This window comes from Streptomyces longisporus, assembly GCF_039532765.1.
GTDB classification, from domain to species: domain Bacteria; phylum Actinomycetota; class Actinomycetes; order Streptomycetales; family Streptomycetaceae; genus Streptomyces; species Streptomyces longisporus.
Map to the genome: position 1 here is coordinate 1 of NZ_BAAASG010000016.1, position 56106 is coordinate 56106.

Here is a 56106-nt window from a genome sequence, read left to right on the forward strand (position 1 = left end):
GCTCACGGACGCCGCCCGGTCCACCAACGCCGCCGTCGTCCTCGTCACGCACGAGGCCCGGGTGGCCGCCTACTCGGACCGCGAGATCGTCGTACGCGACGGCAAGTCCCGGGACATGGAGCGGGCCGTATGAGTGCCCGGCGGTGGGCCAGGGACCTGGCCATGGGGGTGCGGTTCGCCTTCGCCGGCGGGCGGGAGGGGTGGACCCGGGCCCTGCTGACGGCCGTGGGTGTCGGGCTCGGGGTGGCGTTGCTGCTGCTGACCACGGCGATACCCAACGCCCTGTCCGCGCGGGACAAGCGCAGCACCGCCCGGGACGACTTCACATACAGCGGGAAGGTGCTGCCGAAGAAGGCCGACACGCTGATCATCGGCAGGGCCGACACGACGTTCCGCAGTACGGATGTGCGGGGTCGGCTGCTGGAGCCCGAGGGCGTGAAGGCGCCGCTGCCACCGGGCGTCGCGAAGTTCCCGGGCAAGGGCGAGATGGTCGTCTCGCCCGCGCTGCAGGAGCTGCTGAAGTCCGGTTCCGGCAAGCTGCTGCGCGAACGGCTGCCCTATCGCGTCGTCGGCACGATCGGACACTCCGGGGTCATCGGGCCCGCCGAACTCGCCTACTACGCGGGGGCGACCGGGCTGGAGAGCCGTCTGTCGAGCGGCTCCGTCGAGCGGATCAGCTACTTCGGGCCCTCCCCCGGGCACCAGCAGGACGGGCTCGACCCGATCCTGCTCCTGCTCATCATGATCATCTTCGTGGTGCTGCTGCTGCCCGTCGGCGTGTTCATCGCGGCCGCCGTGCGCTTCGGCGGCGAGCGGCGCGATCGTCGGCTGGCGGCGCTCAGGCTGGTCGGGGCGGACGGCCGGATGGCGCGCCGGGTCGCGGGCGGCGAGGCACTCGCGGGGGCGCTGCTCGGGCTCGCCCTCGGCACCCTCTTCTTCCTGGCCGGACGGCAGTCGGCGGGGCTGCTGGTGGTGCGGGACATCAGTGTGTTCCCCAGCGACCTCAACCCGTCGCGCCTGCTCGTCGCGCTCGTCGCCGTCGCCGTACCGGCCGCGGCCGTCCTGGTGACGCTGTTCGCACTGCGCGGGGTCGTCATCGAACCGCTCGGCGTGGTCCGTACGGCCAAGCCGCCGCGCCGCCGGCTGTGGTGGCGACTGCTGCTGCCGCTGGGCGGTCTCGCGCTGCTGTACCCGATGATCGGGCAGGGCAACACCCACGGGAACTTCAACGAGTGGATGGTGATCAGCGGCACCGTGCTGCTGCTGATCGGTGTCACCGCGCTGCTGCCGTGGATCGTCGAGGCCACGGTGGCCCGGCTGAACTCCGGCTCGGTCTCCTGGCAACTGGCCGTCCGCAGACTGCAGTTGAGCAGCGGTTCGGCCGCCCGCATGGTCAACGGCATCGCGGTCGCGGTGGCCGGGGCGATCGCCCTGCAGATGCTGTTCGCGGGCGTTGAGCACGACTACGTCAAGGCCACCGCCAGCGATCTGCGCCGGGCCCAGCTCCAGGTCGATGTACAGGGCAGTGTCGCCCCGGACCAGGTCCGCGGGCAGCTCGCGCACACGAAGGGCGTACGCAGTGCGCTGGGCCTGGCCACGGGCTCGGCCGGGAACAAGGCGAAGGACCCGGAGCACTCGACGGAGGTCGCCGTCGGCAGCTGCAGGGAACTGCGCGAGGTGGCGCAGCTTCCGTCCTGCCGGGAAGGCGACGTCTTCCAGATCCTCGGCACCGGGTACGACGACGACACCAGGAAGCTCGCCAGGCCGGGCACCACCCTCTGGTTCGACGGCGGGACCGAGACCCGCACCACGGCCTGGAAGATGCCCGCCGGGATCAAGACGGCCTCCCAGCGCGAGGACCCGACCGGCTACGAGCGCGGCGGCCTGCTGTTCGCCTCGGGCGCGCTGCCCGCGGCGACGGTGGCCGGACTGAGCCAGAAGGTGTTCGTCGCGCTGGATCCCTCGGTGCCGGACGCCCGCGAGTACGCGCGCAACACCGCCGCGCGGCTGGATCCGCTGGCGGACGTGTACGCCCTGACGGCCGGCAAGGTGGACCTGCAGTTCCGCGCCATCCGCAACGGCCTGTTCGTGGGGGCGACCTGCGTCCTGCTGCTGATCGGCGCGAGCCTGCTGGTCTCTCAGCTGGAGCAGCTGCGGGAGCGCAAGAAGCTGCTGTCCTCGCTGGTGGCCTTCGGCACCCGGCGCCGCACGCTGAGCCTGTCGGTGCTGTGGCAGACGGCGATCCCGATCGCGCTGGGCCTGCTGCTGGCGTCGGTGGTCGGGCTCACGCTGGGCGCGGTGCTGCTGCGGATGACCGGCGAGACGGTGACCGTGGACTGGGCGAGCGTGCTGTCGATGACGGCCATCGGCGCGGGTGTCGTACTCGCCGTGACCCTGCTCAGCCTGCCCCCGCTGCTGCGGCTGATGCGCCCGGACGGGCTGCGCACCGAGTAGCCGGCCCAGGGCCCCTCCCCGACGCGGGGAGGGGCCCTGTCCGTTCACAGGCCGTACTCCCGCACCACCCGCCGTACCTGTGCGAACAGCATCCCCACATTGACCGACTTGCGGCAGACGACGACGGCGACGACGTCCTGCTGCTCGTTCATGCGCACGAACAGGTGTGTGAGGTTCTCGCTGTTGACCAGGATCTCCTGGAAGAAGTGGTTGTCGCTCTGGACCCCGCGGCGCTCCTTGAAGACGTCCTCGATCATCACGACCGTGCGTCCCTGGAACAGGTCGAGGGTCGCGCCGGCCAGCAGGTCGAGGACCTCCGGCGGGTGGTTGTCGACGGTCTCGTACGACAGCAGCATGCCGGTGGACATGTCGACGACGCCCGAGGCGACACAGTCGGGGGCGTCGGTGCGGAGGGACTTGACCAGGCCCATCACCTGGTCGGAGAAACCTGGGGTCATACGCTTCGTCGCCATCCCTTCAGACTCCTTCTGCGGTCTTGTTCTGGTGCATGAGGATCGAGCCGATGCGGTCCAGGGCGGGCTGAGTCACCCGGTGCAGGCGGTCGACGTCCATGCCCTCGTCGCCCAGCACGACCATCAGGGCGGTGTCGCCGACGGCGTAGAAGGCGGCGCAGCCGTGGCTGCCGTACGTCACGGTCCGGCGCAGCGTGCCGCGGGCGGTCGCCTGGGCCGTGCGGCGGGCGAGGCCGAGGCCGGCCGCGGCGAGGGCGGCAAGGCCTTCCGGATCGATGGAGTCGGCGGTGTCGGCGGCGATCAGCAGTCCGTCGGCCGCGGCGACCGCGGTGTCGGTGATCCCGGCCACCTGCTCCCTGAGGCCGCGCATTTCGAGCGCCAGAGCTTCGTGATCCATATGCTCAACTCCCCTGTTTCTCTTCGCATTTCTGGTGTTTGGCGGCTGCTCGGCTGATTCATTTCGGGGTTCCGTTCCGCAGGCGGAAGAAGCCGCCCGGTCTGCGCCGGGGCAGGTCGACGGGAGTCGGCGGTTGCGGTGGGGGTGGTGCGGGCGGTGGCGGGGTGCGGTGGCGAATGCCGTCGGGGGGTGCGCGCACCGGGATCGGCGCGGGCGCGGCGGAGCATTCCAGGAGGCCCTCGCCGAGCATCCGCGCGACCTCGACGGTGACGGTGTAGACGCCGCGGCCGACGCGGAAGGCCAGGTCGCGGGCGGTACGGCGGCCGTCGGCGTGCTCCAGCAGCGCGCGTTGCAGCGCGGTGTGCGGGCCGCCGGAGTGCGGGGCGGGGAGGGGCCGTTCGCGGTCGGGGTGGACGGGGCGGGGCAGGGCCGCGAGGGCGGCGAGTTTGCGGGCCGCGTCCTCCAGGAGCCGGGCGGGCGGCTCGCCCACGGCGACCGGAGCGGGCGGTTCGGCGCCGTACTCGGCGCGCTCGCAGCCGTCGACGCGGCCCGCGAGGATCGCGAACGCCGCGTCCTGCAGCGCCATCACGCACACCACCCTGAGCTGGGCGGCACCGGCGTATCCGTGGGCGATCAGACCGGCGGCCGGCCAGCGTGCGCCCCCGGCCTGCCGGACCAGCGCGGCCCACTGCTCGCCGTCGACCCGCCCGGACCGCAGCAGCAGCGTCTCGGGGCCCGGCGCCCCGGGCGACTCGGCGGCGACGACGAGCCCGTCCCGGAGGTGCAGGGCGCCGCCGGGTGCCCCGGACACGCGCAGGACACCGGTCCACTCTTCCCGCCCACAGGCGGCGAGGGCCCGCGTCAGCAGGTCGTAGCCCGGCATCACGCGGGAAGGTGTATCAGTCCGAACGCATATTCCGGGTGCAGATTTCCGAGCTGTCTTCAGGTGACGGAAGTTGAGCCGGGGGCTCGTTCAAATCGCTTTGTTCGGTGCGCATTTGATCGAGCGGTGCGCTCGTTTCAGGCGCCGTCAGCGGGGGCCACGCCCCCGGGCCCCCCTTCGGCCTGAACGGCCTCGTCCTCGAACTCCCCCAGAGGGGGTGCCCCCAGACGGGCTGGTGGTTGCTGATCGGCAGGGAGAAGTCCAGCGGAGTACGCCCTCAAGTACCCCACCACCGTGTTCGTCACCGCCACCAGCGGTACGGCGACCACCGCGCCGCCGATTCCGGCCACCATGCCGCCCGCCGCGACCGACAGGACCACCGCGAGGGGGTGGACGCGTACCGCGCGGCCGAGGATGAAGGGCTGCAGGATGTGGCCCTCGATCTGCTGGACCGCGAGGACCACCAGGAGCGTCATCACGGCCGTGAACACGCCCTGGGTGACCAGTGCGACGACCACCGCCAGCGCACCGGAGGCCACCGCGCCGACCAGCGGGATGAAGGAGAACAGGAAGATGAACACGGCCAGCGGGACGGCCATGGGGACGTTGAGGAAGTAGATGCCCAGGCCGATGAAGATGGCGTCGATCAGGGCCACCAGCACCGTGCCGCGCACATAGGCGGTCAGCGTGCGCCAGGCCCGCGGGCCCGCGCCCGCGACACCGGGGCGGGCCGCCGCCGGCACCAGCTTCAGCGTCCACTCCCAGATGCGCCGGCCGTCGTAGAGGAGGAAGAGGGTCGAGAAGAAGGTCAGCAGGATGCCGGTGAGTGCCTCGACGACGACCTGGACGCCTTCCAGACCGAAGGACGTGATCTGGTCGGTGTTCGCGCCGACCGCCTCGCGCAGGTTCTTGGCGATCTGGTTGATCTGCTTGTCGGTGACGTGGAAGGGGCTCTTCAGCAGCCAGTTGCGCAGGTCGTCGATGCCGTTCTGGATCTGGTTGGAGAGGTTGTCGATGTTCTCCATGATCTGCCAGGTCACGAACCAGCCCAGCAGCCCCATCACGACGAAGCCGAGGATCGCGGTGAGGGCGGTGGCGGGACCGCGCGGCACGCCGTGGCTCTTGAGGCGGGCCACCGTCGGTTGCAGCAGCGCCGTGATGAGCAGGGCGACGACGAAGGCGAAGACGACGAGTTGGACGGCGCTGATGATCCGCATCAGCACCCAGACGGTGCCCGCGAGCACCAGCAGCCGCCAGCCGGCCTCGGCGGCGACGCGCACGCTCCACGGCACGGCCTGCACGGGGTCGGGGCGTACGACGGGCGCGGGCGGCGCCTCGGTCGCGTGGTCCGGGGGCGGCGGGGCCTCCGCGGCGGCCCTGCGGGGCGGGCGCGGTGCGTCGTCCCCGGCGCTCTCCCGCTCCACCTCGGCGCGGCGCTCGTCCAACCGCTCACTCACCTCGGTCAGACCGGCACCGATGCGGCCGAGCCACCCTGGCACTCGCGACATGATCCGTCCTCTTCCCCCGCGTCCCCGGGTGCTCCACACCACTCCCCCCTGGAGTCGTCGCATCGACCGTACAGGGCAACAGCCCCTCCCCCTATGACGGGGAGGGGCTGTCGAAGGTTGAGAGGCGAGACCGCGGGTCTCGGCGGCTCCGCGCCGGGCCTAGTACCAGTGGTTCGCGGCCCAGAAGGACTGCGCCTCGCACGGGCTGCCGTAGCGGCTGTTCATGTAGTTCAGGCCCCACTTGATCTGCGTGGCCGGGTTGGTCTGCCAGTCGGAGCCGGCCGTGGAGTACTTCGAGGCGGGCAGCGCCTGGAAGAGGCCGTAGGCGCCGGAGGAGGCGTTGACCGCGTGATAGTTCCAGCTGGACTCGTGGTCCACTATGTAGCTGAAGCACTGGAACTGGTTGCCGGGCACCATCTGCCGTGCCATCGCCTGGATCTCGGCGATGGAGTACGAGCTCTGGATCGGGAAGTCGCCGGCGCTGCGGCTGGCCTTCTCCTTGGCGTCGGCGCGGTCCTTGGCCTCCTGGGCAGCCTTCTCCGCCGCAGCCTTCTTGGCGATGGCCGTGTCGGCGGCAGCCTTGCGGGCGGCCTCCTCGGCGTCCTTCTTGGCGCTCGCGTCGGCCTGGATGGCCTGGGCGTCGGCCTGCTGCGTCAGGGAGGCGGTCTGGACCTGGGCCTGCTGGCCCGCGGGTATGTCCGCCAGGAGCGTCGCGTCGCTTGCCGTCGCCTCGGCGTCGTTGGGCTGGGCGGTGCTGCCCGAGGCAACTCCGACAACGCTTCCGACGGCGGTGACCGCGGTGGCCGAGGCCACTGCGAATCCCCGGACCGAAATCCGGCTCACACGGTTTCCTTCCAGCATCGCCCGCTTCGGTGACCCTGGCGGACGCAATCGTGCCCCTGACTCTGGCCTCCCAACTACGGGGTCACGGGAGGCGCGGGCCCGGTGGGCAACTCCCGCGAGGGGAGCGCCGCGTGGTGCTCGGGCGGCATACGACGACGCTGTGGAGTTAGCTGTGGTGCTCGTGTGGTGCCGTACCGCTGGGGGTACAGGTGTGTCGTATGCGGGGCCTGACAGGAGTGAGACTCTGCCGTAACCGGACGCCGGGTGGCAATTCTGAGTTGCGTGTGAAAGCTCACATCCCGTTTGACCCCAGGGATTTTGAGAAACCGCAACACGCGAAGGCGCCGCCCCACTAGGCTCACAGCCTTTGCGGGACGGCGCCAACTGACCTGGAACTACCTCAGACTTGGCGGTCTGCCTCAGATCTGCCCGTCTTCGAGCATTTCGGTCACAAGCGCCGCGATCTGGGACCTCTCGGACCTGGTCAGCGTCACATGCGCGAAGAGCGGATGCCCCTTCAGCTTCTCGACCACGGCGACGACACCGTCGTAGCGACCGACGCGCAGATTGTCCCGCTGTGCCACGTCATGGGTGAGAACCACCCGCGAATTGGCGCCGATTCGGGACAGAACGGTCAGCAGTACATTCCGTTCCAGTGACTGCGCCTCGTCCACGATCACGAAGGCGTCGTGCAACGAGCGTCCGCGGATGTGGGTGAGCGGAAGGACCTCCAGCATTCCGCGTGCGGTGACCTCCTCGATGACCTCGCGGCTGGTGACCGCGGACAGCGTGTCGAAGACCGCCTGCGCCCAGGGGCTCATCTTCTCGGCCTCGGAGCCGGGGAGATAGCCGAGTTCCTGCCCGCCGACCGCGTACAGCGGCCGGAAGACCATCACCTTCTGGTGCTGACGCCGCTCCAGCACCGCCTCCAGTCCCGCGCACAGCGCGAGCGCCGACTTGCCGGTGCCGGCCCGGCCGCCCATGGAGACGATCCCGATGTCCGGGTCGAGGAGCAGATCCAGCGCGATCCGCTGCTCCGCGCTCCTGCCCTTGATGCCGAAGGCCTCCCGGTCGCCGCGCACCAGGCGGATGTTGCCCTCGGCGGTGACCCGGCCGAGCGCCTTGCCGCGCTCCGACTGGATGGTCAGCCCGGTGTGCACGGGCAGGTCGGACGCCTCGGGCACATACACGTGCCCTTCCTCGAAGAGGAGGTCCACCTGCTCGCCGGGCAGGGTCAGTTCGGACATTCCGGTCCAGCCGGAGGAGTCCGTGATGGCGAGTTCGGCGCGGTACTCCTCGGCGAGGAGACCGACGGACGAGGCCTTGATCCTGAGCGGCAGGTCCTTCGACACGACGGTGACGTCGAACCCCTCGGCCTGCAGATTGCGGGCGACCGCGAGGATGCGGGAGTCGTTGTCCCCCAGGCGGTAGCCGGTCGGCAGCACGCTGGGGTCCGAGTGATTGAGCTCGACACGTACGGTGCCGCCGAGTTCCCCGATCGGGATGGGGGCATCGAGGCGGCCGTGCCGGACCCGGAACTCGTCGAGCAGCCTGAGGGCCTGCCGGGCGAAGTAGCCGAGCTCGGGATGGTGCCGCTTGGCCTCCAGCTCCGTGACCACGACGATGGGGAGCACGACCTCGTGCTCGTCGAAGCGGCTCAGGGCGTTCGGGTCGGCCAGCAGGACGCTGGTGTCGAGAACATAGGTGCGCCGGTCTGGCTTGTGGCGCTTTGTGCTGGTCACCACGGAAGGACGTACCCCCTCGGATGAGGTCGGGGAGCGACGGAGTGGAGCTGGGCCGGTCGACGGCCGCGATGCACGGGCCGAAAACCGGCCCTCCGCCTGTTCTTCCGTGCTGGAACCGCACGGTCGGGCTGGTGCAAAGGGCCTCCCGGGCGGACGGCCCCGTGCCGCCCGCTGAGATCCGACACCCGTGGTTCGGGCATCGACCTGACTGGCTTATGCCCTCGAACATGCGTCACCATGCCGACGCATATGACGGCACCCTGGTGAACTCCTTGTTACGAGTGCCCCAAATCGGGGTACTCGCGCGCCCTTCGGAGGGGTACGGCGTGTCAGCCGCCGTAACGCCGGTGTCGCGCCGCGTAGTCACGCAGGGCGCGCAGGAAGTCGACCTTGCGGAAGGCCGGCCAGAAGACCTCGCAGAAGTAGTACTCGGAGTGCGCGGTCTGCCAGAGCATGAATCCGGACAACCTCTGCTCACCGCTGGTACGGATCACCAGGTCGGGATCGGGCTGGGCCCCGGTGTAGAGGTGACGGCCGATCATGTCGATGTCGACGGCCTCGGCGAGGTCCTCCATCGAGGTGCCCTTGTCCTGGGCGTCGAGGAGCATCGAGCGCACCGCGTCGGCGATCTCCTGGCGGCCGCCGTATCCGATGGCGACGTTGACCAGTATCCCGTCGATGCCGGCGGTGGCCTCCTCGGCCTCCTTCAGGGTGGTCTGCATCTGCGGCGGGAGCAGGTCGGGGGTGCCGACGTGGTGCACCCGCCAGCGGCCGTCGACGGCGAGGGTCTTCACGACGTCCTCGATGATCCCGAGGAGCGGGCCGAGCTCTTCCTGGGGCCGGTCGAAGTTGTCCGTCGACAGCAGCCAGAGGGTGACGACCTCGACGTCCGTCTCGCTGCACCAGCCGAGGAACTCCTCGATCTTCTCGGCACCGGCCCGGTGGCCGTGCTCGGTGGAGGAGCCCGCGGCCTTCGCCCAGCGTCGGTTGCCGTCCATGATGACGCCGATGTGCTTGGGCACCTGAGCGTGGTCCAGGTGGCCTTCCACCCGGCGTGCGTACAGCCTGACCAGCAGGCCGCGCAGCTTGTCGCGCAGGTTCACGTGATTGTCAGCCCCTCCGTACGGATCGGACAGGCGCGGCCCAGGAGTGTGGAGGGCGATCCTGTCCGTATGGCGGTCCCCGGAGGCGAAGCCTACCCCCGGCTCCACCACGGCTCTCCCAAGGGGTGGTGGGGCGCACAGAAAACGGGCCGGTCCGTGGGGGGGAGACGGACCGGCCCGAGGGGGGGTTTCCACCATAACCCTTTGTAAGTGCTGCTGGGTGCATCGGCGTGCCACAACTACTCTCCGAATTCGAACGACGACGCGCCGATGGCCATGGAGAGGCACTTTCACAGCGGACTCATGGCCGGATCACAGCGGATTTCCAGGGGAAACGTGCGGGAAGCGGAGTGATCCGGAGGGTTTGCCGGGTCTTGGGGCTTGTTCGGCGAGTTGTCCGGGCATCCCCCAGCCGGGTGAACCGGCCCGCGAACGCCGATTTGACGGGGATACGGCACCGCGCAGCCCCCTCCACCGCGCGGTGCCGCCGCGCAGCTTTGCTCACGCGAATTACCTTGGTCTGAACTTACGTGACCGATGGGACTGGAATCGACCCGCGGGGATAACGATGTGGAAACCACCCGCATCGGCACACCGGACGTCGATCTAGGACAGAAACTGTCCTCCTTGAGCCCTACCGTCGTCCCATGACCCTGAGGATCAGCTGGAACGAGGCGAGCGCGCGCCGACTGGAACGGCAGTTCCTGGCCAACCCTGCCGAGCCGGGCACGGCGGTCGCCGATGTGGTCGACGCGATGCTCGCCGCGCATGCGCAGGTGCTGTCCGCGGCCGAGGTGTCGGTGGGGGTGCGGACGGCCGGGACGACCCGGGCAGCGGTGCGCGCCGCGCTGTGGGACGAGCGGACGCTGGTGAAGACGCACGGCCCGCGCGGGACCGTACATCTGCTGCCCGCGCGCGACCTGCCCCTGTGGTGCTCGGCCTTGCCTGCCGTACCGTCCACCGCCGGCCCGTTCGCACCGGGTGTACGGGTCACCGAGGAGCAGGCGCGGCAGATCGTGGTGGCGATCGGGGATGCCCTGGAAGGGGTCTCCCTGACCATCGACGAGCTGAGCGAGGAGGTCGTCGCGCGCACCGGTTCCTGGGCCGGCGACCGGGTGATGCCCGCGTTCCAGGACCTGTGGCCGCGCTGGCGGCAGGTGCTGCACCGGGCCGGCCAGTCAGGCGCCCTGTGCTTCGGGCCGAACCGCGGCCGCAAGGTGACGTACACCCGCCCGCCGCACTTCACCCCGCTGCCGGCGGACGAGGCGGTGCGCGAGCTGGTACTCCGCTACCTGCGCGCATACGGCCCGGCGACCCCGCAGAACTTCGCCAAGTGGCTGGCGGCGCCCGGCGGTTGGGCCGCCAGACTGTTCGGCACTCTCGCCGGGGTGGGAGAGATCGAGGAGGTCGTCTTCGAAGGGGCGAGGGGCTGCTGGGTCGTGGCGGGCGACACGGAGTTCCCGGAGGGGCGGCTGCCCGGGGTCCGTCTGCTGCCGTACTTCGACGCGTACGGCATCGCCGCGCAGCCTCGGGAGCTGCTGTTCCCGGGGGCCGCCCACGAACGCGCGCTGGCGGGCGGCCAGGCGGGCAACTATCCGGTGCTGCTGGTGGACGGCGTGGTGGCGGGGGTGTGGCACCAGCGCCGCCGGGGACGTCGTACGACCGTCACGGTGGAGCCGCTCGGACGGCTGACGGCGCGGCAGGAGCGGGAGCTGGGCGAGCAGGTGGAGCGGGTCGGCGAAGTGCTGGAGGCGGAGGCGGAGTTGGTGATCGGGGAGGTGACGGCGGGAGCGCACGCATAGGGCTCACCGGTGGTGCGGCTTGCGGGCCTCGAAGAGGTGGCGGGTCCTGTGCGCGACGAACGGGCCCTCGGCCTCGATCCGTTCGTGCAGGGCGCGGAGCCGGTCCTGGTACGCCTCGACCGTGAAGTCCGGGACCATCCAGACCACCTTGCGGAGGAAGTGGACGACGGCCGCGATGTCGTGGAACTCGATGCGGAGCCGTTCGGCGCGCAGGTCGACGACCTCCAGGCCGGCGACTTCGGCGCCGGCGCGCTCGTGGTCGGGGTGGCGGGTGCTGCGGGATGCGTCGGGCTGGGGGCCGAGGAAGTACTCGACGAGTTCGAAGACGCTGTTCGGGCCGACGTGCTGGGCGAAGTAGGTGCCGCCGGGCTCCAGGACGCGGGCGATCTCCGTCCAGTGCGGGGTCACCGGGTGCCGGCTGCTGACGAGGTCGAAGGCGCCGTCCGCGAAGGGGAGCGGGGCGTTCTCGGGCACGGCGACGACCACGGTGCCGTGGGGGCGGAGCAGGGCGGTGGCCTTGGCGGCGTTCGGCGGCCAGCCCTCGGTCGCGGCGGTGAGCGCCGGTGCCTTTTCGGCCCGGCCGAGGGCGAAGTGCAGGACCTCGCCTCCGCCGGTCTGGATGTCCAGGGCGGCCTTCGCCCCGGCGAGGCGGTCCGCCAGGGAGACGGCGTAGCCCCAGGAGGGCCGCTGCTCCGTGGCGCGGCCCTGGAACCAGGAGAAGTCCCAGCCTTCGGTGGGTTGGGCTGCGCCTTCGGCGAGGAGGGTCTCGAAGGGGCGGGGTTCCCTGCGGGGCATGGGGTCCGTTCTCTCAGAGGTCGTCTGCGGCTCCGTCGTGGCTGGTCGCGCCCACGCGGCGGTGCCGCAATTCGATGCAGCCCCGCGCCCTGAAGGGGCGCTCTTCACGGGATCAGCGGTCGGACCTCTTGCGCTGCGAAGCGTACGAAGCCCTCGGGGTCCGGCTCGTCGCCCGTTGGTTGCAGGATCACCCTGTCGGCGCCTGCGTCCGCCAGTCGTTGTACGGCCTTGGCCACAGCGGTGGCGTCTCCTGCGACCCCGAGGTCGGGGACGGAGTCGAGGCCCTCGTCGGTGAGTTCGGCGTGGAGTCGGGCGGCGGCGTCCGGGCCGGTGGCGGTGAGGAGGTAGACGACCACCTGGTGCGGGTCGGTGCGACCGGCGGACTCCCGGCCCTCGTCGATGAGCCGACGGGCCCGCCGTACGCCGTCGGCCGTGGTCGACGCGGTGAGGATCGTGCCGTCTGCCGCCTCCCCGGCCAGCCGCAGCGAACGCGGCCCGGTGGCGCCGGCCAGCACGGGCACGGGCCCGGCGGGCGGCCAGTCGAGCGCGACGTCGTCGAGCCGGACGTAGCGCCCCTCGGTCGTCACCCGCTCACCGCCGAGCAGGGCCCGCAGCGCGACCAGGTGCTCCCGGAGCAGTGTGACGGGCGACTCGACCCGCGCCCCGACCTGCCCCATCCAGTCCTGCACCCCGTGCCCGACGGCGACGACCGGGCGCCCCGGGAACATCCGGTGCAGCGCGGCGGTCTCCATGGCGGTGATGGCGACGTTGCGCAGCGGAACGGGCAGCAGCCCGACGCCCACCCGCAGCCGCTCCGTCCAGGCCAGGGCGGCAGCGGCGGTGGAGATCCCGCCCTCCCGGAAGCAGTCCTCCCAGAGCCAGAGCTCCTCGAGGCCGCTCTCGTCCGCGAGGCGGGCGACGTCCCTGAGGCGCTCGGGAGGCAGTTGGGGTCGGAACACGGCACCGAGTCCAGTCATGCGTTCTTCCTATCCGGGCGGGAACGAACGGGACAACTCCTTTATGCACCGCTGCCTTTGGTGTGCGGTGCGCGCCGTCAGGCCGCCGCGACCGCACCCAGCAGCAGCCCTGTGAACGCCCCACCGATCATGAACGGGCCGAGCGGAATGGCCGACTTGCGGCCCGCGCGGCGTGCGAGAACCATCCCGAAGCCGTACACCGAGCCGTAGACAAGGCCCGCGAAGGCGCCCGCCACGAGGATCTGCCAGCCGTACCAGCCGAGGGCCGTGCCCAGGGCGAGGGCGAGTTTCACGTCGCCGAAGCCCATGCCGGACGGGTGGACGAGGAAGAGGACGAGGTAGACGGCGCCCAGGGTCGGGCCGCCGAGGAGGGCCGTGGGCCAGGATCCCGTGGCGGAGGGGAGGGCGGCGGCGACACCCAGGAGGGCGGCGGCCATGGCGGCCAGCGGCAGCGTCAGGACGTCGGGGAGGCGGTGGACACGGTGGTCGACGAGGGTCAGCAGGACCGCCACGGGGGTGAGGAACACCCAGACCGCCGTCTCGGGGTGGGGACCGGCCGCGGCGGCAAGGGCCGTACAGGCGAGGGCGGTTGCCGTGGAGACGGCCACCGTGCTCGGGCCGTACGGACCGCACAGCCCTGTCCCCTGTGCCCCTTCGGTCTGCCGGCAGGCCGCCCTGCCCAGCCAGCCGGAGAAGGTGCCCGTGATCCGGTGGCCTGCGGGGCAGCGGTCGCGCCACGGTTGATCCGGGTCGACCGAGAGGCGGTGGGCGGCGCGGGGCAGGAGCAGGCCCGCTCCCGCGCCCCACAGGGCCGCCACGAGGGTGAGGAGTGTGCGCACGGCGGGACCCTATGCCCGGCGCGGGCCGGGTGGCACGGGTCCCCGGGCCCATGGGGGACCCACTGCGGTGGGGAACGGATACCTTCGGTTCCAGGCAGCGGACGACGGCGGTGGGAGGGGGCCTCGGGGTGGGGCGGCAGTGGGCGGACGGGCCGGGGAAGTTGATCGTGCGTACGGGAGGTGGCGGGGCGGACGCTGTCACCGTTCCGCTGGAGATCGCCGGCTCCTACCGCGCCCGTACGAAAGGGCTGTTGGGGCGGGACTCGGTCGACGGGGCGATGCTGCTCTCCCCCGCCAACAGCGTGCACACGTTCCGGATGCGGATGCCCATCGACGTCGCCTACCTCGACCGCGGGCTGACCGTCATCGCCGTGGTCACCATGAAGCCCTGGCGGCTGGGGCTGCCCCGGCTCCGTTCGCGGCATGTGCTGGAGTCGGAGGCCGGGGCGATGGCGGGGTGGGGGGTCAGGGTGGGGGCCCGGGTGGAGGTGAGGGTCGACGGCTGAGGGGCCTGCGGTTCCCGGGCTGTTCCGCTAGAGACGTGTCGCGGTGCGGACGAGGCCCGCGACGGCCCGGGAGCGGCTGTGCGGGGGCCAGGCGATGACCGTCGTGACCGCCGGCGCGTCCAGCACCGGCACGGCGACGACGTCGTCGCGCAGCTGGGCCCGGCTCGACTCCGGCGCGATCCAGCAGGCGCGGCCGAGCGCGATCAGCTGGTACAACTGCGCATGGTCCCGGGCCTGCGGACCCGGGCCGTCGGGGTATGTGCCGTCCCGGCCGGGCCAGCGCGGCATCGGCAGGTCCGGCAACTCGCTGACGTCGGCCATCTGCACATGGGGCCGGCCGGCGAGGGGGTGCCCGGCCGGCAGGATCACGACCTGTCGTTCCGTGCGGAGCTCTTCGGTGTCCAGCCCTGCCGTCGCGTCGAACGGCAGATGCAGCAGAGCCACGTCGGCGCGGCCGTCGCGCAGCAGTCGTTCCTGCTCGCCGATTCCGCACAGGAGCACCTCGACGGGGGCCGCATCGGGCTCGGCGGCGTAGGTGTCGAGCAGTTTCGCCAGCAGTTCGCTGGACGCGCCGGCCTTCGAGGCAAGGACCACGCCGGTCTGGCCGCCCGCGGCGAGGGCGGCGCGGCGGGTGCGACGCTCGGCGGCCTCGACCGCGTCCAGCGCCGCGCGGGCCTCCCGCAGGAGCACCGACCCGGCCTCGGTCAGGGCGACCGTGCGGCTGGTGCGTTCCAGCAGGACCGCCCCGAGGCGTCGTTCGAGTTGGCTGATCGTCCGCGACAGCGGGGGCTGTGCGATCCCGAGCCGCTGTGCGGCCCTGCCGAAGTGCAGCTCCTCGGCGACGGCGACGAAGTACCGCAGCTCACGTGTCTCCACGCCGCCAGAGTACCGACCGGGACCGGGATCGATACCCCTGCGGTATCGCTGCCCACCCGATCGGTGTTGGCCTGCTCCCACCGTGCCCGGACAGGATTGACCGCATGAGCGAACAGACGATCGCGCTGGTGACCGGCGCGAACAAGGGAATCGGTTACGAGATCGCGGCCGGGCTCGGCGCCCTCGGCTGGCGGGTCGGGGTCGCCGCCCGGAACGAGGAGCGGTGCGAGGCCGCCGTGGCGAAGCTGCATGCGGGCGGCGTGGACGCGTTCGGCGTGCCGCTCGACGTCACCGACGACGCGAGCGTGGCCGCCGCCGCCGAGTCGCTGCGGGACCGCGCCGGACGCCTCGACGTGCTCGTCAACAACGCCGGGATCACCGGCGGCATGCCGCAGACGCCCACCACGGTCGACCTCGACACGGTGCGGGCGGCCGTGGAGACCAACGTGATCGGCGTCATCCGCGTCACCAACGCGCTGCTGCCCTTGCTGCGCCGGTCGGCCTCGCCTCGGATCGTGAACATGTCCAGCAGCGTCGGCTCCCTCACCCGGCAGAGCACTCCCGGCACCGAAACCGGCCCGATCGCCGTTGCCTACGCCCCCTCGAAGACCTTCCTCAACGCCGTCACCGTCCAGTACGCCAGGGAGCTGCGCGACACGAACATCCTGATCAACGCCGCCTGCCCCGGCTACTGCGCCACCGACCTCAACGGCTTCCGCGGCGTCCGCACCCCGCAACAGGGCGCGGCGATCGCCCTCCGCCTGGCGACCCTGCCGGACGACGGGCCGACGGGCGGGTTCTTCGAGGATGCGGGGGAGGTGCCGTGGTGACCCGGGTTCGATGAGACCGACGGGCGGCAGCGGCCTCGGGGCGGTCGCATGGGGCCGGGGGGTATCCACAGCAGAGCGCCGTCCTTGCCGACCTGCTCCTCAGCTCTCCGATCGCGGGAACGTGACCTCCACCCGTCGGTTCTTCCTGCGGCCCGCCTCCGTCGAGTTGTCCGCGATCGGGTACTGCTCGCCGTAGCCGCGCACCTCGAAGGTGATGTTGGGGTCGTGCAGTTCCTGGTCCAGGACGTCCTGTACGGCGTTGGCGCGTTGCCGGGAGAGGACGTCGCCGTGGGCCGCCGAGCCCAGGTTGTCCGTGAAGCCGAAGACGCGGACCTTTGTCGCGTTCTGCTTCTTGATCTCGTCCGCGATCGCCGCGATACGCGCCTTCGCCTCGTCGCTCAGCTTGGCGCTGTCCTTGCTGAACAGGACCTCGGCCTGGAGGGCGAACTTGACGTCGGAGTTGGTGTCCTCGCGGCGTTCGTCACCGCTCTGGTCCTCCACGACGGACTTGATGTCCAGGACCTTGGGGGCGGCGAGGGTGGCGCCCTCCGGGAGTTTGAGGTCGGGGTCGTTGGGGTCCACCTTGACCGGGGCCGAGGCCGATGGTTCGGTGCCGGGCGGCACGCTGGGGGTGTCGTCCGCGTGGGCCGTCACGGTGCCGATGAGGTTGGTGGCGACCATGAGGGAGGCGGCGGTGAGGGCGAGAGCGAGGCGGGGTGCCCCTGTTCGCGGTGAGGTGTCCGTCATCGCGTGCCTCATCCGGAGATCGTGATCGTGCCGCTGGAGAACGTCGGCAGTTGGAAGGTCACTTCGGCGGTACTGGTCGGCGGCGAGGGAAACTGCATGAACACAGCCAAGCTCTCGCCGGCCTTGATCAGCGAGAAGCCCGTCGTGGTCAGGGGGCGGCCCTCCGTGTCGCGCAGCACGTAGTAGCGCTTCTTTCCCTTCGAGTCGACGAGCGTGGCACCGCCGAGAGATCTGCCGTTCCTCGTGATCTCCGTTTCATTGCCGCTCAACGCAGAAGGAATCACCACGCTCTTTGGACCATCGTTCTTCAGATTGGCGTTCACGGTGACGAAGCCACCCGAATCTCGCTGAGCTGAGGTGATCTGCAAAAGCAGTCCGTCCGAGCCTTTCAACTCGGCCAGAGGAGTGTCCGACTGGCCTTGCTGAGCACTCGGCTCGGATCCACTGCTCTTGGAGGCGGACGCCGACGTGCCCGGCTTCTTGTCGTCGCCGCCACCGCTGCCGCAACCGGCCACCCCAATGGCCAGACCGGTCGCAACGGCCAACGCGACCATCCCCCTACAGGCCTTCGCAGTGAACCGAATGCTCATGACTCCGCTTCCTTCATCACTCGTCGTTCGCTTGTCAGTCGGCCAGATGGACGGAGAAGAGGTCCTCGGGACCCGGCAGGCCGGCGGGATCATCCGGGTTCAGGTCCCAGATCCGGTTGCCCTTGCAGGTGAGCTTCGGCAGTGGGTTGCCCCGGGTATCGCCGCCGGGGAGCTCACAGAGCGGCTCGATCACAGCCTTGGCTGACGCATTCGCATGTCGGCTCTCCGTACCGGGGACGATGGAGTTGCCGACGGACTTGTTCGTCTCGACTGCGACGGTGTAGCTCAGATCCAACAGCTGGGGGACGCAACGCCCGTCGAGCACATGTGAGTCGTTCTGCTCTGCGAGCTGGTAGGCACGCCAGCACCCGTTGAGTTGCGCCGCGTTGCCGTCAAGGATGTCCTGCCACTTCGTGGGGTCGCGTACGACGTCCAACCACTGTCCTGCGAGCTTGTCCCGGGTGTCCTGCGCCGCCGCGAGAGCCGCCGCGTCGGCTGCTGTCTGGGCACTGTTCCGGGTCGCGGCGGCTTGGCCGACCGCAAGATACGCGAACGCGAGAAAGAGCAGACCCGCCACCACCGTGATGTAGATGGGGAAGGCCTGCCCTGCATCGTTGTACTTGCGGGGCCGCATCAACCACCAGTGACTTGGGCAATCTTGGCGGTGATGGCATCGAAAATCGTCTGACCGATGTCCGTCCCCGTGATCGCCAACACGATCGCCACCACCACCGCGATGATCCCCAGGTACTCCACCGCCGTCTGCCCCTTGTCGTTGCGGGCGGTGCGGGTCTGCAGGTACGCGACAGTGGTGTTGATCCAGTTGCTCATGGTGTTCCCCTCCGGGTCGGATCTCCGTGCCGCTCTCGGCACGAGAACCGTACGGTGCAACACCCCTCCCGCTGAAGGGCCCCAGGGCCCAATCAAGGGCCCAGAGCATGGCCCGGCCACGATCTCGCGGCTTCCCGTTCCCCCCTGCCGTCACCTCTGGTCACCCCACCCCTCGGCCCGAGCCGGGCGCGGTGCCGAGCCATTTGGCGGCTGCTTCGGCGCGGCTGGTGCTGTGGAGTTTCGCGAAGATGCGGTTGATGTGGTTCTTGACCGTCTTCTCGCTGATGAAGCAGGCGGCGGCGATCTGCTGGTTGTTCATGCCGGACGCGATGAGGTCCATGATCTCCGCCTCCCTCGTGCTCAGTTGGAACCTTGCCCTGTCGGGAGCAGCCACCGGACGGCCACTCGACCACCCAGACGACGACTGTCCCACATGCGGTTGCATCTGCGAAAGGTTTTTTGAAGAAATAGTGGAGGTCGAGGTGGTGGGTGCGCCCAAGTCTGCTGGCGGGAGGGGTTGTTGAGTAAGTGAAGGTGAATGCGCTGAGCTCTCATCTTCGTATGCAGTTGCACTACCCAGGCCTTCCGGAAGCGGAAGGCCTCCTTCACCCTGGCGCAGCTGCTCCAGCAACGCCCCCGCCGCCGTCGACGTGAAGTGGGCCCTGCCCTCCTTGATGTCCCATACCGCTGTGACCAGTTGGTCCGCGGTGAACTCGCCGTGGACCAGGTAGCCGCCGGCGCCACGGCGCAGGGCCTCCTGGACGATCTCCGATTCCCTGCTGTACGTGAGCATCACGACCGGGGCGATCCGCACCAGGTACGGGAGCGCCGAGATGCCGTCGACGCCGGGCATGCGGACGTCCAGGAGGATGACGTCGGGGTGGTGCCGACGGGCCGCTTCGTAGGCCTGGCGGCCGTCTGCCGCTTCCGCCACCACGGTGATGTCGGCGCGGCCGGAGAGGAGCGCCGTCAGGCCCGCGCGGACGACCGGGTTGTCGTCCGCCACCACGACTTTGAGCGGCGCGGGCGCCGGGGCTGCTGAGAACGGGCTGTCGGGGGGCTGCGGTTGTGGACCTGAGGGGGGAGTCGTGGGGTCCGGCATCGGGCGGCCTCCTCTCGGGAGGGGGGAAGGACGGGGGGTGGGCGCGATGTCTACGTCGTCACCGCCGCCAGCGGGAGTTCCAGGCAGACCTCCGTGCCCTTGGAGTGGGCGCCCCGGCCGATGCTGATGCGGGCGCCCACCGATGCCGCGCGTTCGACCATGCCGACCAGGCCGAAGTGGCCTGCGCGGCGGAGTTGTTCGAGGGTGATGCCGGAGGGCAGACCGCGGCCGTCGTCGTGGACGCTGATGCGGAGGAGGCCGCCGTGGACGCCTGCGTGCACGTCCACCCGGGTCGCGGCCGCGTGCCGGTGGGCGTTCTCCATCGCCTCGGAGACGATGGTGAGGAGTTGCCGGGCCACGGCCGGTGGGACGGGTGGCACGGGGTCGTCGCCCGTCACGCGGTAGGCCGCCGGGACGCCGGTGCGGGCGGTGAAGTCCCCGGTGCGGGCGGACAGTTCGGACAGGACGTCGGTCGCGTGGTCCGGGTCGGATTCGCGGCGCAGATCGGCCAAAAGCTCGCGGGACTCGGCGGCGGCCCGGCGGGCCGAGCGGGCGACCAGTTCGGCCTGTTGTTTGACCAGCTTCGGGTCGAGGTGAGGGCTGCCCGCCGAGCCTGCCAGACCGTCCGCGGCGAGGGCCACACCATGGAGGGTCTTGGCCACGGAGTCGTGCATCTCCCTTGCCAACCGGGCCCGTTCGGCGCTGACCGCCTCCGTGACCGCCAGCCGGGCCTGCATCGTGGTCAGGGCCTGCGTTGCGGCGCCGAAGCGGAACATGAGGTTGCGCAGGGCCGAGCCGACCGCGCCCGCGATCACGCACAGGCCGGGCAGGAGCAGGGTCTCCGCGGGACGGCCGGAGTGCAGGTCCCTCGCCGCCGCGTGCACGAAGAAGAGGATCAGGGACTGCAGCGACGCGAAGACCGCGGCGCCTCGCCAGCCGTAGACGATGCCGGCCAGGAGCGGGGTGCAGACGCTGACGTAGGCGAGGGGGGTGTCCGGGCCCGCGGAGATCAGGAGCAGGGAGCCGAAGAGCATGTCCACGGCGAGGAGCGTGGGGTGCCGCAGGAGCAGGGGGCCGAAGCGCTCCCAGTCCCTGAAGAGGACGTACGAGCCCATGAAGGTGGCCACGACCGCCGCGCCCACGAGGCGGGTGGCCAGGCCCGGCGCCGCGTGCAGGAGGGCGGCGGGGGCGGCCAGCGCGATCATGGCGAGGCGGAAGCCGAAGACCTGGCGGCACATGGCCTGGAGGGCGTTGATCTGGAGGGGGATCGTGGGGGGTGTGCGGCTCTCGTCGTCCGGTGCGGGTGGTCCCGTCGGCGACACCACAGCTGCCGCCACGGGTGCAGGCGCCCCAGGCTCCGGCGGCCACGCCCGGCCTCGGGGATCCGGCTGCGCCGGGAGCGCCGGCAGCGGTGCGTCCGCCCGTTCCCATCCCGGGGGCAGCTGCGGTGTGGCCGACGTCGCCGGGATGTCGTGGGCGCCCGTGCGGGCGTGGGGCGGCAGGACGGTGCCCGTCGGCGGGGTCGTGATCTCCGGGGTCTTCGGGCGTCGTCGTAGCAGCCGCGTGCGTGCCTCGCGGCCCGCGCGTTCCTCTGTCGTCGCCATCGTCCTCCTCACCCCGTCCCTACTTGCCCGTGAGAGAGCCGAAGTCGGTGCCGGAGCCGAGGATCAGGCCGGCGCCGAGGAGGATCATCGTGGCCGGGACCATGAAGGTGGTGATCATCATGGTGGCCTTGGGGACCGCGCGGGCCGCCTTGCGGCGGGCGTTCTGCGCGTCCGTGCGCCGCATGTCCTTCGCGAGAGCCACAAGGGTGTCGACGATGGGGGCGCCCAGTTCCTCACCCTGCTGCAGCGCCGTCACGAACATCGCGACCTGTTCGGAGTCGTTGCGGCGGCGCAGCTCCGCGAAGGCCTGGCGGCGGCTCATGCCGAGGTCCATCTGGCGGAGCGTGATGCGCAGTTCGTCCGCCCAGGGGCCCTCGTACTTCGAGGCCACCCGGTCCAGGGCCTGGCGGAAGCCGAGGCCCGCGCTCACCACGACCGCGAGCACGTCGAGGAAGTCCGGCAGGGTGCGCTCGATGACGTCCTTGCGGACGCGGATCGCCGACCAGATGCCGACCTCCGTCCAGAACGCGCCGAAGGCGAACAGGACCACGGCCAGGATGAGGTTGCCCTTCATCAGGAACACCAGTCCGCCCACGCCGCCCAGGAAGCCGTAGACCGCGCGGCGGGCCGCATAGCGGTCGATGGTCAGGCCGCCGGGGTTGCCCGCGAGGTCGATCTTGCGGCGGTACCTGGCGACCAGCTTCGGGCCCATCAGGCGCAGGACCGCGGGCGCGTACCGCATGCCGAGGCGGTCGATGAGCGAGTCGACCGCGCCGGTGCGGGTCGAGCCCACCTCCAGGGCGAGCACCAGGTCGCCGGGCAGCTTGGCGTCCGCGCGGTACATGCGGATGCCGGCGAAGATGCCCGCGACGCCGAGGCCCATCACCAGTGCCAGCAGAAGTCCCATGGCCGTCCTCCCTCCAGAGTTCTCAAAACGCCCGGCGTCTCAGACGTCGATGCGGGACAGGCGGCGGATGAGGATGAAGCCGACCGCGTAGAGCGCGAAGGCGATGATCACCGCGGCCTGGCCGACGGGCGAGCCCGTCATACGGTCCAGGGCGCCGTGCTTGACGCCGTTCATGAGGAACAGGGAGCCCACGCCGAGCACGGGGACGGCGTACGAGGTCATGTTGACCTGGGAGAGCTGGGTGCGGACCTCGCGCCGCGTCTCCTTGCGTTCCTCCAGGGTGTCCGTGAGGTTGCGCAGGGCCGTGACCACCTGTCCGCCCGCCCGGTTCGACAGCACCAGCGTCGTCACCAGGACGACCAGCTCGCGTGACGGCAGCCGCTCGGCCAGTTCGCCCAGTGCGTCGTCCATGGAGGCGCCGAGTGCCAGCTGGTTGGCGACCTTGGCGAGTTCCTCCCCGGCCGGTGCCTCCAGTTCCTCCGCCGCCATCCCGATCGCGGTGCGCAGGGCCAGTCCGGCCTGGGTGGCGTTGGCCATGATCCGGGCCAGCTCGGGCAGTTGGTTGATGAACTTCTCGATCCGCTTCTGCCGCTGCCAGTTCAGGAACTGCAGCGCCACCCCGATGCCCAGCAGACCGGCCAGCGGTCCGAAGAAGGGCGCGAGGGACGCCTGGCCGATGAGCCACAGTCCCGCCACCGTCGCCAGCATGTAGACGAAGAACTCGCCCGGAGTGATGTCCAGGCCCGTTGCCACCAGCCGCAGTTCCAGCTTCTTGCCGAGCTTCGTACGGCGCAGGCGGCGGTCCAGGTTGCGGAAGCGCCGGCGGCGGCCGCCCGCCGGTAGCTGGCCGGCGGCCGAGAGGCGGTCGACGAGTGCCTGGCGCTGGGCCTTGCCGGTGGCGTAGGAGTGCAGGCCCAGGACCGCCAGGACGCAGGTCAGCAGGGTGATGCCGGTGGTGAGCAGGACTAGGGTGTGCAGATCCATCGGACGGTTCCTACCTGGCTTCTCGGATGGCGAGCTGTGCTACGGACTCGGCGACGCCGAACGCCTGGGGAACAGGCTGGCTCGCCATGTAGAGGCGGTCCGCGGTGCGGCGTGGCAGCGGGAAGTACTCGAAGGCGCCGTAGATGCGGCCGTCGGCGGCCATCGGCCGGGCGTTGAAGCGGGCCACCGTCGCCAGGCGGTACGGCTCGCTGCCGTGGCTGTCGAGGATCGCGATCTCGGTGATGCGGCGGGCGCCGTCGGCGAAGCGGGTGAGCTGGATGATCACGTCGATGGCGCTGTTGATCTGGTCGTGCAGCGCCTCGAAGGGGACCTCGACCTCGGACATCGATGCCAGGGTCTTCAGTCGCATCAGCGCGTCCTCCGCGCTGTTCGCGTGCACCGTGGCCAGGGATCCGTCGTGGCCCGTCGACATCGCCTGGAGCATGTCGAGGGACTCGCCGCCGCGGACCTCACCGACGACGATGCGGTCGGGGCGCATACGGAGGGAGTTGCGCACCAGGTCGCGGATGGTGACCTGGCCCTTGCCCTCGACGTTCGGGGGGCGGGACTCCAGCCGTATCACATGGCTCTGCTGCAGCTGGAGTTCCGCCGAGTCCTCGATGGTGATGATGCGCTCGGTCTCGGGGATCAGCCCGGACAGCGCGTTCAGCAGCGTCGTCTTGCCCGTGCCCGTCGCGCCCGACACGATCACGTTGGACTTCGCCTGCACCAGCCCCGCCAGCAGATACAGGATGGGCTCGTCCAGCGAGCCGAAGCCGATCATCTCCTGGAGCGTGAAGGAGCGCGGGAAGCGGCGGATGGTGAGGGTGGCGCCCGTGAGGGACAGCGGCGGGATGATCACGTTGACGCGCTCGCCGGACGGGAGGCGGGCGTCGACCATGGGGTTCGACTCGTCCACGCGCCTGTTGACCGTGGAGACGATCCGCTCGATCGTCTGCATCAGCTGGTCGTGGGAAGGGAAGCGCAGGGGCAACTGCTCCACCCGGCCGCCTCGTTCGACGAAGATCGCGTCCGGGCCGTTCACCATGATCTCCGTGATCGAGGCGTCCTCGAGCAGCGGCTCAAGGATGCCGAGGCCCAGGGCCTCGTCCACCACCCTGCGGATCAGCTGCGAACGCTCGACCGTGGACAGCACCGGGCCCTCGCGGCTGATGATGTGCCCGAGCACCCGCTCCAGGCGGGCGCGGCGCTCGGCCGCGGCCAGCGCGCTCATCTCCGCGAGGTCGATCTCCTCCAGGAGCTTGGCCCGGTAGGAGGCGACCAGGTGGCCGTCCTCGCCCCGGTGGCCGTTCTCCTCGGGGGTGTTGATGCGTGCGCGCAGGCTCATCGTCGGTGCTCCTTGTTCCCGCGTCAGCCGGTGGTCGGGTGGGTCGAGTCGAGCGGCATGGTCGCGGTCTTCCTGGCGGGGTCGAAGTCCCAGCCGGGGACGATCGACGGGATCTGGACGGTGGCGGTGACGGTGACCGTGTCCGCGTTCGGCGCGGCGGTGCAGGAGACCGACAGCCCGCTGCTGATCGCGTTCGTGCAGCCCTCCTGGGCGGTCCCCGGCTTCAGCGATTCCGCCCGCGCCCCGGCCCGGGCCGCCGTACCCGCCTGCTGGGCGGCGTAGGCGATCAGACCCAGCTGCACGACCGCCATGCCGACGATCAGCAGGATGGGCAGGAACCCCAGGTACTCGATGGCGACTTGGCCGCGGTCGCGGTCTTTGCGGTCGTACGACATCTCAGTGCGTCGCCTCCTGGACCGCGCCCGCGTGGCCCTTCACGTGGAGCGGGAAACTGAACGTGCCCGGGAAGAGGAGGGGGACGGTGAGCGTGACGTCGCCCGTGACATAGCCGGGTGCTCCGGGACTGCAGGTGACGGTGGCGCCGCCCTGCCATGCGCCCGGCAGCTTCTCCTTCCCCTTCTGCGCGCACACCCCCTGCCAGTCACCCTTCGCCGCGGTCCCCGCCCGCACGGCCTCATCCGCAGCATTCCCCGCAAGCGTGTACGTGTACCCCACCAGCACGAGCTGCCACAGCACCACCAGCGTGATGATGATCGTCGGCATCATGCCCAGGAACTCGATGGTGACCTGGCCCCTGTCCCCGCCTGCACGCAGCGCCAGCCGCATCCCTATCCCCCACCCTCCCGGCGCCGCCGGAAACTCACCGACCCGCGGTCCCCCCGGAACCGCCCGCCCCGCTGCGCCCCCTCGACCGCCTTGACCAGCCCCAGCTCCCCCGCGAGCGCCCACAGCGCCTGCTTCACGGAGCCCCTGCTGTCCAGCTCGTGGACCCGTCCCGCGTCGACCGCCCCCTGCAGCTCCTTGAAGTTGGCGGGGATCGCGGTCCCGGCGACCGCAGTGCCCGTGATCTTCTGGATCAGCGGCGGCTGGATCTCCGTACCGCGCGAATGCCGGTTGACGACCACCGTGGTCTCCTCGGCCTTGCGGATCTGCAGCCGGTCCCACATCCGTACGGTCCGCTTGGCGCCGCGCACCGCGACCACGTCCGGGGTCGTGACCAGCAGGGCCGTGTCGGCCATCTCCACCGCGGCCGCTCCCGCCCCGCCCAGCTGGGCGCCGCAGTCGATGACGACGACCTCGTAGCGGGAACGCAGGGCGCTGACGATCTGCCGGGCCGCCCGGTCCGTCACCTCCTCGCCGCGTTCGCCCTCCCCGGGGGCGAGCAGCAGCGCGAGGCCCGTGTCGTGGCGGAAGACCGCGTCCGCGAGCACCCGGGGTGAGATGTCGGTGATCGCCGCCAGGTCCACCACCGACCGGCGGAACTGGACGTCCAGATACGAGGCCACGTCCCCCGTCTGCAGGTCCATGTCCACCAGCGCGGTGCCGCGCCCCGAGGCCTGTGCCGCGAGCGCCAGTTGGATGGCGGTCAGGGTCGCGCCCACGCCGCCCTTCGCGCCGCTCACCGTGACGACGGTGCCGCCGACGCCGGTGAAGACATCGCCGCCGGAGCCGAGATGGCGCCGTACGCCCACCGACCACTGCGCGACGGCCTGGACGCGGCTGGCCAGCTCCTCGTAGCTGAGAGGCAGCGCCACCAGGCCGCGCGCGCCGTAGTCCATCGCCGCCTGGAACAGGCCGGGGCTCGCGTCCGAGGTGACGAGGATGACCCCGACCGCGGGAAAGCGCAGGGCCACCTCGCGGATGAGTTCCAGCGCCGGGACCGGGCCGATCCGTTCGTGCACCACCACGACCTCGGGCAGTTCGTCGACGGACTCGGCGGCGAGCCGCGCGAGGGTGTCGACGAGCTGGGTCGAGTCGACGACCGGGGTGACCGGCTCGGCGTCCGGGAGCTGGCTGAGCAGTGTCGTGATGGACCGGACCGCGTCCACGTCACCGACTGCCGGGAGGATCCTCGTGGGCATGGGGGCCTCTCACTTGTCCTTGGCGAGTTGGTACGTGCGGTCCTGCTCCGGGATGGTGCCGGTCTCGCTCGGCGCGACCAGCGCGAGCCTGACCCGCTTGGCGAAGGACTCCGCGTACGTCAGGCGCTGGGCGTCGAGCGCGGAGAGCGCGAAGGTGATGGGGACGGCCTTGGTGGGCTGGCCGGTGCGGTTGTCGGCGTCGGGCTGGAGCGAGGTGAGGTCGCCGACATCGAGGACCCTGGCGTTGGTCACGATGATCTTGGACAGGTCGGGGTCGCCCTGCTTCTGTCCCTCGAAGGTGGCGTAGACGTTGACCTTGGAGTCCGGCGTTATCTTGCCGGCGACGCCGGTCGCCGCATCGATCATGATGGCGACCTCCTGCTGCCCGGGCTGCAGCGCGGGCTGGTCGGCGATCATGTCGCTCTGCAGCAGGGAGCCCTTCTTCAGGGTCGTCACGGCGACCTTGCCGCGGACGCCGGCGAGATCGGTGACCGCGTTCGCCGACAGCCACCGCTTGGGCATCTCGGTCTTCTCGAACTGCGACGCGCTGAGGCTGGTGTACGGCTTGATGTCGCTCTTGACCTCGTACGCCGTGACCTTGGGCCCGACCTGGGACTTCACGTCACTGATGACGGACAGGACGCCGACGAACGCGCCGAGGGCGCAGACGACCGACAGAAGCAGGAGTAGCACGCCACGGCGCTGACGGGAGTTCATGAACCGTACAACCTCATTGGGGGATATCGGTCGAGCGGACGGGATCGTGCGGGCGTTACGTCTGCGGCGCAGCCGGCGGGCGGTTCAGGAGCCTCTCCCCGCCGGGAGCTGGTTCTCCAGGACGGGCGGCGGTCCGGCGGAGCAGAAGACGCAGCGGTCGCCGATGACGTCGATGCCGCACCAGTGGCAGGAGCCCTGCCGTACCGAGGTGACCAGCTGGTACAGCACGGACAGGTCGGGCAGGAAGGAGGCGAACTCGATCAGCTTGCCCGTCCCCCACCAGAGGGCGGACTCGGCCGGCAGCGCCGCCTCCCGCAGCCCCTGGGCGTTCCACTGCGGGACGAGGCTCGCGGTGACCCAGTCCGACTGCAGCTGCCCCTTGGCGACCAGCATCGAGGTGCCGAACTCCGGCCCGGGGAGGGAAGCGCCGGGGGCGAGCTTCACCAACCGCGGCTCGGGATGGGCGAGTACGGCGAAGTGCTGGCCCGGCACCCAGGACTTGGCGTGCTGCTTGAGGCCCACCTCGACGCGGTCGAGGCGGGCGACCGAGCCGAGCAGTGCTCCGGCGTGGATGTAGTGGGTGAGGAGGCGGCCGGCGGAGGCGAGCACCCCGGGGCTGAGGTCGCAGGAGGCCAGCTGCCTCAACTGGCGGGCCAGGACGGCGAGTCCGAGCGGGGGCAGAGCGGGACGGAACAGGGCGATACGGTCGGTCTCCAGCAGGGAGCGGATCGTGTGCAGCCGCCGGCCCGTCTCCGCGGAGACCGCCTGTGAACAGACGACGACCAGATGGCCGTGCTGGTCGATCAGACTCTGCACACCCGCCAGCGCCTGCTCCAGCGGCTGCTTGTCCAGGTCCTGCAGCACGACGGCAGGCAGGGTCCGCTCGTCCTGCGGTGGCAGCGCCATGTCGGCACTGGTCACGGCGATGGCAGTTGGCACGCGCAGCTCCCCGGTGACTTCACTCCGTGACTACCTCAGCACTGTATCCACGCCTCTGTGGCCGGAGAACAGCGTTTGTGTAGCTGGTGAGGAACTGGCGTTTCACAAGTAGCGTCAAAACGGGGCAGGTTCGAGCATCTCGCCGATCCCGAAACGAGTCGGCGAGCCATTTGGCCTGGACCTCTTGACACCCGGATTGGTCTGGACCAACTTGTTGTCATGTCCCCACTGAGACGATCGGCAGCAAGGCTGTCGACGACACGGCTCCTGTCAGGAGCCGTCACCGCCGCCCTCGCCCTCACCTTCGCGGGCACGGGCCAGGCGTCCGCAGCGGACGTCAACAACGCGAAGAACGCCGGCTTCGAGTCCGGCCTGAGCAACTGGACCTGTTCCGCGAGCAGCGGTACGACGGTCTCCTCCCCCGTGCACAGCGGCGCTGCCGCGCTCAAGGCCACCCCGGCCGGGCAGGACGACGCCCAGTGCAGCCAGACGGTGGCGGTGAAGCCGAACTCGACGTACTCACTGAGCGCCTGGGTGCAGGGCGGCTACGCCTTCCTGGGCGTGAGTGGCACCGGCACCACTGACGTGTCGACCTGGACCCCGGACTCGTCCTCCTGGAAGCAGCTGACGACGAGCTTCACCACGGGGTCGGCCACGACCTCCGTGACGGTGTACACGCACGGCTGGTACGGCCAGGCGGCGTACTACGCGGACGACGTGTCGGTGTACGGCCCGGACGGCGGCGGAGGCGGCGACCCGGCACCGACGGTCCCCGCCGCGCCGAGCGGCCTCTCGGTGTCCGCCACGACCTCCTCCTCGGTCTCCCTGGCCTGGAACGCGGTCTCGGGCGCGACCGGCTACAACGTCTACCGCAACGGCACGAAGGTGACGGCGGTGACGGGCGCTTCGGCGACGGTCACCGGCCTCGCGGCCTCGACGTCGTACTCCTTCCAGGTCACCGCGACCAACTCGGCCGGTGAGTCGGCGAAGTCGACGGCGGTGACGGGCACGACGACCGCTTCCTCCGGGGGTGGCGGTGGCACCGCGCTTCCCAAGCACGCGGTCACCGGGTACTGGCAGAACTTCAACAACGGCGCCACGGTCCAGAAGATCTCCGACGTCTCGTCCCAGTACGACATCATCGCGGTGGCCTTCGCGGACGCCACGACGACGCCGGGCGCGGTGACGTTCAACCTGGACTCGGCGGGGCTGGGCGGCTACACGGTCGACCAATTCAAGGCGGACATCAAGGCCAAGCAAGCGGCCGGCAAGAAGGTCATCGTGTCCGTGGGCGGCCAGAACGGCACGGTGTCGGTGAGCGACTCGACGTCGGCGGCGAACTTCGCGAACTCCGTGTACTCCCTGATGCAGACGTACGGCTTCGACGGCGTGGACATCGACCTGGAGAACGGCCTGAACGCCACGTACATGTCCCAGGCCCTGCGCTCCCTGTCCGCGAAGGCGGGCTCGTCCCTGATCATCACGATGGCCCCGCAGACGATCGACATGCAGTCCACGTCGAACGCGTACTTCCAGACCGCGCTGAACGTGAAGGACATCCTGACGGTCGTCAACATGCAGTACTACAACAGCGGCTCGATGCTGGGCTGCGACGGCAAGGTGTACAGCCAGGGCTCGGTGGACTTCCTGACGGCTCTGGCCTGCATCCAGCTGGAGGGCGGCCTCGCCCCGTCCCAGGTCGGCCTGGGACTGCCGGCCTCCACGAGCGCGGCGGGCAGCGGGTACGTCTTGCCGACGGTCGTGAACAACGCGCTGGACTGCCTGACGGCCGGCACGAACTGCGGCACCTTCAAGCCGTCGAAGACCTATCCCGACCTGCGGGGCGCGATGACGTGGTCGACCAACTGGGATGCGGCTGCGGGTGGTTCCTGGTCGAGTGCGGTGGGGGCGCATGTGCATGGGCTGCCGTAGCGGCCGAACGGCCATGAAACATTTCCCCGGGCCCACCGCGTCAATGAAGTGAGGGCGGTGCAGGCGGACAGGGGGAACGGGTATGAGACAGGCACGCGCGGACGAGTACGCGCAGTTCGCGGCGGTGCGTGCCGGGCATCTCTACCGGTCCGCCTGTCTGCTGACCGCCGGTGACACACATCTGGCCGAGGATCTGGTGCAGGAGACCCTCGGGCGGCTGTACGTCCGTTGGAGGCGCGTGTCCCGTGTGGAGAATCCCGCGGGATACGCGCAGACGGTTCTCATGCGTACGTTCCTCACCCATCAGCGCAGGCGCAGCAGCACCGAGCGCGCCACCGACGTGCTGCCCGACGTGCCCGCCGACGGCCGCGACACCCCGCTGCGGCTGACCCTGCTGGAGGCACTGGCCCGGTTGCCCGCCAAGGACCGGGCCGTGGTCGTCCTGCGGTACTGGGAGGACCGCTCCGTCGAGGAGACCGCCCAGGCCATGAACGCCAGTTCGGCGGCCGTGCGCACGCGGTGCGTCCGGGCCCTGGGGCGGCTGCGGGAGCTGCTCGGCGAGGACCTCGGCGAGTACGCCAGCCCCTGATCGGCACCTGTCCGTCTGTGGAGCCGTCCTCTTCCCCTCTCTTCTCCATCCATTTCGCGAAACGGTGGTCCGTCATGCCCTTCGAACAGCACGGCAACCCCTTCGAGGAACAGCTCTCGGCCGAGCTGCGACAGGCCGGCGACACCTTCGTGGCCGACCGGGCCGCGCTCGTCGCCGCCGGTGAACTGCGAGGGCGGCGCCGGCTGCTGCTGCGGCGGCGGGCCGCCGCCGTCAGCGGGGCCGCCTCGCTCGCCCTCGTCGGCGTGGGCGGCGCGCTGCTGCTGCCCGGTGGCGGATCGTCGGCGCACCAGGACGGGGCCTCGGTCGGCACCGGGCGCCACACCGCCGCCGCCACACCCACCCCCTCCCCCGCCTCCGGCGACCAGATGATCCGCACCCTCGAAGGCCTGCTTCCCGAGGGGAAGTTCAGCAAAGCGGAAGCCCGCGGGTCGTACGTGCAGCTCGTGTACAACGACGGAAAGGGCGCAGCGGCCATCAGCGTCAACCTGGGGCGGGTCGAGCCGGGCAGTGACGAGGCGCGGCGGACCACCGAGTGCCCGGGGAAGGCGTTCGCCCACTACGACGCCTGCAGCACGACCCGGCTTCCGGACGCCTCGGTGGTCATGGTGCTGCAGGGGTACGAGTATCCGGACCGGCGGGTGGACACCAAGTGGTGGAGCGCCGAGCTCGTCACGCCACAGGGGCAGCATGTCAGCGTGAGCGAGTGGAACGCGGCGGCCGAGAAGGACGCGCCGATCAGCCGGGCCGAACCACCGCTGTCGCCGGCGCAGTTGAGGCAGCTCGCCGCCGCCGGAGCCTGGCGGGACGCCGTCGACGCGATGCCGCAGGACACGAGCACGCCGACCGCACAGCCGAGCGACACGGCGACGGCCGCCTCCGTGGCGGTCGCTCCGACCCTCAGGTCCCTCCTCCCCAAGGGGGCGTTCAAGGTGTCCGAAGGCAGCGGCGACGACTCCGGATTCGGCTACCTCGTCCTCGACGACGGCAAGGGCAAGAGCCTCGTCCAGGTCAACGTCCAGGCCAATATGTCGGACGTCGAGGGCGACCTCTTCGGCTCCGACGCTCAGGTCCTGGCCGACGGGACGAAGGTCGCCACGCACCAGATGCCGGGCGAGAAGGGCGGCGCCGGTGTCGTGATGTGGACCGTCGACACCATCAGGACCGACGGGAGGCGGGTGGTGATCAGCGCTTTCAACTCCGGCGCCCAGGACACCGCCGCGACCCGCAAGACCCCCGCGCTCACCATGAAGCAGTTGCGTGCGATCGCTCTCAGCCCCAAGTGGTGGCAGTGAACGGTCGGAGAGATCCCTGGGCGTGAGGCGGTGCAGGAAAGAGGGCCGTCAAGAACCGCAGCCGTCCGCCCCGCACGTGCCCAGTTCGAACCACACCGTCTTGCCCTGTCCGTCCTGGTGGCAGCCCCAGCGTCTGGCCAGCGCGTTCACCAGGAACATCCCGCGGCCGCTCTCCGAGGCCCCCGCCTCAAGCACCTGCGGGGTGCGGCGGCCGCCGTCCCGCACCTCGCAGCGCAGGACGCCGTGCGCGGCGGAGAGGGTGAGCCGGAAGCGGCTCGCGGAGTGCAGCAGGGCGTTGGTGGCCAGTTCGCTGACGAGGAGTTCGGCGATGTCCACCAGGTCGTCCCGGTCGGTCAGCCCCCAGACCTCCAGCTGTCTTCGGACCTCTGTACGGGCCTCGCGGACGGCGGTCGGGCGCGGATCGTACTCCACGCTCGAATGGCCTGCCCGCAGGGGCGGTTGAGGGTACGCGGCGAACTGAGCGTCCGAGTCCGGGTGGGGGGTCCCGGAGAGATCCAGCATGATTTCAGGGTGTCCTCCCCGGTGCCGCGGCAAACGGGGAGGACTACCTGTTTCCATACCTGCGTACGGGCAAGCGGTTACCCGTACTGCAGCCGTACGGTCGTCCCCGTCCCGTCGTCACGGATGTCGACGTAGGCGCAGACCTGGCGGCTGAACCACAGGCCCTGGCCCGGTTCCAGTTCGGGGACGGGCGGCGGGACGAAGCCGGCCAGCGGGTCGTCCAGGCGGCGGGGTGCGCGCAGCTCGCAGATGCAGGCGGGTGCCTCGCCCCACATCAGGGCACCGGTCAGGGGACCGAGGGCGGTGACCGCCGCGGTGACCGCCTCAGTGAACAACTCGGCGTCCGCGGGCGCCAGTCCACGGGCCGCGGCCCCTGAGCGAACGGCCTCCGGGTACGGCTGGGTGAGCGGCTGTGCGGTGGCCGGGGGCAACGGCAGCGGCACGGAGTCCAGTTCGGCCGCGAGGCGGACCGGGTCCTCGTAGACGGCGGTGTCGGGGTGGGCGCGGCGGGCCGCCTCGATGATGGCCGCGCCGGCGGTGCGGGTGTCGTAGGCGCACAGGGCCGTGGTCGCCAGCGGTGCGAAGAGGAGGTTGGCGAGCGCCTCGTAGCGGATCCACTCGGTGGTCTCCCGGACGGAGCGTCCTGCGCGGCCGTTCCAGACGGGTTCCATGAGGAGGTGGACACGGCCGCCGGGGCCTGCGTGCGCGGCGAGGTAACCGGCGCCCTGAGCCACGGCGTTGGCGGCCGAGCCGGTGTACCACTCGGTGTGCGGCACGAAGGTGACGCTCTTCGTGTCACCCCCGAGGGCCTCGCGCAGCAGATCCAGCTTGTCGGGGGCGGCGATCGCCACCGGCGGGGGCTCGCCGGGGGCGCCGAGGCCTTCGACGAGGAACGGCAGCGCGGCCGCCACGAACTCGTCGTCCGCGCCGTACACCGCCATGCGGTGGTCGAACGGGGTGGGGGCGGGTGGTGTGCTGGTCATGGTTCTCCGCTCTGTGGGGGGTGTGGGGGCCGGGAGGGGAGCCTGGACGGGGCTCAGTTCTGGGCCGCGACCCAGGCGGCGATCTGGCTGCGGTTGCTGAAGCCGAGTTTGCTGAGGATGCGTTCCACATGGCCTTCGGCGGTACGGCGGGCGATGACGAGCCGGTCGGCGATCTGCTGGTTGGCGAGGCCCTGGGCGACGAGTTCGGCGACCTCGGTCTCACGACGGGTGAGCATGCCGTCCTGCGGGGACCCGGATCTGCGCCGACCACTCCTCTCCCTTGCCCGTGCGGGGCGTGGGGGTTCCTGGTCCTCCGTCGCATACGCCACGAGTTCCGCGAGTCCGAGGGCGCCTCCTTTCTCGTACGACCGCTCGAAGGCGGCCCGCCCCAGGGCGGCCGACGCCCGCTCGCCGCTGTCGCGGCGGATGGCGCCCAGGTGGGTCGAGCCCCAGCGGTCCCGGTCGATGTCGGCCCAGGTGCGGTCGGCGCCGCCGAGCAGGGCGGCCGCGTGTGCGTGGGCGCCCGCCCGGGTCGCGATATGGGCCAGCAGGTCGAGGGTGAGGGCGATGCCGGTGACGTCGTTGACGGCGAGCTTGAGGCGCAGGGCCTCGCGGGCGTGCCGTCCGGCCTCGTCCCAGTCCTCCTTCACGGTGTGGGCGAGGGCCAGCATCCGCAGCAGGTACGAGCGCACCCACTCCTCGCCGTGCTCCTCGCACAGCCGGCGGGCCCGCTCGCAGACCTCGACCGCGCGGTCGGCCTCGCCCAGGAAGCCCAGGGCGCAGGCGAGTTCGACCTGGTCGAGGCCGTGCAGGCTGAGGTGCTGACCGGGGACGGGCCCGCGGGCGACGGAGGCCTCGAAGTGGTCGAGGGCGGCGGGCAGTTCGTTGCCGAACAGGCGGATGACACCGATGACGTAGGCGGCGTGGGCGGCCTCGGCCCGGTCGCCGAGGCGCTCGGCCAGCGCCTGGGCGTCCCGCGCGCGGCGCAGGCCTCCGGTCATGTCCTGGGTGGCGCCCGCAAGGAGACCGGCCACCCACAGCCCGCGGGCCCGCTCGACGGTCGGTTCGGGGTTGGCGTCGAGGGCCCGCTCCAGCCAGTAGCGGCCCTCACGGGGTGCCCCGCAGGCGTGCCAGTAGAACCACAGGGTGCCCGCGAGGCGCAGGGCGGCGAGCCGTTCGCCGGGGTGGGTGAGGCTGAAGTCGAAGGCGGCGCGCAGGCTGTCCTGGTCGGCCCGCAACCGGGCGACGATCTCCCGCTGCCCGGGTCCGAACCAGGCGCGTTCGCAGTCGGCGGCCCGCCGCTGCATCCAGTCGCGCTGACGGCGCCGGGTGGCGTCCTCCTCGCCCTCCAGCCGCCGAAGCCGGTCCAGGCCGTAGTGCCGCAGGGTGTCCAGCAGCCGGTAGCGGACCCCGTCCGGTCCCGTCTCCCGCCCCAGCACGGACTTGTCGACGAGCCCCGCGACCGCCTCCAGCACCTCCTGCGGCCGCACCTCCTCGCTGTCCGCGCACACCGCCTCCGCCGTCTCCAGGTCGAAGCCGCCGGGCAGGACGGAGGCCCGAGCCCACACCAACTGCTCCTCGTAGGTGCACAGTTCATGGCTCCAGTCGACGGCGGCACGCAGGGTCTGATGGCGGGGCAGCGCCGCGCTGCTGCCGGCCGTGAGGAGGCGGTAGCGGTCGTCGAGGCGCTCCAGGAGCTGTTCGACGCCGAGGACCCGCATCCGTACGGCGGCCAGCTCGATGGCGAGCGGAAGGCCGTCCAGGCGGCGGCACAGACGGGCCACGGCGGCGCGGTTGCCGGCGGTCAGCCGGAAGCCGGGGACCACGGCGGCGGCACGGTCGGCGAAGAGGGCGAGGGCCGGGTAGCCGTCGGCTGCCGAGAGGTCGCCGTCCGGGTCCGGGACGGGTAACGGCCGTACCTCCAGAAGGTGTTCCTCGGTGAGCGCGAGGCGGTGCCGGCTGGTGGCGAGGACACGGACGCCGGTGGTGCCGTGCAGCAGGGCGGCGGCGAGCTCGGCGCAGGCCTGCAGCAGGTGTTCGCAGTTGTCCAGGACGAGCAGCAGGCGCCGGTCCCGTACCTGCTCGACCAGGGCGTCCAGCGGGGGCTGCGCGGAGTGGTCGTGCAGGCCGAGCGCGTCGGCGGCGGCGAGCGGGACGAGCGCCGGGTCGTGCAGTCCGGCCAGGTGCACGAAGCGCACACCGTCCGGGAAGGCCCGTTCCACACGGGCCGCGATGCGTGCGGCGAGGCGGGTCTTGCCCACGCCGCCCGGTCCGGTCAGCGTGACCAAACGCGCCTTGGCGAGCAGTTCGCGGCCCTCGGTCTGTTCGCCGCGCCGGTCGACGAAGCTGGTGGTCTCGACCGGCAGGTGACGGTCCCGTCGCGGCGCTGATCCGCCCATGATCAGCCTCCCTGACTGCATTTCCCGGGGGCCGACCCCCGGACCCCCAGCAGAACAGCAGGCTGGCCAGCGTGACCGGCACGGACATCGCAAGGCGAACCTGAGTGAAGCGGAACCTCACTCTTCTCCGCAATCGGCATATATGCACGTTCCCCTCACACCCGCGAGTGCACTTCGCCGGACGGCGCCTGTGCGGTGACGGCTGCGCGTACACTCCGGCCGACCTCCGCCCCTTGACCTGTCCATGCCAATCCATGACGACGGGCAGCGCCCGCACAGGTGGCTCACAGGCACGTCGCACGAACCACCCCCCTCCCCAGGAGACTTCATGCGACTTCGGACACGAGGCTCGGGCGCCCGCGGCGGCAGACGCACCGCCGCGTTCGCCGCCCTGCTCGCCCTCGCCCTTGCGGCACCCGTCTCGGCGACGGCCGACAGCGCCCACAAGACGGCGCCATCGGCCGACGACGTCCGCCGGTACGAGATCCACGTCGACCACAACACCCCCGTCACCCGCCCGGCCATCGCCGCGGCCGGTGTGACCGTGGACGAGGCCGACGAGGAGACGGTGGTCGTCTCCGGACGCGCGACACAGATCAGCACACTCCGCCGACAGGGCTACGACGTCTCGCCGTTGGGCTCGGCACCGGACCGCTCCTCGGACTCGGACGGCGTACGGCCCTACGACTTTCCCTCGGCCGACTCGAAGCACCACAACTACGCCGGGATGAACACGGAGATCGACCAGCGGCTCGCGGCCTAGCCGAACATCATGAGCAAGCGGGTGATCGGCAAGTCGTACCAGGGCCGGGACATCGTCGCCATCAAGGTCGGCGACAACGTGGCGACGGACGAGAACGAGCCGGAGGTGCTCTTCACCTTCCACGACGCGGACTGCATGTACCGGTCCATCGGCAAGGCGGCCCAGTACTGCGGCTAGCGGCTAGTCGGCGGCCTCGGTCTCGGCCTCGGTGCCGTCTTCGAAGTAGGCGTCGAGGACCGCGTCCAGCTGTTCGTCCCACTCGCTGAACTGCGCCCTGGCCGTCGCCTCGATCTCGATCGGGTACCAGCGGCGGTCAGGGGTGTGGACGGTGATGGTGAACCGCTTGCCGAAGCGGGGCGACTCGGTCTCCACGGCGCCGATCTCGTCCCAGCGGAACTCGCACTCCTGGTCGTCCAGGGTGAGGCGGACGCCCCTGTGATCGGCGACGATCTTGGCGCGCCGGTCGGAGGCCTCGAAGACGGGCCCGTCGGGGGCCTCGTCCTCGTCACCGTCCCCGGAGTCCTCCTCCGCGGCCGGCTCCTGCTCCTCGGCCCCGGACTCGACGTCCTCGTCCTTGGGCTCGGGTTCGGACTCGGCGGACTCGGCGTCTTCCGCCTCGACCTCCTCCGGCTTCTCGGAGACGGGTGAGGTGAGCCCGGGAATGAAGGCCGGGTCGAATCCGGCACCGGTCACGGGCTCGCCCTTCAGGGGCTGGCTGCTCGATCCTATGCGCTGCTCCACAGCGGGCAGTATGGTCGAAGATCCTGTGGCGGACACAGCCAGCCCCAACTTCGTTATGAGACGCCTACACGAACACGCTCAGCACCGCCGCCACCAGGAACCCCACGACGGACAGCACCGTCTCCAGCACCGTCCATGTCTTCAGGGTGTCCCGCTCGCTGATGCCGAAGTACTTGGCGACCATCCAGAAGCCTCCGTCGTTCACGTGCGAGGCGAAGATCGAGCCTGCCGAGATGGCCATGATGACGAGGGCGACGAAGGCCTGGGAGTGGTGGCCCTCCGTGAGGAGGGGGGCGACGATTCCCGCTGTCGTGACGATCGCCACCGTTGCCGAGCCCTGGGCCACGCGCAGGACCACCGAGATCAGGTAGGCGAGGACGAGCACAGGCAGGCCCACGTCGTGGAAGGTGTCCGAGAGGGCCTGTGCGACGCCGCTCGCCTTGAGGACCGCGCCGAAGACTCCTCCCGCGCCGACCACCAGCAGGATGTTGCCCACCGGCTTCAGCGAGGCCGTGGACACCGTCTCCAGGGACTTGCGGGACCAGCCGCGGCGGATGCCCAGCAGGTAGTACGCCAGCAGCAGCGCGATCGTCAGGGCCACGAACGGGTGGCCGAAGAACTCGATCACCGAGCGGCCGGTGGAGGGGGCGAGCGCGATGGAGGAGAAGGTGGCCGCGAGGATGAGGATCAACGGGGTGCCGATGATGCCCAGCACGGTACCCAGTGGCACCGGGTGCTCACGCGGCTCCACCCCCTGCTCCCGCTGCTCGTTGATGACCGCGAGCTTCGCCTCCGCCGCCGCCTCCACCATGTCCTGGGGTACGGCGACGAAGATGCGGCGGCCGATCCAGGCGGAGAACGCCCAGGCGGCCAGAACGGCCGGGATGCCGCAGACGACGCCCATCAGGATGACCCAGCCGAGCTGCACATGGAGCAGTCCGGCCGCGGCCACCGGGCCGGGGTGCGGGGGCAGGAAGGCATGGGTCATCGACAGGCCCGCGAGGAGGGGCAGGCAGTAGAGCAGGATCGATTTGCCGGAGCGCTTGGCGGCGGCGTAGACGATGGGCGCGAGGACGAAGATGCCCACGTCGAAGAAGACCGGGATGCCGAAGATGAGGCCCGTCAGGCCCATCGCGAGCGGAGCCCGCTTCTCGCCGAACAGGCCCAGCAGGCGTGAGGCCAAAACCTCCGCGCCGCCGCTGACTTCGAGGATCGCGCCGAGCATCGTGCCCAGGCCGATGATGATCGCGACATGGCCGAGGATGCCGCCCATACCGGTCTCGATGGTGGACACCGCGTCCGAACGCTGGACCGTACCGAAGAGCTCGGTGACCGACAGACCCGCCAGCAGCCCCACGGCTATGGAGACGGCGAGCAGGGCGACGAACGGCTGGAGTCTGACCTTGATGATCAGGAAGAGGAGCAGGGCGATGCCGATGGCGGCGACGGTGAGGAGGCCGGCCGTTCCGTCGACCAGCAGGAGCAGGCCTCCGGTGTGGGGTGGAACCACGGGGGCTGGGGCTGTTGCGGCGAGCGGGAGGGACATTTGGGGGTCCTCTACGTAAGTGCATAGGGCTTTCGGGCAGGGGGGATCGCGGCACGGCGCCCCTTGGGATGACGGGCGCCGCACCGTGAGTGCGTACGGTGTGCGGGAGTCGGCTTGCGGGAGTTGAGAGACCGTCAGCCGAGTACGGCCAGCGCGTCGATCTCGATGAGGAGACCCGCGGGCAGACCGACGTAGACCGTCGTGCGCGCGGCGGGCGGCTGGGTGAGGCCCTGTTCCTCGAAATAGGCGTTGTAGACGGCGTTCATCTCGGCGAACTGGTCGACGTCCGTGAGGTAGACGCGGATCATCATCACGTCGTCCCAGCTCGCGCCGCCCTCCTCCAGGATCGCCTTGACGTTGGCGAGGGTCTGGAGGGTCTGTTCGCGCAGGGTCGGGCCGGCGGGCGTGGGGGGCTTGCCCTCCTCGGCGGGCAGGAAGCCGACCTGGCCGGCGACCTGCAGGATGTTGCCCTTCTTGACGCCGTGGGAGAACTTCGCGGGCGGGGTGGTGTGGGTCTTGGGAGTGAGGGCGATCTTCTCGGTCACGGGCTGTCCTTCACTGGCTGTCCTTCACTGGCGTTCTTCCGGAGTACTCACCGCTGATCGCGTCGGCCGTGCGGCGCACCAGGGGGAGCAGGGTGAGGAGTTCGTCGGCGGTGACGACGACGTTCGGCGCGGAGACCGACATGGCGGCGACGACCCGGCCGTCGGCACCGCGGATCGGTGCGGCGACGCAGTTGATGGACTCCTCGTGGCCGCCGAGGTCGGTGGCCCAGCCCTGTTCGCGCACCTTGTCCAACTCCCTGAGGAAGGCTGGGGCGTTGGGGGTGGAACGGGAGGTGTACATGGGGTAGTCGAGCTTGTCGGCGAGCGCACGGCGCTCCCCTTCGGGCAGGTCGGCGAGGAGCAGTTTGGCCACCGCGGCGACGGTGATCGCGACCGGCTTGCCGATCCGTGAGTACATCCGGACCGGGTACCGGCTCTCCACCTTGTCGATGTAGAGGACCTCGGACTCCTCGTACACGGCGAGATGGACGGTGTGCCCGCACTGCTCGTTGAGGCGTACGAGGTGGGGGTGGGCGATCTCGCGGATGTCGAGGTTCTCCATGGCCTCCTGGGCCAGGGCGATGAGGCGGGCGCCGAGGCGGTAGCGCTGGTCGGACTGGCGGTAGACGAGACCGTGCTCGTGCAGCGTGCGCAGCAGGCGGAGAGCCGTGGACTTGTGCACGTCCAGGCGGTCGGCGACCTGGCCGAGGTCGGCGGGGCCCTCGGCGAGCAGCGGCAGGATGCTGAGCGCGCGGTCGACGGTCTGGCTCATGGCGTACGTACCTCCTCGTCGGCCCGATCGACGGCTCGCTCCACGGCGTGATCATCGGCTTGCGTCCAGCCGGGGCCGAGTCGAAGTTTCCCCCACGCGTCGTCGTCGAGGGCGGCGAGGCGGTCGGCGTGGTGGCGGGTGGGGGGTGGGGCGAGGTCGCCTTGGGCGGTGAGGGTGGCTGCGGCCGTCAGGTGGCCGTGGCGCAGGCAGGTCTCTGCCGGGAGGCCGCGCAGGGTTGCCGACAGGAATCCGGCGGCGAAGGCGTCTCCGGCCCCGACTGTTGCTACGACGTCCACGGCGAGGGCGGGCACGAAGATACCCGGCGCGGGGGCTGAGGCAGGGGCGGCGTCGCCGGCCCGCGCTTGCGGGGTGCCGCCTTTCTTCGGCTCGGGAGCGGCACAAGTGCCCGCAGGCTCTGCGCAGTGGCTACCGGCAGACGGCGCGGCCTCGCTCGCACTGCCGTATGGGAACCCCGGCGTGCCGGCCACCACGACGCCCGGACCGCGCTGGCTCACAGGCTCCACGGAGCAGCCGGCCGCGGGCGGCAAGGAGTGACGCGCAGGCTCCGCCGAGCAGCCGGCCGCGGGCGGCGCGGAATGGCGCGCAGGCTCCGCCGAGCAGCAGTCCGCGGGCGGCGCGAAGTGGCTCGCGGACCGCACGGCGTGGTGACTCGCAGGCGAGGCGGAGTGGCCGGCCGCGGGCGGCGCGGAGTGACGCGGAGGCTGCGTGGGCTGCGCGGAGTGGCCGGGCGTGGGCTGCACGGTGTGGTGAATCGCTGGCTGCGCCTGTTGAGGGGAGCGGTCGGCGGTGGGTTTCAGGGGCGCGGGGAACTGCGCGAACAGCCCCCGAGCGCCCGCGGCCGACACGAAAGCGGTAGCCCCCACGCGCCCTTGCTTCACCACCAGCACCCCCGGCTCCGGCAGCGCGGCGCGAACCGCGTCCGGGCCGCCCGTCACCCCCCACGCCTCCTCCGCCTCGTCCTCCCCCACGAAGACGATGTCGGCGCCCCGCGCCAGCTCCAGCAGCACACCCGCCCCGTCGGCGTCCGGCCAGAGCCCCGGCCTGTAGTTGACGTCGAAGGAGATCAGCGGGCGCCCGGCCCGCGGCGCGGTCAGTTCGCGCATCAACCCCAGACACCCCTCCGACAACGCCGCCGTGATCCCCGACAGGTGCAGTACCCGGCCCGCGCGCACCGCGTCCAGGTCCGTGTTGCCGACCGTCATCGCGGAGGCCGCGGAGCCGGTCCGGTAGTACGCCACCTCGTGGTCGGCGGTCGACCGGTCGCCGGCCGTGCGGAAGTAGATGCCGGTCGGGCGCGCCGGGTCCCGTCGTACGGCGGTGACGTCGACGCCGTACGCCCCGATCGCCTCGACGAGGTGGTCGCCGAACCCGTCGGCGCCGACCCTGCTCACCCAGCGCACGCAGTGCCCGGCGGCCGCGAGGGTGCAGGCCACGTTGGATTCCGCGCCGCCGATGGCGCGGTCGAAGGAGGGGACGTCGGCGAGGCGACCGGGACGGGAGGGCAGGAACGTGACCATGGACTCGCCGAGCGTGACGACATCGACGACCTCGACGGCACCGACGCCGTCGGGGGCATTGCAAGGTCCGGTCGCGGTCACGATCGTCGTAACTCCTCGGTGCTGTGGCGGGCGAGCGGAAGTTCGTTGACCCCGCGTTGGCCGAGATGTTAGACAGCGGTAAGCGATATATGCAATGGACGTTGCAAGTACTGCAACACACCAGATCAGGGAGGCCTCAATGGTCACGGAAGACCTCGCCCGGCTCGCTGGGGAACGCGTCGACCACCGGTTCAAGGGCCTCCCGCCGGACGCCGACGGACTGACCGTCGGCGAGCTGGCCGCCCAGCGCCGCAACCTCTTCACCGGCGGCTTCGCGACCCCCGTCCTCGCCCTGTCGGCCGAGCGCCTGGAGCACAACCTCGCGCTGATGGAGACGTATGCGACCCGCCACGGCCTCGCCTTCGCCCCGCACGGCAAGACCACCATGGCCCCCCAGCTGTTCCGGCAGCAGATCGAGCGCGGCGCCTGGGGCATCACCCTGGCCGTCCCGCACCAGGTGCGCGTGGCGCGGGCATTCGGGATCCAGCGGGTGTTCCTCGCCAACGAACTGGTCGACCCGGCCGCCCTGCGGTGGATCTCCGCCGAGCTCGACGCCGATCCCGAGTTCCGTCTCGTCTGCTACGTCGACTCCGTGCGCGGGGTCGAGCTGATGGACGCGGCGTTGCAGGGGGCCGCCCGGCCGCTGGACGTCGTGATCGAGCTCGCGGCCGGTGAGGGCGCCCGTACCGGGGTCCGTACGGAGGCGGAGTGCGCGGCGGTCGCCGATGCCGTGGCCGGGACGGGGACGCTGCGGCTCGTCGGTGTCGCGGGCTACGAGGGCGAGGTCCCGCAGGCCGACCCGGAGCGGGTGCACGCCTGGCTGCGGCGACTGGTCGCACTGGCCGTCGACTTCGACAGGGCCGGCCGCTTCAAGGACACGGACGAGATCGTCGTGAGCGCGGGCGGCAGCGCCTGGTTCGATGCGGTGGCCGACGAGTTCGCCGAGATCCCCGAACTCTCCGCTCCGGTCCTGAAGTTGCTGCGCTCCGGCGCCTACGTCTCGCACGACGACGGCCACTACCGCAAGCTCACCCCCTTCAACCGGGTCCCGGAGGAGGGCGCCCTGGAGCCCGCCTTCCGTCTCTGGGCCCAGGTCGTCTCCCGGCCCACCACCGATCAGGCCTTCGTCAACGCGGGCAAGCGGGACGCGGCGTACGACCTCGATCTCCCCTTCGCGCAGGTCGTCCGGCGGGACGGCGCCGAGCACCCGGCGACCGGCATCTCGGTGACCGCCCTGTCCGACCAGCACGCCTGGCTGCGGACGACTCAGGAGGCGGACCTGGAGGTCGGGGACTGGCTGGGCATGGGCCTGTCCCACCCGTGCACCTCCTTCGACAAGTGGCAGCTGATCCCGGTGGCGGAGGCGGACGGCACGGTGGTCGACTACATCCGTACCTTCTTCTAGGAGGCAGGCCGTGGAAGAGCTGGTCATCCGGGACGCGGACGTCGTGGACGGCAGCGGTGAGCCCTCGTACCGGTCGGACGTGGTGGTCGACGGCGGCAGGATCGTGTCGATCGTCAAGGAGGCGGCCGCCGCGGGCTGTCTGCGCCCGAAGGCGCGCCGGGAGCTGGACGCGGAGGGGCTGGTCCTCTCCCCCGGCTTCATCGACATGCACGCCCACAGCGATCTGGCCCTGCTCCGGGACCCCGACCACAGCGCCAAGGCCGCGCAGGGCGTCACGCTGGAGGTCCTGGGCCAGGACGGGCTGTCGTACGCCCCCGTCGACGACCGCACGCTCGCCGAGGTGCGCCGCGCGATCACCGGCTGGAACGGGTACGGCGACGACATCGACTTCGACTGGCGTTCGGTGGGCGAGTATCTCGACCGGCTGGACCAGGGGATCGCGGTGAACGCGGCCTATCTGATCCCGCAGGGGACGGTCCGCATGCTCGCCGTCGGCTGGGAGGACCGCGAGGCGACCCCGCAGGAGCTGGACCGGATGCGGCAGTTGGTCGCGGAGGGCCTGGAGCAGGGCGCGGTCGGGATGTCGTCCGGGCTGACCTACACGCCCGGCATGTACGCCAAGGACTCCGAACTGACCGAGCTGTGCCGGGTGGTGGCCGCGTACGACGGCTACTACTGCCCCCATCACCGCTCGTACGGGGCGGGCGCCCTGGAGGCGTACGAGGAGATGGTGGCCCTGACCCGTCAGGCGGGCTGCTCGCTCCATCTCGCCCACGCCACCATGAACTTCGGCGTGAACAGGGGCCGGGCGCCCGAACTGCTGTCCCTGCTGGACGAGGCGCTGGCGGCCGGGGCCGACATCAGCCTCGACACGTACCCGTACACCCCCGGCTGCACAACTCTCGTGGCTCTGCTGCCGAGTTGGGCGAGCGAGGGCGGCCCCGAGGCGATCCTGAAGCGGCTGGCGGACGACGAGAGCGCGGAGCGGATCCGGCACCACATGGAGGTCGTGGGCGCGGACGGCTGCCACGGCGTGCCCGTCGAGTGGGACACGATCGAGATCTCCGGCGTGGCGGATGCGGAGCTGGGCGAATTCGTCGGCCGTACGATCCTGCAGTCGGCCGAGGCGCGCGGCGAGGCCCCGTGGGCCACCGCCCGTCATCTGCTGCTTGCGGACCGGCTGGGCTCGACGATCCTGCAGCACGTGGGCCACGAGGAGAACGTCCGGGCGATCATGCGGCACCGCGTCCACACCGGCGGCTCGGACGGCATCCTCCAGGGCACGAAACCGCATCCGCGCGCCTACGGCACCTTCCCGCAGTATCTCGGCCGGTACGTACGGGAGTTGGGCGTGCTGTCGCTGGAGGAGTGCGTCGCCCATCTGACCTCACGGCCCGCCGCCCGGCTGCGGCTGCCGGACCGGGGCCTGGTCCGCGAGGGCTACAAGGCCGATCTGGTGCTGTTCGACCCGGAGACGGTGGCCGCGGGGTCGACGTACGAGAATCCGCGCACGCTTCCGACGGGCATTCCGTACGTCTTCGTCGACGGCCGCTTCGTCGTCGAGGACGGCCGGCGGACGGATGTACTGGCGGGCCGGGCGGTCCGTCGCAGTCCCGTGCGACGGAACGCCGACCGGCGGTGAGCTACGGGACTACGGCTTGGGCAGGGTGCAGCCGACGGCGCTCAGGTTCAGCTTGTTGCCGGCTCCGAAGCAGGCCGGGATCTGGTAGGTCTCCTCGGCGTAGTTGATGCCCTGGCGGACGGTCACGTTGCCGCTCGCGTCGACCTCGCAGGGGTTGTTCTCGGTGCAGCGCTCGCCGTCCTCGTTGCCGGTGTTGTTGACGGCGACGACCTTGCCGGTGGCGTTGTCGACGACGGGCGAGCCCGAGGTGCCGCCGATGGTCTGGCAGGCGGAGGTGTAACGGACCGAGTCCTTCCAGGTCCAGTCGCCCTCCTTGAGGCGGTAGACGAAGCCGTCGATGTTGCAGGCGTACGTCCGCTTCCAGTAGCCGGAGACGACCGTGATCGCGGTGCCCGCGGTCGGGTGCGTGTCCTGCACGGTGAGCGGGCTGATGCCGTAGGTGCTCTTGATCTTCGCGTAGGTGGTGGTGAGCTGGTAGATCGTGACGTCCGTGTCCGTCATGGTCGAGTACGCGACCTTGCTCGCCCGCAGCGTCCCGACCTTGGTGGCCGAGGCGTTGAGCAGGCTGAAGCTACGGCTGGAGGCCTGGTCGACGATGACCTCGCCCGCCGCCGGGAATCCGGTCTCCAGGCAGTGGCCGTTGGTCAGGACGAGCGCCGGGTCGGTGTCCACGGAGTTCGGGAAGCGGATGACGGAGCCGGAGCAGTTGCTGAGCGCCACGGTGCCGGCGAAGTTGACGGCCTTGACGGCGGGCGTGGCCGTCTTCGTCGTCGCCTTGGTGGCCGCGCCGTCCGTCAGCAGGGGCGCCGCGACCGCGGGCGCCATGCCCGCCCCGGTTATCACCAGGGCCGAGAGCACGGCGAGGAGAGGCTTCTTCATGTGGGGGTCCCCTCTTGCGACTTGGGCGACCGGAGATTTTCCGGCCGCCCATAGATTTGACATGTGCATTGTGAGGGGAGAGGGGTGCTTGGGCAAGAACGTATCCGGCCCTACGGCTACTTGGGCCCCTTGCTGCCGCCCTGACCGTGACCCGGATTGCTGCCGGAGCGGCCCGGGCCCGATGCGGTCACGGTGGGAGTGGGCACAGCCGTGGCACCGGCGGTGGACGTCCCGGCAGAGGGCTCGTGGGTCACCCGCTCGGACGCGGTCCGGGTCGGGGCACTCGGCCCCGGATAGGCCGCCTGGGACGATTCCGCCCCGCCGCCGGACGGCCGACCGGTGGAAGACCCTGCGGGGACCTCGGAAGCCGTAGGCGAGGCAGAGCCGCCGACCGCAGGCGCCGCACTCTCCTCCTTGCCCTGCACCCCACTCGGGGGCGCGGTGGGGGACCCGGCAAGAGAAAACCCCACCATCAGGGCACCCACGACACCACCGGCGACCAACGCCCCCTTAAGGGGCGCGGGGAACTGCGCGACCAGCCCCCACCGACCCGCAGACGCCCGACGACCGTTCCCTCGTCGCCCCGAGGCGCGCTTGGGCTTACGCCGGGAGGGCCGCGGCACATACGTCTCGTCCACCGCCGGAGGCACAGGCATCTCCCGCGTCGAGTCATACGCATTCAGCCACCCATGCGCAACGGCCGGATCGGCATACTCCTCGTACGAGGGGGCCGGCTCCGGCTGCGGGTGGTACACGTTCGGCGGACCCTGAGGTGCCCCGTATTCGTACTCGGGTGGCCTGGACATGACCGCGCATTGTAGAGACGGGCGGGACTCGTGGGACAGCTACCGGCGATAACGGCCCAAACCCCATGTCTCACGTGGCGGATAACACGGGCCAAGACGCGTTACCGGGCCGTAAGCTCCCAGACATGCAGGTGATCCAGTCGACCAAGCTCGCCAACGTCTGTTACGAGATCCGGGGCCCGGTGCTCGAGGAGGCGATGCGGCTCGAGGCGGCCGGTCACCGCATCCTCAAGCTGAACACGGGGAACCCTGCGGCGTTCGGCTTCGAGTGCCCGCCCGAGATCCTGGAGGACATCCTCCGCAACGTGTCGACGGCGCACGGCTACGGCGACGCGAAGGGCCTGCTGGCCGCGCGCCGGGCGGTCGTCATGCACAACCAGACCCTCGGCATCGAGACCGACGTAGAGCACGTCTTCGTCGGCAACGGCGTCTCCGAGCTGATCGTGATGGCCATGCAGGGCCTGCTCGACGACGGCGACGAGGTCCTCGTACCGTCGCCCGACTACCCCCTGTGGACCGCCGCCGTCTCCCTCTCCGGCGGCACGGCCGTGCACTACCGCTGCGACGAGCAGTCCGACTGGATGCCCGACCTCGCCGACGTGGAGCGCAAGGTCACCGACCGCACCAAGGCGATCGTCATCATCAACCCCAACAATCCGACGGGGGCCGTCTACGATGAGGCGATGGTCAAGGGCCTGACCGACATCGCCCGCCGTCACAACCTGCTGGTCTGCTCGGACGAGATCTACGACAAGATCCTCTACGACGGTGCCACGCACACCCCGACCGCCGCCGTCGCCCCCGACCTGCTGACCCTCACCTTCAACGGCATGTCGAAGGCGTACCGGGTGGCGGGCTACCGGGTCGGCTGGATGTCGATCTCCGGGCCGCGCGCCCACGCGGACTCGTACATCGAGGGTCTGACGATCCTGGCGAACATGCGCCTGTGCGCCAACATGCCGGGGCAGCACGGCGTGGTCGCGGCGCTGAGCGGACGGCAGACCATCAACGACCTGGTGCTGCCGGGCGGGCGACTGAAGGAGCAGCGCGACGTCGCGTACGAGCTGCTCACCCAGATCCCGGGCGTGACCTGCGTGAAGCCGAAGGGCGCGCTGTATCTCTTCCCGCGCCTCGACCCCAAGGTGTTCAAGATCAAGGACGACCGGCGGATGGTCCTGGACCTGCTGCGCCGCGAGAAGATCATGGTCGTGCAGGGGACCGGGTTCAACTGGTCCGAGCCCGACCACTTCCGGGTCGTGACCCTGCCGTCGGTCGGGGATCTGCGGGACGCGGTCACCCGGATCGGGAACTTCCTCGATGGTTACAGCCAACTTTAGACGAAATCTAAGCTAGGATGGTTTCCTGACAGCACAGGAGGCCGTCCATGTACGAACCGATCCGCACCAAGTCGGTCCACAGCACGACGGCCGGCACCACCTCCGACTTTCCGCACCGCTCGCGCGAGGAGGAGCTGGACATCCAGCTCGCGGGTCATCTCGGGGCGCTGCTCGCCGTCACGGACGAGCTGCGGGCGGCTGCCCCTTCCGAGGAACTGGACGCCGCGGCCGAGCGGCTCGCGGGGCAGGTGGCCCGACTGCGGGGCGGAATGACGCCGGTCCGCATGCCCGTGGCGCTGTCGGACGACGACCCCATGGCCCTGCACGAGCGGGCCCACGCCCTCGCCGGACGCGCCCTGGTCGTGGCGGCGTCCAGGGCGGACACGGCGGCGGCGATTCTTGCCGCCGAGCAGATGGACGTGCATGCGGCGGCTCTGGAGCCGCGCGAACTCTCGTCCCACTGAGCCCTCGGGGCTCCCTTTGACGGCCCCGGTCCGCGTGCTACCCGCAGCGTCGCGCGGACCGGGTGCCACAGCACTGCGTTGGCCAGGGCGGGAGTGCCCGATCGCCGCTGGGGTCCTGTTGCTTGGCGGGTGCGGGTCCGTCGTGGCTTGTCGCGCAGTTCCCCGCGCCCCCAAAAGCCGCTGCAGTGCAGCGCCCCTTGAGGGGCGCGGGGAACTGCGCGATCAGCCCCAACGGACCCGCACCCGTGAACGGCGAAGGCCCGCCGGGCCGGTTGCGTCGGGGCGGACGGAACCGGCACGGCAGGCCCGAGCCGCGTACGTCGTTGTACGCGGCCTCGCCGTACCTCACCGCGGCCGGCCGTGACGATCACTGGTCAGGGCACATCCCAACCGGCCGCGGAGCTTTCCCCGGAGGGGGCCTCAGCCCAGGCGCTGCACCAGCGCCCGGTACTCGTCCCAGAGTTCCTTCGGGGTGTGGTCGCCGAAGGTGTTGAGGTGCTCGGGGACCAGGGCGGCCTCCTCGCGCCAGACCTCCTTGTCGACCGTGAGCAGGAAGTCGAGGTCGGACTCGGAGAGTTCGAGGCCGTTGGTGTCGAGGGACTCCTTGGTCGGCAGGATGCCGATCGGGGTCTTGACGCCCTCCGCCTTGCCGTCGAGGCGGTCGACGATCCACTTCAGGACGCGGCTGTTCTCACCGAAGCCGGGCCAGACGAACTTGCCCTCGTCGTTCTTGCGGAACCAGTTGACGTAGTAGATCTTGGGCAGCTTGGACTGGTCCTTGCCCTTGGCGACGTCGATCCAGTGGCCCATGTAGTCGCCCATGTTGTAGCCGCAGAACGGCAGCATGGCGAACGGGTCGCGGCGCAGCTCGCCGACCTTGCCCTCGGCGGCGGCGGTCTTCTCGGAGGCCACGTTGGCACCGAGGAAGACGCCGTGGTTCCAGTCGAAGGACTCCGTCACCAGCGGGACCGCGGTGGCACGGCGGCCCCCGAAGAGGATCGCCGAGATCGGCACGCCCTTCGGGTCCTCCCACTCGGGCGCGATGATCGGGCACTGCGCGGCGGGGGTGGTGAAGCGGGCGTTGGGGTGCGCGGCCGGGGTCTTTGACGCGGGAGTCCAGTCGTTGCCCTTCCAGTCCGTCAGATGGGCCGGAGTCTCCTCCGTCATGCCCTCCCACCACACGTCGTTGTCGTCGGTGAGGGCCACGTTGGTGAAGACCGAGTTGCCCCACAGCGTCTTCATCGCGTTGGCGTTGGTGTGCTCACCCGTGCCGGGCGCGACGCCGAAGAAGCCGGCCTCCGGGTTGATCGCGTACAGGCGGCCGTCCTCGCCGAAGCGCATCCAGGCGATGTCGTCGCCGATCGTCTCGACCGTCCAGCCGGAGACCGTGGGCTCCAGCATGGCGAGGTTCGTCTTTCCGCAGGCGCTCGGGAAGGCTGCGGCGACGTACTTGGACTCACCGGTCGGCGGGGTGAGCTTCAGGATCAGCATGTGCTCGGCCAGCCAGCCCTCGTCGCGCGCCATCACCGACGCGATGCGCAGGGCGTAGCACTTCTTGCCGAGCAGCGCGTTGCCGCCGTAGCCGGAGCCGTAGGACCAGATCTCGCGGCTCTCGGGGAAGTGCGAGATGTACTTGGTCGGGTTGCACGGCCAGGGGACGTCCTTCTCGCCGTCCTCCAGAGGGGCTCCGAGGGTGTGTACGGCCTTGACGAAGAAGCCGTCGGAGCCGAGCTCGTCGAGGACCGGCCGGCCCATGCGCGTCATCGTGCGCATGGAGACCGCGACGTAGGCGGAGTCGGTGATCTCGACGCCGATCGCGGAGAGGTCCGAGCCGAGGGGGCCCATGCAGAACGGGACGACGTACATCGTCCGGCCCTTCATCGAGCCGCGGAAGACGCCCTTCTCGCCCTGGAAGATCTCCCGCATCTCCGCGGGAGCCTTCCAGTGGTTGGTCGGACCCGCGTCCTCCTCCTTCTCGGAGCAGATGAAGGTGCGGTCCTCGACGCGCGCGACGTCGGTCGGGTCGGAGGCCGCGTAGTAGGAGTTCGGGCGCTTGATCGGGTCGAGTTTCTTGAAGGTGCCCTTCTCGACGAGCTCCTCGCACAGGCGCTCGTACTCGGCCTCGGATCCGTCACACCAGACCACGCTGTCCGGCTGGGTCAGTTCTGCGATCTCGTTCACCCACGAGACCAGTTCCTTGTGCTGGGTGGGGATGACGGGGGGAGCCGCGTTGTCGCGCGCCACGATTGCTCCTAAATGAGGGATTTTTGTTGTGGAGGCCCCGTGGGGGCTGCGACCCGGATGCTTCGTGGCTGGATCTTCAGCGCTCATCCGGTGCCGACCGCACTCATTTGATCATCCGACGCGAGTGCCCATATGTCCAGAGGGCCTCACAGGTGAGCGGAGTGGGGATCGTCACGCGGAAGAGTGTTTCCAAGCGTGTTTTTGCGTGCACGTTGAGTTCATCTGAAGGTTCTTTTGCCCGACGGCCTCAGCCGTCAACTGCCGTGAGATGATGGCCACTCTTGGCCCGTTCTCAGCCCGCACTCATCCGCAACTTACGGTCCCGTAGGTACGATGAAGGGCATGACTGCGCCCGTCCCCGACGCGCCAACGGACACGCCGGCCGCCGGCCGCGGTTCCGCCGCGCCCTCCATTCCGCACCAGATCAAGCAGCACGCCCAGCAGCTCGCCGAGCCGATCAAGCCGAAGCTCCGCGGCTGGCTGCATCTCGGCATGTTCCCGGCCGTACTCATCGCGGGCCTGGTGCTCACGGCCCTCGCGGACTCGACCAGAGGCCGCATCGCCTGCGGGATCTACGTGCTCACGGCCTGCCTGCTGTTCGGCGTGAGCGCGCTGTACCACCGTGGGAACTGGAGCCCGCGCATGGACGGCATCCTGCGCAGGCTCGATCACGCCAACATCTTCCTGATCATCGCGGGCACGTACACACCGCTGACGATGCTGCTGCTGCCGGGTGCGAAGGGGCAGTGGCTGCTGTGGGGCATCTGGGGTGCCGCGGCGGCGGGCATCGTCTTCCGGGTCTTCTGGGTCGGCGCCCCGCGCTGGCTCTACACGCCCTGCTACATCGCGATGGGCTGGGCGGCCGTCTTCTTCCTGCCGGACTTCATGCGCGCGGGCGGCATCGCGGTGCTGGTCCTGGTGATCGTGGGCGGTCTCCTCTACAGCGCGGGCGGCGTGATCTACGGCATCAAGCGGCCGAACCCGTCACCGCGCTGGTTCGGCTTCCACGAGGTCTTCCACTCGTTCACGCTGGCCGCGTTCGTCGTCCACTACGTGGGGATCTCACTGGTGGCGTACCAGCACGGATAGCACTGCACAGCACCGCGAGGGCCACGGCTCACAGCCGTGGCCCTTTTTGCATGCCCAAACCGATTGACAGCTCCTATATTTTGAGAGCTACTCTCATTTCATGGTTACTGCCACCTTGAACCCTCGCCGTTGGTGGGCCCTCGGGGCTCTGGTCGCGAGCATGCTGACGCTCGGCTTCGACATGACGATCCTCAATGTGGCGCTGCCGACCATGGCCGGCGATCTCGGCGCCACCACCGGCCAGCAGCAGTGGATGGCGGACGCCTACGTCGTCGTCTTCGCGGCGCTGATGCTCCCCGCCGGGCTGCTGGGCGACCGGTTCGGGCGGCGCCGGATGCTGATCGCCGGCCTCGGGATCTTCCTGGCCGGCTCGCTGGTGGGCGCGCTCGCCGGGGACGTGGACTGGGTCGTCGCGGCCCGCGCGTTCATGGGCATCGGCGGTGCGCTGGTCACCCCGCTCGCCCTGTCGGTACTGCCCTCGCTGTTCGGCCCCGACGAGCGCACCAAGGCCGTGGGCATCATCTCCGCCGCCTCCGCGCTCGGACTGCCGCTCGGCCCGATCATCGGCGGCTGGCTGCTGGGCCACTTCTGGTGGGGCTCGGTCTTCCTGGTCAACGTCCCGATGGCCGCCATCGGCATCGCGGCCTGCGTCTTCCTGCTCCCGGAGACCCGGGACCCGGCCTCTCCCAAGGTCGGCGTCCTGTCCACCGCGCTCACCGCGACCGGGCTCGGCGCCCTCATCTACGCGATCATCGAGGCGCCCGACCGCGGCTGGAGCGACCCGCTGGTACTGGTCATGTCCGCCGCGTCGGTGGTCCTGATCGCCGCACTGGTGCTGCGTGAGCGGCAGGCGGAGCGGCCGATGCTCGACATGACGCTGCTCGCCCACCGCGGCTTCCTGTTCAACACGCTCGCCGCGACCCTGGTGATGTTCGTCCTGTCGGGCCTGCTGTTCGTGCTCCCGCAGTACCTGCAGGCCGTTCTCGGCCACGACGCCCTCGGCACCGGTCTGCGGCTGCTGCCGATGATGGGCGGCCTGGTGATCGCCGCCCGTGGCGCGGGTCCGGTCGTCGCCAGGTTCGGTCAGCGCGCGGTGGTGAGCGCCGGTCTGGTGGTACTGGCCTTCGCCGCTCTGCTGGGCAGCCGTACGACGGTCGACTCCGGCTACGGCTTCACCGCGCTGTGGCTGTCGATCACCGGTCTCGGCTTCGGGTTCTCCGTGGTCCCCGCGATGGACGGCGCTCTCGGCACCCTGCCCCGCGACCGGGCCGGCAGCGGCTCGGGGCTGCTGATGACGCTGCGCCAGGTCGGTGCCGCGATCGGGATCGCCCTGCTCGGCAGCCTGCTCTCCGGCATCTTCCGCGACCGGCTCGACGTCACCGGACTGCCCGCCAAGGCGGCCGACACGGCCGGGGACTCCGTGGTCGCGGCGCACATCGTCGCCGAGAAGGCGCACTCCGCCCACCTGGCTGCATCCGCGAACGGCGCGTACGTCCACGGCATGAGCCTCGTCCTGCTGGTGTGCGGCATCGCCGCCCTGGTCTCCGCGCTGCTGGCGGCGACCCTCCTGCCGCGGGGGACGGCCGAACGGCGGGCGGACAGCGCCGAACCCGACTTGGTCGGCGCCGTCGAGGATGCCTGACAATGAACCCCATGACGGCCGCACGCTCCTCCTTCTCCTCCCCCGCCGACCGCCCCCAGCTGGGCCTGCGGGAACGCAAGAAGATCAAGACCCGCGAGGCGATCCGCGCCGCGACGTACGGGCTGATCAAGGAGCAGGGCTACGACGCCACCACCATCGAGCAGATCGCCGAGCGGGCCGAGGTGTCGCCGTCGACCGTCTTCCGGTACTTCCCGACCAAGGAGGACATCGTCCTCTCGGACGAGTACGACCCGCTGATGGTCGAGGAGTTGCGCTCCCGGCCCGCCGACGAGTCGTGGATGGACTCGCTGCGGCACGTGATGCACATCGCCATCGACGCGCTGATGGCGGAGGACCCCGAGTCGGTCCGGATGCGGGCGCACCTCGCGATCCAGGTCCCCGCCGTCCGCTCCCGGATCTACGAGAGCATGTCGCAGACCGGGCGGACACTGCGCGGCGCGATCGCCGAGCGCTTCGGCCTCGCCCCGGAGAGCTTCGAGGTGCGCGTCTACTCGATGTCCCTGATCGGTGGCCTGATGGAGGTCAACATGTACTGGGGCGAGAACGGCTGCGAGGGCGACCTGCGCGCCCTCGTGGACCAGGCCCTGGACGTCCTGGAACACGGCCTCCCCACCGAAAAGCCCTGAGCCCGCCACCCCCACGCGTGACATCCTGACCAGGTGAACGGTCCCGAGATCCACGTCGAGTTCGCCCCCGCCCTGGCCGTGTTCGTCCAGCACCACCTGGAGCGAAGGCTCGCCACCGACGGCGTCTCCTCCCTCGGCCACGCCGTCGAGTCGGCCGGCGTCCCGCTCACCGAGGTCGGGACGCTGTGGGTCAACGGCCGCGAGGTGCCGCACTCGTACGTCCCCGCCGCGGGCGACACCGTGCAGGTCCGGCCCGTCGAGCGCCCGCAGCGGGTCCCCGGCGCCCCGCTGCGCTTCCTCCTCGACGTCCACCTCGGCACGCTCGCCCGCCGGCTGCGCCTGCTCGGTGTGGACACGGCGTACGAGTCGACGGACATCGGCGACCCGGCCCTCGCCGCCCGATCGGCCGCCGAGGAGCGGGTCATGCTCAGCCGCGACCGGGGCCTGCTGCGCCGCCGCGAGCTGTGGGCCGGGGCGTATGTCTACAGCACCCGGCCCGAGGACCAACTCCGGGACGTCCTCGACCGGTTCCGGCCCGAACTCAGGCCCTGGACCCGGTGCACCGCCTGCAACGGGCTGCTGAAGGAGGCCACCAAGGAAGAGGTCGCCGACCAGCTGCACGGCGGCACCCACCGGTCGTACGACGTCTTCGCGCAGTGCCGGGACTGCGGCCGCGCGTACTGGAAGGGCGCGCACCACCACCAGCTGGTGGCCATCGTGGAGCGCGCCCTGGAGGAGTTCGCGAGTTAGTCGTTTCAGCTGGTCAGCGCGGTGCGCAGATGGTCCGGATCGGTGGTCGGGGCGTCGCAGGTGAAGTTGCGGCAGACGTAGGCCGCGGGCCGGCCCTGCTGCAGCGGCCGGTCGGCGAGAAGCGGGAACTCGTCGCTCTCCGGAACTCCCACGGCCACGACCGCGCCCGGGGCGTTGCCCAGAAGCGCCGTGCGGTGCAGGGTCTTCGTGGCGGGGTCGTCCAGCGCCGGGCCGACGATCGCGACCTCCCGAGGGCCGTCGAGGAGGGCCTCGGCGACCGCGAGCCCCCAGCCGATGAAGCGCGGCACCCGCGGCCCGAGCGCCTTGACCACGCCCAACGCCTTTTCGGCGGCGGTGCGATGGGGCTCCGAACCCGTGTGGGCGGCATAGCTCAGCAGGGCGCCCGCGGCCGCGGTCCAGCCGGACGGCGTGGCGTTGTCGGTGGGGTCCTGCGGCCGGCGGATCAGCTGCTCGGCGTCGGCGGCGGTGTCGTAGAGGGTGCCGGACCCGGCGTCGACGAAGCGGGCCAGGACATGGTCGAGCAGGAACCCGGCGAACTCGAGCCAGACGCCCTCGCCGGTGACGGACGCGAGCGCGAGGAAGCCCTCGGCGACATCGGCGTAGTCCTCCAGCACCCCCGCGTTGGCGCCTGCACGGCCGTCCTTGCTGGTACGGGCCAGGCGGGCCTGCTCGTCCAGATGCAGCCGTACGAGGAGATCGGCGGCGCCGACCGCGGCCTCGACCAGGTCGGGGCGGTCGAAGTAGGCGCCGGTCTCGGCGAGGGCGGCGACGGCGAGACCGTTCCAGGCGGCGACCACCTTGTCGTCGCGGCCGGGAGCGGGGCGCTCGCTGCGCCTGTCGAGCAGTCGCTCACGGATGGAGGCGATCTTCTCGGCGTCGAACAGGCCGTCGTGCTGCGGGAGTTGGAGAACGGACTGGCCGTGCTCGAAGGTGCCTTCCTCGGTGACGCCGAAGTAGTGGGCGGCGAGCCGGCCGTCCTCCTCGCCGAGGACCTCGGTGAGCTGCTGGGGCGTCCACACGTAGTACGCGCCCTCGACGTGCCTGCCCGTGCCGTCGTCGCTGTCGGCGTCGAGGGCGGAGGCGAACCCGCCCTCGGCGGTGCGCAGTTCACGCACCATGAAGTCGGCGGTCTCCAGCGCGACCCGGCGGGCGAGCTCCGAACCGGTGGACCGCCACAGGTGCGCATACACACGGCACAGCAGGGCGTTGTCGTAGAGCATCTTCTCGAAGTGCGGGACGACCCACTCACGGTCGACGGAGTAGCGGGCGAAGCCGCCGCCGAGCTGGTCGTAGATGCCGCCGCGGGCCATGCGCTCGCAGGTGTCCACGGCCATCTGCAGGGCGCCCTCGGAGCCGGTCCGGGCATGGTGGCGCAGCAGGAACTCGATCACCATGGACGGCGGGAACTTCGGCGCGCCGCCGAAACCGCCGCGCTGCGGGTCGTACTCACGGGTCAGCCCGAGCAGCGCCTGCGCCAGCTCCTCCTCCCCCGGGACCTGTGCGTCGCCGTAGGAGATCTCCCGCCCGGCGAGGTCCCGCACGATCTTCCCGGCGACCTCGGCGACCTCGTCCCGCCGGTCGGACCACGCCGAGCGGACGCCCTCCAGGACCTGC

General features: G+C 70.7%; 50 protein-coding genes and 4 pseudogenes (1 of these 54 only partly in view). 17 read left to right on the top strand and 37 right to left on the bottom strand.

What is annotated here, in order from left to right:
* Together ABD355_RS31985 and ABD355_RS31990 are read left to right on the top strand one after the other, a co-directional pair.
* A pseudogene (locus tag ABD355_RS31985) lies at nt 1-133 on the top strand (ABC transporter ATP-binding protein); the annotation flags it as partial.
* Nucleotides 130-2454 carry an ABC transporter permease gene (locus tag ABD355_RS31990; RefSeq protein WP_344404346.1) on the top strand — a complete coding sequence of 775 codons (2325 nt, stop codon included), beginning with the start codon at nt 130-132 and terminating at the stop codon, nt 2452-2454. The pseudogene ABD355_RS31985 and the gene ABD355_RS31990, both read left to right, overlap by 4 nt.
* 44 nt (nt 2455-2498) lie before the next feature.
* On the opposite strand, the gene ABD355_RS31995 is transcribed toward ABD355_RS31990, so the two are convergent.
* From ABD355_RS31995 to ABD355_RS32025, 7 genes are all read right to left on the bottom strand, one after another.
* Nucleotides 2499-2927 (bottom strand): hypothetical protein, encoded by a 429-nt coding sequence (locus ABD355_RS31995; protein WP_344404347.1) that lies wholly within the window; start codon nt 2925-2927, stop codon nt 2499-2501.
* 4 nt (nt 2928-2931) lie between these two features.
* The gene (locus tag ABD355_RS32000; RefSeq protein WP_344404348.1) at nt 2932-3324 is read right to left on the bottom strand and encodes a roadblock/LC7 domain-containing protein; all 393 of its coding nucleotides are present in this window, start codon (nt 3322-3324) and stop codon (nt 2932-2934) included.
* Between the two features lie 58 nt (nt 3325-3382).
* On the bottom strand, nt 3383-4207 hold the full coding sequence (locus tag ABD355_RS32005) for a MarR family transcriptional regulator (protein ID WP_344404349.1): 825 nt from the start codon (nt 4205-4207) through the stop codon (nt 3383-3385).
* 137 nt (nt 4208-4344) lie between these two features.
* A complete protein-coding gene (locus ABD355_RS32010) occupies nt 4345-5715 on the bottom strand; it encodes an AI-2E family transporter (RefSeq protein ID WP_344404350.1) in 1371 nt (456 codons plus the stop codon).
* Nucleotides 5716-5874: 159 nt separating this feature from the next.
* On the bottom strand, nt 5875-6558 hold the full coding sequence (locus tag ABD355_RS32015; protein WP_344404351.1) for an aggregation-promoting factor C-terminal-like domain-containing protein: 684 nt from the start codon (nt 6556-6558) through the stop codon (nt 5875-5877).
* Between the two features lie 419 nt (nt 6559-6977).
* A complete protein-coding gene (phoH2, locus tag ABD355_RS32020) occupies nt 6978-8303 on the bottom strand; it encodes an RNA 5'-3' helicase PhoH2 (protein WP_344404352.1) in 1326 nt (441 codons plus the stop codon).
* Nucleotides 8304-8632: 329 nt separating this feature from the next.
* Nucleotides 8633-9406, bottom strand: coding sequence for an isoprenyl transferase (locus tag ABD355_RS32025; protein ID WP_344404353.1), 774 nt, complete (start codon nt 9404-9406; stop codon nt 8633-8635).
* 647 nt (nt 9407-10053) lie between these two features.
* Here ABD355_RS32025 and ABD355_RS32030 point away from each other — a divergent pair.
* On the top strand, nt 10054-11208 hold the full coding sequence (locus ABD355_RS32030; RefSeq protein WP_344404354.1) for a winged helix DNA-binding domain-containing protein: 1155 nt from the start codon (nt 10054-10056) through the stop codon (nt 11206-11208).
* A 3-nt stretch (nt 11209-11211) separates the two neighbouring features.
* Here the strand turns inward: ABD355_RS32030 and ABD355_RS32035 are convergent, their stop codons facing one another.
* The 3 genes from ABD355_RS32035 to ABD355_RS32045 form a co-directional block, all read right to left on the bottom strand.
* Nucleotides 11212-12003, bottom strand: a complete 792-nt coding sequence (locus ABD355_RS32035; protein WP_344404355.1) for a methyltransferase domain-containing protein — start codon at nt 12001-12003, stop codon at nt 11212-11214.
* Between the two features lie 104 nt (nt 12004-12107).
* Nucleotides 12108-12980, bottom strand: coding sequence for an LLM class flavin-dependent oxidoreductase (locus ABD355_RS32040; RefSeq protein ID WP_344404356.1), 873 nt, complete (start codon nt 12978-12980; stop codon nt 12108-12110).
* A 77-nt stretch (nt 12981-13057) separates the two neighbouring features.
* Nucleotides 13058-13819, bottom strand: coding sequence for a prepilin peptidase (locus tag ABD355_RS32045; RefSeq protein ID WP_344404358.1), 762 nt, complete (start codon nt 13817-13819; stop codon nt 13058-13060).
* Nucleotides 13820-13947: 128 nt separating this feature from the next.
* Here ABD355_RS32045 and ABD355_RS32050 point away from each other — a divergent pair, with 128 nt between their 5' ends.
* Nucleotides 13948-14325 (top strand): DUF192 domain-containing protein, encoded by a 378-nt coding sequence (locus tag ABD355_RS32050; RefSeq protein WP_344404359.1) that lies wholly within the window; start codon nt 13948-13950, stop codon nt 14323-14325.
* 27 nt (nt 14326-14352) lie between these two features.
* On the opposite strand, the gene ABD355_RS32055 is transcribed toward ABD355_RS32050, so the two are convergent.
* Nucleotides 14353-15201 (bottom strand): LysR family transcriptional regulator, encoded by an 849-nt coding sequence (locus ABD355_RS32055; protein WP_344404360.1) that lies wholly within the window; start codon nt 15199-15201, stop codon nt 14353-14355.
* A 104-nt stretch (nt 15202-15305) separates the two neighbouring features.
* On the opposite strand from ABD355_RS32055, the gene ABD355_RS32060 reads away from it, so the two are divergent.
* On the top strand, nt 15306-16031 hold the full coding sequence (locus ABD355_RS32060) for an SDR family oxidoreductase (RefSeq protein WP_344404361.1): 726 nt from the start codon (nt 15306-15308) through the stop codon (nt 16029-16031).
* 99 nt (nt 16032-16130) lie between these two features.
* Here the strand turns inward: ABD355_RS32060 and ABD355_RS32065 are convergent, their stop codons facing one another.
* The 14 genes from ABD355_RS32065 to ABD355_RS32130 form a co-directional block, all read right to left on the bottom strand.
* Complete coding sequence (locus ABD355_RS32065; RefSeq protein ID WP_425585820.1) at nt 16131-16778, bottom strand: OmpA family protein; 648 nt, start codon at nt 16776-16778, stop codon at nt 16131-16133.
* 8 nt (nt 16779-16786) lie between these two features.
* Nucleotides 16787-17368: a hypothetical protein gene (locus ABD355_RS32070; protein WP_344404364.1), complete on the bottom strand. Its 582-nt coding sequence runs from the start codon at nt 17366-17368 to the stop codon at nt 16787-16789.
* A gap of 34 nt (nt 17369-17402) precedes the next feature.
* Nucleotides 17403-18002 (bottom strand): pilus assembly protein TadG-related protein, encoded by a 600-nt coding sequence (locus ABD355_RS32075; protein ID WP_344404365.1) that lies wholly within the window; start codon nt 18000-18002, stop codon nt 17403-17405.
* Nucleotides 18002-18199 (bottom strand): hypothetical protein, encoded by a 198-nt coding sequence (locus ABD355_RS32080; protein WP_344404366.1) that lies wholly within the window; start codon nt 18197-18199, stop codon nt 18002-18004. The genes ABD355_RS32075 and ABD355_RS32080 overlap by 1 nt, the downstream gene beginning before the upstream one ends.
* A 160-nt stretch (nt 18200-18359) precedes the next feature.
* The gene (locus tag ABD355_RS32085) at nt 18360-19301 is read right to left on the bottom strand and encodes a response regulator (RefSeq protein ID WP_344404367.1); all 942 of its coding nucleotides are present in this window, start codon (nt 19299-19301) and stop codon (nt 18360-18362) included.
* A 50-nt stretch (nt 19302-19351) separates the two neighbouring features.
* Nucleotides 19352-20905 (bottom strand): sensor histidine kinase, encoded by a 1554-nt coding sequence (locus tag ABD355_RS32090; protein ID WP_344404368.1) that lies wholly within the window; start codon nt 20903-20905, stop codon nt 19352-19354.
* Nucleotides 20906-20924: 19 nt separating this feature from the next.
* Nucleotides 20925-21812 (bottom strand): DUF5936 domain-containing protein, encoded by an 888-nt coding sequence (locus tag ABD355_RS32095; protein ID WP_344404369.1) that lies wholly within the window; start codon nt 21810-21812, stop codon nt 20925-20927.
* A gap of 39 nt (nt 21813-21851) precedes the next feature.
* The gene (locus ABD355_RS32100) at nt 21852-22796 is read right to left on the bottom strand and encodes a type II secretion system F family protein (RefSeq protein WP_344404370.1); all 945 of its coding nucleotides are present in this window, start codon (nt 22794-22796) and stop codon (nt 21852-21854) included.
* Between the two features lie 10 nt (nt 22797-22806).
* The gene (locus ABD355_RS32105; RefSeq protein WP_344404371.1) at nt 22807-24144 is read right to left on the bottom strand and encodes a TadA family conjugal transfer-associated ATPase; all 1338 of its coding nucleotides are present in this window, start codon (nt 24142-24144) and stop codon (nt 22807-22809) included.
* Nucleotides 24145-24167: 23 nt separating this feature from the next.
* Entirely contained in the window at nt 24168-24539 is a 372-nt protein-coding gene (locus ABD355_RS32110; RefSeq protein WP_344404372.1) for a TadE/TadG family type IV pilus assembly protein, read from the bottom strand.
* Between the two features lies 1 nt (nt 24540).
* Nucleotides 24541-24930 carry a TadE/TadG family type IV pilus assembly protein gene (locus ABD355_RS32115; protein WP_344404373.1) on the bottom strand — a complete coding sequence of 130 codons (390 nt, stop codon included), beginning with the start codon at nt 24928-24930 and terminating at the stop codon, nt 24541-24543.
* A 2-nt stretch (nt 24931-24932) separates the two neighbouring features.
* Nucleotides 24933-26186, bottom strand: coding sequence for a CpaE/TadZ family protein (locus ABD355_RS32120; RefSeq protein ID WP_344404375.1), 1254 nt, complete (start codon nt 26184-26186; stop codon nt 24933-24935).
* A 9-nt stretch (nt 26187-26195) separates the two neighbouring features.
* Complete coding sequence (gene cpaB, locus ABD355_RS32125) at nt 26196-26903, bottom strand: Flp pilus assembly protein CpaB (RefSeq protein ID WP_344404377.1); 708 nt, start codon at nt 26901-26903, stop codon at nt 26196-26198.
* A gap of 84 nt (nt 26904-26987) precedes the next feature.
* Entirely contained in the window at nt 26988-27809 is an 822-nt protein-coding gene (locus tag ABD355_RS32130; protein WP_344404689.1) for a hypothetical protein, read from the bottom strand.
* A gap of 252 nt (nt 27810-28061) precedes the next feature.
* On the opposite strand from ABD355_RS32130, the gene ABD355_RS32135 reads away from it, so the two are divergent.
* From ABD355_RS32135 to ABD355_RS32145, 3 genes are all read left to right on the top strand, one after another.
* The gene (locus ABD355_RS32135; RefSeq protein WP_344404378.1) at nt 28062-29774 is read left to right on the top strand and encodes a chitinase; all 1713 of its coding nucleotides are present in this window, start codon (nt 28062-28064) and stop codon (nt 29772-29774) included.
* An 82-nt stretch (nt 29775-29856) separates the two neighbouring features.
* On the top strand, nt 29857-30363 hold the full coding sequence (locus ABD355_RS32140) for a SigE family RNA polymerase sigma factor (RefSeq protein WP_344404379.1): 507 nt from the start codon (nt 29857-29859) through the stop codon (nt 30361-30363).
* A 74-nt stretch (nt 30364-30437) separates the two neighbouring features.
* Nucleotides 30438-31676 (top strand): hypothetical protein, encoded by a 1239-nt coding sequence (locus tag ABD355_RS32145; protein WP_344404381.1) that lies wholly within the window; start codon nt 30438-30440, stop codon nt 31674-31676.
* A 48-nt stretch (nt 31677-31724) separates the two neighbouring features.
* Here the strand turns inward: ABD355_RS32145 and ABD355_RS32150 are convergent, their stop codons facing one another.
* From ABD355_RS32150 to ABD355_RS32160, 3 genes are all read right to left on the bottom strand, one after another.
* On the bottom strand, nt 31725-32198 hold the full coding sequence (locus tag ABD355_RS32150; RefSeq protein WP_344404383.1) for an ATP-binding protein: 474 nt from the start codon (nt 32196-32198) through the stop codon (nt 31725-31727).
* Nucleotides 32199-32275: 77 nt separating this feature from the next.
* The gene (locus ABD355_RS32155; protein ID WP_344404384.1) at nt 32276-33181 is read right to left on the bottom strand and encodes an anti-sigma factor RsbA family regulatory protein; all 906 of its coding nucleotides are present in this window, start codon (nt 33179-33181) and stop codon (nt 32276-32278) included.
* A 53-nt stretch (nt 33182-33234) separates the two neighbouring features.
* Complete coding sequence (locus ABD355_RS32160) at nt 33235-35580, bottom strand: ATP-binding protein (protein WP_344404386.1); 2346 nt, start codon at nt 35578-35580, stop codon at nt 33235-33237.
* A 328-nt stretch (nt 35581-35908) separates the two neighbouring features.
* Here ABD355_RS32160 and ABD355_RS32165 point away from each other — a divergent pair.
* Nucleotides 35909-36466: pseudogene (locus ABD355_RS32165) on the top strand (M14 family zinc carboxypeptidase); the annotation flags it as partial.
* 57 nt (nt 36467-36523) lie between these two features.
* On the opposite strand, the gene ABD355_RS32170 reads toward ABD355_RS32165, so the two are convergent.
* The 6 genes and pseudogenes from ABD355_RS32170 to ABD355_RS44765 all read right to left on the bottom strand — a co-directional run.
* Nucleotides 36524-37084, bottom strand: a complete 561-nt coding sequence (locus ABD355_RS32170) for a hypothetical protein (protein ID WP_344404387.1) — start codon at nt 37082-37084, stop codon at nt 36524-36526.
* A gap of 64 nt (nt 37085-37148) precedes the next feature.
* Nucleotides 37149-38630, bottom strand: coding sequence for a GntP family permease (locus ABD355_RS32175; protein WP_344404389.1), 1482 nt, complete (start codon nt 38628-38630; stop codon nt 37149-37151).
* Between the two features lie 134 nt (nt 38631-38764).
* Complete coding sequence (locus tag ABD355_RS32180) at nt 38765-39175, bottom strand: RidA family protein (protein ID WP_344404390.1); 411 nt, start codon at nt 39173-39175, stop codon at nt 38765-38767.
* Nucleotides 39176-39185: 10 nt separating this feature from the next.
* Nucleotides 39186-39947: an IclR family transcriptional regulator gene (locus tag ABD355_RS32185; protein ID WP_030929702.1), complete on the bottom strand. Its 762-nt coding sequence runs from the start codon at nt 39945-39947 to the stop codon at nt 39186-39188.
* Nucleotides 39944-40345, bottom strand: a pseudogene (locus ABD355_RS44760) (PfkB family carbohydrate kinase); the annotation flags it as partial. The gene ABD355_RS32185 and the pseudogene ABD355_RS44760, both read right to left, overlap by 4 nt.
* 462 nt (nt 40346-40807) lie before the next feature.
* Nucleotides 40808-41485 (bottom strand): annotated as a pseudogene (locus tag ABD355_RS44765) (sugar kinase); the annotation flags it as partial.
* 220 nt (nt 41486-41705) lie between these two features.
* On the opposite strand from ABD355_RS44765, the gene ABD355_RS32195 reads away from it, so the two are divergent.
* Together ABD355_RS32195 and ABD355_RS32200 are read left to right on the top strand one after the other, a co-directional pair.
* A complete protein-coding gene (locus ABD355_RS32195) occupies nt 41706-42971 on the top strand; it encodes an amino acid deaminase (RefSeq protein WP_344404392.1) in 1266 nt (421 codons plus the stop codon).
* Nucleotides 42972-42981: 10 nt separating this feature from the next.
* Nucleotides 42982-44613 (top strand): N-acyl-D-amino-acid deacylase family protein, encoded by a 1632-nt coding sequence (locus ABD355_RS32200; protein ID WP_344404393.1) that lies wholly within the window; start codon nt 42982-42984, stop codon nt 44611-44613.
* A gap of 9 nt (nt 44614-44622) precedes the next feature.
* On the opposite strand, the gene ABD355_RS32205 is transcribed toward ABD355_RS32200, so the two are convergent.
* The gene (locus tag ABD355_RS32205) at nt 44623-45492 is read right to left on the bottom strand and encodes a S1 family peptidase (RefSeq protein ID WP_344404395.1); all 870 of its coding nucleotides are present in this window, start codon (nt 45490-45492) and stop codon (nt 44623-44625) included.
* Between the two features lie 931 nt (nt 45493-46423).
* Here ABD355_RS32205 and ABD355_RS32210 point away from each other — a divergent pair.
* The gene (locus ABD355_RS32210; protein ID WP_344404396.1) at nt 46424-47635 is read left to right on the top strand and encodes a pyridoxal phosphate-dependent aminotransferase; all 1212 of its coding nucleotides are present in this window, start codon (nt 46424-46426) and stop codon (nt 47633-47635) included.
* 47 nt (nt 47636-47682) lie between these two features.
* Nucleotides 47683-48099 carry an SCO4983 family protein gene (locus ABD355_RS32215; RefSeq protein WP_344404398.1) on the top strand — a complete coding sequence of 139 codons (417 nt, stop codon included), beginning with the start codon at nt 47683-47685 and terminating at the stop codon, nt 48097-48099.
* Between the two features lie 420 nt (nt 48100-48519).
* Here the strand turns inward: ABD355_RS32215 and ABD355_RS32220 are convergent, their stop codons facing one another.
* On the bottom strand, nt 48520-50343 hold the full coding sequence (locus ABD355_RS32220) for a phosphoenolpyruvate carboxykinase (GTP) (RefSeq protein ID WP_344404399.1): 1824 nt from the start codon (nt 50341-50343) through the stop codon (nt 48520-48522).
* Between the two features lie 342 nt (nt 50344-50685).
* Here ABD355_RS32220 and trhA point away from each other — a divergent pair, with 342 nt between their 5' ends.
* From trhA to ABD355_RS32240, 4 genes are all read left to right on the top strand, one after another.
* Nucleotides 50686-51432 carry a PAQR family membrane homeostasis protein TrhA gene (gene trhA, locus ABD355_RS32225; RefSeq protein ID WP_344404400.1) on the top strand — a complete coding sequence of 249 codons (747 nt, stop codon included), beginning with the start codon at nt 50686-50688 and terminating at the stop codon, nt 51430-51432.
* Nucleotides 51433-51532: 100 nt separating this feature from the next.
* The gene (locus tag ABD355_RS32230; protein WP_344404401.1) at nt 51533-53074 is read left to right on the top strand and encodes a DHA2 family efflux MFS transporter permease subunit; all 1542 of its coding nucleotides are present in this window, start codon (nt 51533-51535) and stop codon (nt 53072-53074) included.
* 11 nt (nt 53075-53085) lie between these two features.
* Nucleotides 53086-53721: a TetR/AcrR family transcriptional regulator gene (locus ABD355_RS32235; RefSeq protein WP_486388680.1), complete on the top strand. Its 636-nt coding sequence runs from the start codon at nt 53086-53088 to the stop codon at nt 53719-53721.
* A gap of 33 nt (nt 53722-53754) precedes the next feature.
* Nucleotides 53755-54471 (top strand): Mut7-C RNAse domain-containing protein, encoded by a 717-nt coding sequence (locus ABD355_RS32240; RefSeq protein WP_344404403.1) that lies wholly within the window; start codon nt 53755-53757, stop codon nt 54469-54471.
* Nucleotides 54472-54476: 5 nt separating this feature from the next.
* On the opposite strand, the gene ABD355_RS32245 is transcribed toward ABD355_RS32240, so the two are convergent.
* On the bottom strand, nt 54477-56106 hold the 3' portion of the coding sequence (locus ABD355_RS32245) for a thioredoxin domain-containing protein (protein ID WP_344404404.1). 404 nt of this gene lie beyond the right edge of the window; only the last 1630 of its 2034 coding nucleotides appear in the window; its start codon lies beyond the right edge, outside the window; it ends in the stop codon at nt 54477-54479.

Excerpts from the sequence above, each read along its gene's own strand:
- ABD355_RS31990 (WP_344404346.1), top strand. The coding sequence starts at position 130 with ATGAGTGCCCGGCGGTGGGCCAGGGACCTGGCCATGGGGGTGCGGTTC.
- ABD355_RS31995 (WP_344404347.1), bottom strand. The coding sequence starts at position 2,927 with ATGGCGACGAAGCGTATGACCCCAGGTTTCTCCGACCAGGTGATGGGC.
- ABD355_RS32000 (WP_344404348.1), bottom strand. The coding sequence starts at position 3,324 with ATGGATCACGAAGCTCTGGCGCTCGAAATGCGCGGCCTCAGGGAGCAG.
- ABD355_RS32005 (WP_344404349.1), bottom strand. The coding sequence starts at position 4,207 with ATGCCGGGCTACGACCTGCTGACGCGGGCCCTCGCCGCCTGTGGGCGG.
- ABD355_RS32010 (WP_344404350.1), bottom strand. The coding sequence starts at position 5,715 with ATGTCGCGAGTGCCAGGGTGGCTCGGCCGCATCGGTGCCGGTCTGACC.
- ABD355_RS32030 (WP_344404354.1), top strand. The coding sequence starts at position 10,054 with ATGACCCTGAGGATCAGCTGGAACGAGGCGAGCGCGCGCCGACTGGAA.
- ABD355_RS32035 (WP_344404355.1), bottom strand. The coding sequence starts at position 12,003 with ATGCCCCGCAGGGAACCCCGCCCCTTCGAGACCCTCCTCGCCGAAGGC.
- ABD355_RS32040 (WP_344404356.1), bottom strand. The coding sequence starts at position 12,980 with ATGACTGGACTCGGTGCCGTGTTCCGACCCCAACTGCCTCCCGAGCGC.
- ABD355_RS32060 (WP_344404361.1), top strand. The coding sequence starts at position 15,306 with ATGAGCGAACAGACGATCGCGCTGGTGACCGGCGCGAACAAGGGAATC.
- ABD355_RS32065 (WP_425585820.1), bottom strand. The coding sequence starts at position 16,778 with ATGACGGACACCTCACCGCGAACAGGGGCACCCCGCCTCGCTCTCGCC.
- ABD355_RS32070 (WP_344404364.1), bottom strand. The coding sequence starts at position 17,368 with ATGAGCATTCGGTTCACTGCGAAGGCCTGTAGGGGGATGGTCGCGTTG.
- ABD355_RS32075 (WP_344404365.1), bottom strand. The coding sequence starts at position 18,002 with ATGCGGCCCCGCAAGTACAACGATGCAGGGCAGGCCTTCCCCATCTAC.
- ABD355_RS32080 (WP_344404366.1), bottom strand. The coding sequence starts at position 18,199 with ATGAGCAACTGGATCAACACCACTGTCGCGTACCTGCAGACCCGCACC.
- ABD355_RS32085 (WP_344404367.1), bottom strand. The coding sequence starts at position 19,301 with ATGCCGGACCCCACGACTCCCCCCTCAGGTCCACAACCGCAGCCCCCC.
- ABD355_RS32090 (WP_344404368.1), bottom strand. The coding sequence starts at position 20,905 with ATGGCGACGACAGAGGAACGCGCGGGCCGCGAGGCACGCACGCGGCTG.
- ABD355_RS32095 (WP_344404369.1), bottom strand. The coding sequence starts at position 21,812 with ATGGGACTTCTGCTGGCACTGGTGATGGGCCTCGGCGTCGCGGGCATC.
- ABD355_RS32100 (WP_344404370.1), bottom strand. The coding sequence starts at position 22,796 with ATGGATCTGCACACCCTAGTCCTGCTCACCACCGGCATCACCCTGCTG.
- ABD355_RS32105 (WP_344404371.1), bottom strand. The coding sequence starts at position 24,144 with ATGAGCCTGCGCGCACGCATCAACACCCCCGAGGAGAACGGCCACCGG.
- ABD355_RS32110 (WP_344404372.1), bottom strand. The coding sequence starts at position 24,539 with ATGTCGTACGACCGCAAAGACCGCGACCGCGGCCAAGTCGCCATCGAG.
- ABD355_RS32115 (WP_344404373.1), bottom strand. The coding sequence starts at position 24,930 with ATGCGGCTGGCGCTGCGTGCAGGCGGGGACAGGGGCCAGGTCACCATC.
- ABD355_RS32120 (WP_344404375.1), bottom strand. The coding sequence starts at position 26,186 with ATGCCCACGAGGATCCTCCCGGCAGTCGGTGACGTGGACGCGGTCCGG.
- cpaB (WP_344404377.1), bottom strand. The coding sequence starts at position 26,903 with ATGAACTCCCGTCAGCGCCGTGGCGTGCTACTCCTGCTTCTGTCGGTC.
- ABD355_RS32130 (WP_344404689.1), bottom strand. The coding sequence starts at position 27,809 with ATGGCGCTGCCACCGCAGGACGAGCGGACCCTGCCTGCCGTCGTGCTG.
- ABD355_RS32135 (WP_344404378.1), top strand. The coding sequence starts at position 28,062 with ATGTCCCCACTGAGACGATCGGCAGCAAGGCTGTCGACGACACGGCTC.
- ABD355_RS32140 (WP_344404379.1), top strand. The coding sequence starts at position 29,857 with ATGAGACAGGCACGCGCGGACGAGTACGCGCAGTTCGCGGCGGTGCGT.
- ABD355_RS32145 (WP_344404381.1), top strand. The coding sequence starts at position 30,438 with ATGCCCTTCGAACAGCACGGCAACCCCTTCGAGGAACAGCTCTCGGCC.
- ABD355_RS32150 (WP_344404383.1), bottom strand. The coding sequence starts at position 32,198 with ATGCTGGATCTCTCCGGGACCCCCCACCCGGACTCGGACGCTCAGTTC.
- ABD355_RS32155 (WP_344404384.1), bottom strand. The coding sequence starts at position 33,181 with ATGACCAGCACACCACCCGCCCCCACCCCGTTCGACCACCGCATGGCG.
- ABD355_RS32160 (WP_344404386.1), bottom strand. The coding sequence starts at position 35,580 with ATGGGCGGATCAGCGCCGCGACGGGACCGTCACCTGCCGGTCGAGACC.
- ABD355_RS32175 (WP_344404389.1), bottom strand. The coding sequence starts at position 38,630 with ATGTCCCTCCCGCTCGCCGCAACAGCCCCAGCCCCCGTGGTTCCACCC.
- ABD355_RS32185 (WP_030929702.1), bottom strand. The coding sequence starts at position 39,947 with ATGAGCCAGACCGTCGACCGCGCGCTCAGCATCCTGCCGCTGCTCGCC.
- ABD355_RS32195 (WP_344404392.1), top strand. The coding sequence starts at position 41,706 with ATGGTCACGGAAGACCTCGCCCGGCTCGCTGGGGAACGCGTCGACCAC.
- ABD355_RS32205 (WP_344404395.1), bottom strand. The coding sequence starts at position 45,492 with ATGAAGAAGCCTCTCCTCGCCGTGCTCTCGGCCCTGGTGATAACCGGG.
- ABD355_RS32210 (WP_344404396.1), top strand. The coding sequence starts at position 46,424 with ATGCAGGTGATCCAGTCGACCAAGCTCGCCAACGTCTGTTACGAGATC.
- ABD355_RS32215 (WP_344404398.1), top strand. The coding sequence starts at position 47,683 with ATGTACGAACCGATCCGCACCAAGTCGGTCCACAGCACGACGGCCGGC.
- trhA (WP_344404400.1), top strand. The coding sequence starts at position 50,686 with ATGACTGCGCCCGTCCCCGACGCGCCAACGGACACGCCGGCCGCCGGC.
- ABD355_RS32230 (WP_344404401.1), top strand. The coding sequence starts at position 51,533 with ATGGTTACTGCCACCTTGAACCCTCGCCGTTGGTGGGCCCTCGGGGCT.
- ABD355_RS32235 (WP_486388680.1), top strand. The coding sequence starts at position 53,086 with ATGACGGCCGCACGCTCCTCCTTCTCCTCCCCCGCCGACCGCCCCCAG.